Here is a 56003-nt window from a genome sequence, read left to right on the forward strand (position 1 = left end):
GACCGCAAGATCTTCCTCGACCACGTGCTCGGGCTCGAATTCGGGACGGTCCGCGAGATCCTCTCGATCCTCGAGCGCACCTATTGCCACACGCTCGGCGTCGAGTTCATGCACATCTCGGACCCCGCCGAGAAGGCCTGGATCCAGGAGCGCATCGAGGGGCCGGACAAGGAGATCGCCTTCACCCGCGAGGGCAAGCGCGCGATCCTCAACAAGCTCGTCGAGGCGGAGGGCTTCGAGAAGTTCCTCGACCTGAAATACACCGGCACGAAGCGCTTCGGCCTCGACGGCGGCGAGGCCTTGATCCCGGCTCTCGAGCAGATCATCAAGCGCGGCGGCAATCTCGGCGTGAAGGAGATCGTGCTCGGCATGGCCCATCGCGGCCGCCTCAACGTGCTCACCCAGGTGATGGGCAAGCCGCACCGGGCGCTGTTCCACGAGTTCAAGGGCGGCTCCTTCGCCCCCGACGAGGTCGAGGGCTCGGGCGACGTGAAGTACCACCTCGGCGCGTCCTCCGACCGGGAGTTCGACGGCAACAAGGTGCATCTGTCGCTGACCGCCAACCCGTCGCATCTCGAGATCGTCGATCCGGTGGTGCTCGGCAAGGTGCGCGCCAAGCAGGACCAGCACGGCTGCGAGCCCGACCAGCGCACGGCCGTGATGCCGCTCCTGATCCACGGCGACGCCGCCTTCGCCGGCCAGGGCGTGGTCGCGGAATGCCTCGGCCTGTCGGGCCTCAAGGGGCACCGCACCGGCGGCTCGATCCACTTCATCATCAACAACCAGATCGGCTTCACCACGAACCCGCGCTATTCGCGCTCCTCGCCCTATCCGTCGGACGTGGCGAAGATGGTCGAGGCGCCGATCTTCCACGTCAACGGCGACGATCCGGAGGCGGTGGTGTTCGCGGCCAAGGTCGCGACCGAGTACCGGCAGCGCTTCCAGAAGCCGGTCGTCATCGACATGTTCTGCTATCGCCGCTTCGGCCACAACGAGGGCGACGAGCCGTCCTTCACCCAGCCGCGGATGTACAAGATCATCCGCAGCCATCCCACGACGCTCGAGCTCTATTCCAAGAAGCTCGTGGCGGAGGGCGCCGTCACCGAGGCCGAGATCGAGGAGATGCGCCAGGCCTGGCGCGCGCGCCTCGATACCGAGTTCGATTCCGCTCAAGGCTTCAAGCCCAACAAGGCCGATTGGCTCGACGGACGCTGGGCCGGCCTCAAGGCGGTCAAGGAGGACACCGACGATCCCCGCCGCGGCGCCACCGGCATCGCGATGGAGACCCTGCGCGAGATCGGCGAGAGGATCACGTCGGTTCCCGAGGGCTTCAACCTCCACCGCACCATCCGCCGCTTCCTCGACAACCGCGCCAAGGCGATCGAGACCGGCGAGGGGATCGACTGGGCGACCGGCGAGGCGCTCGCCTTCGGCTCGCTCCTGCTCGAGGGCCATCGCGTGCGCCTCTCCGGCCAGGATTGCGAGCGCGGCACCTTCTCGCAGCGCCATTCGGTCCTCAACGACCAGGAGACGGAGGAGCGCTTCACGCCGCTCAACCACATCCGCGAGACCCAGGGCCATTACGAGGTCATCAACTCGATGCTCTCGGAGGAGGCGGTGCTCGGCTTCGAGTACGGCTACTCGCTCGCCGAGCCGAACGCGCTGACGCTCTGGGAGGCGCAGTTCGGCGATTTCGCCAACGGCGCGCAGGTCGTCTTCGATCAGTTCGTCTCGTCGGGCGAGCGCAAGTGGCTGCGCATGTCCGGCCTCGTCTGCCTCCTGCCGCACGGCTACGAGGGCCAGGGGCCGGAGCATTCCTCCGCCCGCCTCGAGCGCTTCCTGCAGATGTGCGCCGAGGACAACATGCAGGTGGCGAACTGCTCGACGCCGGCGAACTATTTCCACATCCTGCGCCGGCAGCTCAAGCGCGAGTTCCGCAAGCCGCTCATCCTGATGACGCCGAAGAGCCTCTTGCGCCACAAGCGCTGCGTCTCGCGGCTCGACGAGATGGGCCCGGATTCGGCCTTCCACCGCATCCTGCACGACGACGCCCAGTCGGCGCCCGCGACGAGCGCGATCCAGCTCGTGCGCGACGAAAAGATCCGTCGCGTCGTGCTGTGCTCGGGCAAGGTCTATTTCGACCTGTTCGAGGAGCGCGAGAAGCGCGGCGTCAATGACGTCTACCTGATGCGCGTCGAGCAGCTCTACCCGTTCCCCTTGAAGTCGCTGCAGCAGGAATTGTCGCGCTTCAAGAACGCGGACGTGGTCTGGTGCCAGGAGGAGCCCAAGAACATGGGCTCCTGGACCTTCGTCGAGCCCTATCTCGAATGGGTCCTGCGCCATGCCGGCTCGAAGGTGTCGCGTCCGCGCTACGCGGGCCGGCCCGCCTCGGCCGCGACCGCGACCGGCCTGATGTCGAAGCATCTCGCCCAGCTGCAGGCCTATATGGACGAAGTCTACGGCGGCTGACGCCGCACATCTCGGCCCGCCGCCTCGCGCCAGGGGCGGCGGGCGCTCTCCCACCCGACGGCGCGGGTCCCCGCGCTCTCCAAGCGACGATAGAGACGATGGCCACAGAGATCCGCGTTCCCACCTTGGGCGAATCCGTGAGCGAGGCGACCATCGCCCGCTGGTTCAAGAAGCCGGGCGAGGCCGTGAAGGCCGACGAGCCGCTCGTCGAACTCGAGACCGACAAGGTCACGCTCGAGGTGAACGCGCCGGCCTCCGGCGTGCTCGCCGAGATCGTCGCCGAGGAGGGCGCGACGGTCGAGCCGAACGCGCTGCTCGGCTCGATCGGCGAGGGCGCGGGCAGCGCCGCCGCGCCGGCCAAGGCCGCCGAGAAACCCGCCGAGAAGGCTCCCGAGAAGGCGGCTGCGCCCGCCGCCTCCTCCCAGGGCTACGGCAACGTCGCCAAGTCCGGCCTCGAGAGCGCCGATCACGGCCCGGCCGTCGGCCGCCTCGCGCGCGAGACGGGGATCGACCCCGCCGGCGTGTCGGGCTCCGGCAAGGACGGGCGCGTGACGAAGGGCGACATGCTCGCGGCCATCGCGACCGGCGGCGCCTCCGCGCCCGCCCCGAGCGCCCCCGTCGCCGCCCGCGCCCCCTCCGGCGAGGCGGACGCGTCGCGCGAGGAGCGCGTGCGGATGACGAAGCTGCGCCAGACGATCGCGCGCCGCCTCAAGGACGCGCAGAACACGGCTGCCATGCTGACGACGTTCAACGACGTCGACATGACGGCCGTGATGGAGATGCGCAAGACCTACAAGGACGTCTTCGAGAAGAAGCACGGCGTCAAGCTCGGCTTCATGGGCTTCTTCACCAAGGCCTGCGTGCAGGCGCTGAAGGAGCTGCCGGCGGTCAACGCCGAGATCGACGGCCAGGACATCGTCTACAAGAACTACTACCACGTCGGCATCGCGGTCGGCACCGACAAGGGCCTCGTCGTGCCGGTGGTGCGCGACGCCGACCAGATGTCGATCGCGCAGATCGAGAAGAAGATCGGCGAATTCGGCAAGAAGGCCCGCGACGGCAAGCTCTCGATCGAGGAGATGCAGGGCGGCACCTTCACGATCACCAACGGCGGCATCTACGGGTCGCTGATGTCCACGCCGATCCTGAACGCGCCGCAATCGGGCATCCTCGGCATGCACCGCATCGAGGAGCGCCCGGTCGTGGTCAAGGGCCAGGTCGTGGTGCGCCCGATGATGTATCTCGCGCTCTCCTACGACCACCGCATCGTCGACGGCAAGGAGGCGGTGACGTTCCTCGTGCGCGTGAAGGAGGCGCTGGAGGATCCGGCGCGGCTCGTGCTCGATCTGTGAGCGGGGCCGGGGGATGCCCACCGTCGCGATCGTGGAGTGCGTGAGGATCGTCTTCTACGCGGACGAGCATCCCCCTCCGCATTTCCATGCGTATGTCGCCGAGCACGAAGCGACGATCGAGATCGAGACGCTCGCGCTCGTCGAGGGGTCGTTGCCGCGAGGCAAGCTGAAGGTGGTTCAAGCATGGGCCGAGCCGAGGCGTGAGAAACTCTTCGCGACTTGGTACACTGCGCGAAAGAACCGCAAGCTCGGGAGACTCGAATGACCGACAATCCCCGCATCAGTGCCGCCGAAGCCGTGCTGCCCGGCATCCTCAAGCTGCGTTGGACCGACGGATACGAGGGGATCGTCGACCTGAGGCCCATCATCAAGGACGGGGAGATCTTCGACGCGATCCGCGATCCCGAGCGTTTCTCGCAGGTCCGGATCATCGAATACGGCCACGGGATCTTCTGGCTGGACGACGACGGTTACGAGATCGACTTCCGCTCCGGCCGCCTTCGCGAGCTCTCCGAACGTCAAGCCGCACTTCTCGACCTTGCCGGCTGAGCCGGATCGAACGATCGCCTTCCGACCACCATCGCCGCCGCTCGCCGAGAAGCGGCCGTTGCGGCACAACCGACCAGGGGCTGAAGAGTAGATGTCCACCTACGATCTCGTCATCATCGGAACCGGGCCGGGCGGCTATGTCTGCGCCATTCGCGCGGCGCAGCTCGGGCTCAAGACCGCCGTCGTCGAGAAGCGCAAGGCGCATGGCGGCACCTGCCTGAACGTGGGCTGCATCCCCTCGAAGGCGCTGCTGCACGCCTCGCACCTCTTCGAGGAGGCCGCCCACCATTTCGACGCCTTCGGCATCGAGGTCGGCACGCCCAAGCTCGATCTCGCCAAGATGCGCGCCTTCAAGGACCAGGCGATCGAGGGCAACACCAAGGGCGTCGAGTTCCTCCTGAAGAAGAACAAGATCGACGCCCATCACGGCACCGGGCGCATCCTCGGCGCCGGCAAGGTCGAGGTGACTGCGGAGGACGGCTCGAAGAGCGTCCTCGAGACGAAGAGCATCGTCATCGCGACGGGCTCCGAGGTCGCGGGCCTGCCGGGCATCGAGATCGACGAGAAGCGCATCGTGTCCTCCACGGGCGCGCTCGATCTGGAGGCCGTGCCGGGACATCTGGTGCTGATCGGCGGCGGCGTGATCGGGCTCGAGCTCGGCTCCGTCTGGCGCCGGCTCGGCGCGAAGGTGACCGTCGTCGAATATCTCGACCGCATCCTCGCGGGCATCGACGCTGACACCGCCAAGCAGTTCCAGCGCATCCTCGGCAAGCAGGGCATGACCTTCAAGCTCGCCTCGAAGGTCACGAGCGCCAAGGCGTCCGACAAGGGCGTGACGCTGACCGTCGAGCCCGCCAAGGGCGGCGAGGCGGAGACGCTCGAGGCGGACGTCGTCCTCGTCGCGGTGGGGCGGCGCCCCTATACCGACGGGCTCGGCCTCGAGGAGGCGGGCGTCGCCAAGGACGAGAAGGGCCGCGTCGTGGTCGACGCGCATTACGCGACGAACGTGCCGGGCATCTACGCGATCGGCGACGTCATCGCCGGCCCGATGCTCGCCCACAAGGCCGAGGACGAGGGCGTGGCGCTCGCCGAGCAGCTCGCCGGCAAGGGCGGCCACGTGAATTACGGGGCCATCCCCAACGTCGTCTACACCTATCCGGAAGTGGCGGGCGTGGGCGCCACCGAGGAGGATCTCAAGGCGCAGGGCGTCGCCTACAACGTGGGCAAGTTCCCCTTCACCGCGAACGGCCGCGCCAAGGCGAACCTGATGACGGACGGCTTCGTGAAGATCCTCGCCGATGCGAGCACCGACCGCGTGCTCGGCGCCCATATCGTCGGGCCCGAGGCCGGCAACCTGATCCACGAGATCGCCATCGCGATGGAGTTCGGCGCCTCCTCGGAGGACGTCGCGCGCACCTGCCACGCCCATCCGACGCTCGCGGAAGCCGTCAAGGAAGCCGCGCTCGCGGTCGAGAAGCGCGCGCTGCACATGTGAGCGACCTCGCGCTCGCCGGGTGCCGAGGCGCCCGGCGGGCCGCGCCGCGCGGCGTCCGGCGCGGGGCCCCCTGCCCTCTCGGGGGCCGGTTCTTCCGATTCTTGAACGATCGTCCCCCGGTCAAAACGATTTGCCGGGTAGATACCCCCGTTTGCTCTGCATTTGCAGCAATATGTATTTAAATCTCAGGCGTAGATTCCCATCCGATCGCGGTAAATCCCCCGCGCGACCCGCATCGGACGAACGCCATGCCTGCTCCGACAATCCGCATCCGCCTCTTCACGGCTCTCGTGACCCTGTCCCTCCTGTGCGTCGGCACGATCGCCGCCGGGTGGTGGAGCCTGCGCTCGATGACGCAGTCGCTCGAGACGATCTACCATGATCGCGTGGTGCCGCTGAGCGACCTCAAGGCCGTGAGCGATCTCTACGCGGTCTTCGTCGTCGACGCGTCGCACAAGCTGCGCGACGGCGCGATGGGGTGGGAGGAGGCGCGGCGCGACATCCTCTCGACCCGCGCCGAGATCGCCCGCCACTGGAACGCCTACGACGCGACCGCGATGGACGCGCGCGAGCGGGCGATGGCCGACGACGTGCGGCGGCTGATGCGCGTCGCCGACGGCACCATCGACCGGCTCCTCGCGATCATCGACGAACGCTCGCTCGAGACCTTGCGCGCCTTCGCGGCCGAGGACCTCTACCCGACCATCGATCCCCTCACCGAGGCGATCGGCGGCCTCGTCGCGCTGCAGCTCGACGTCGCTCGCGATGTCGGCGAGACGGCCGAGGCCACCTTCTCCGCGATGCAGGCGATGTTCGTCGGGATCGCGATCGTCGCCGCCATCGCCCTCGCCTTGAGCGCGCGCACGATCGTCTTCGACGTGACGCGGCCGCTCACGGGCCTCACCCGCGAGATGACGGCGATCGCGGACGGAGATCTCGCGACGACGGTCACCCACACGCAGGCCCGCACCGAGATCGGGGGTCTCGCCCGCGCGCTCGCGACCTTCCGCGAGGCGCTCCTCGCCAAGCGCGAGGCCGATGCGGCGGCCGCGATCGAGAGCGCGGCGAAGGCGCGCCGGGCGGAGCTCCTCGGGCGGATCACGCAGGACTTCGAAGCGAAGGCCGCCTCCCTCACGAGCGCGCTCGCGAACGCGGCCACCGAGATGGAGGCGACGGCGCGCAGCATGTCGAGCATCGCCGGCCAGACGAGCGAGCGCTCGTCGAGCGTGGCGAGCGCCGCGGTTCAGGCCGCGAGCAACGTCCAGACCGTCGCCGCCGCGACGGAGGAGCTCGTTACCTCGATCTCGGAGATCGCCTCCCAGATCACGACCTCCTCGCGGATCGCCGCGAGCGCCAAGGACGACGCCGAGCGCATGGACGCGACGGTCCGCTCCCTCGCCGAGCGCGCGGAGGAGATCGGCAGCGTCGTGCGGCTCATCGACGAGATCGCCGCGCAGACGAACCTGCTCGCCCTCAACGCCACGATCGAGGCCGCCCGCGCGGGCGAGGCGGGTCGCGGCTTCGCGGTCGTCGCCGCCGAGGTGAAGAGCCTCGCCGGCCAGACCAGCAAGGCGACGCAGGAGATCGGCGCTCAGATCGGCCTCGTCCAGGAGGCGACCGGCGCCGTGGTGGGCCTCATCCGCGACATCGGCCGCACGATCGGCGAGATGTCCGCGATCTCGACCGCCATCGCCGCCGCGATGGAGGAGCAGGGCGCCGCCACCCGCGAGATCGCCCGCAACGTCCAGGAGGCCGCGCGCGGCACGGAGGAGGTCACCTCCAACATCGAGCGCGTCCAGATCGGCGCCGGCGAGACGGGTGCCGCGGCGAGCCAGGTGCTCGGCGCCGCCCAGGATCTCGCCCGCCGCTCCGACGAGCTCGAGCGGCAGGTCGGCGACTTCCTCGCGGGCGTGAAGGCGGCCTGACGTCGGGCGGGACGGCGTAGAGCGCCGTCTCGCCCTCGGATCGACGCGCGCTCCCGAACGCGATATGGTTAGGCTCGGATCGTTCGAAACCATGTCCGATGCCGCAGCCCAAGACCACCGACGGCCATTCCAACCTGATCGCCACGCCGGTGCGCAGCCTGATCAAGCGCATTCCGGTGAGCGTGTCCCCCGACCTCTCGATCCTCGAGGCGGCGCGGGTGATGCGCGCGCAGCGCATCTCGTCGGTGATGCTGATCGAGGGGGATGCGCTCGTGGGTCTCGTCACCGACCGCGACCTGCGCGACCGCGTCGTCGCCGAGCGCCTCGATGTCGACCGGCCCGTCTCCGATATCGCCACGCGCGGCGTCATGACGATCGGGATCGAACGCTCGGCCTTTCACGCGCTCCTTCTGATGGCGCGCCACCACATCCATCACGTGCCGGTGCTCGACGGCCGGACCGTCGTCGGGATGATCACGAGTTCCGACATCGCCGAGCACGAAAGCGATTCGGCCGTCCTCCTGGGCGGCGCGATCTTCGAGCAGACGCGGCTCGAGGGCCTCGTGCAGGCGAGCGCGCGGATCAAGACGCTCCAGCAGAGGCTCGCCGCCACCCATACCAGCGCGCATGCGACGGGCCACGTCGTGAGCGCCTTGACGGATGCCTTGACGACGCGCCTGCTGCAGCTCGCGGAGGCCGATCTCGGGCCGGCGCCCGTCGAATACGCATGGGTCGCCGCCGGCTCGCAGGGGCGCAACGAGCAGACCGCCAAATCCGACCAGGACAATTGTCTGATCCTCTCCGACGCTTACGACGAGGCCCTGCACGGGGACTATTTCCGCGAGCTCGCATCGCGCGTCTGCGACGGGCTCGCGGCCTGCGGCTACGTCCATTGCCCCGGCGGCATGATGGCCATGACCGACGCCTGGCGCCAGCCGCTGAGCCGCTGGCGGGTCTATTTCGAGCGCTGGATCGAGATGCCCGAGCCCGAGGCGCTGATGCTGACCGGGGTGTTCCTCGATCTGCGCTTCGTCTACGGCCGGCCGGATCTCGTCGACGCGCTGCGCGCCGAGGTGATCGAGCGCGCCAAGAACAACAAGGCCTTCCTCGCGGCTCTCGCCGGCAACGCCCTCGTGCGCCAACCGCCTCTGAACTGGCTCGGCCGCCTCGCGCTGATCAAGGGCGGCGAGCATGACGGGACGATCGATCTGAAGATGCACGCGACCGTGCCGATCACCGATCTCGCGCGCTATTACGCCTATGCAGCGGGCTCGCCTGCGGTGAATACCCGCGAGCGGCTGGAAGCCGCCGCGCAGAGCGGCGTCGTGACGGAAGGGCAGGCGCGCGATCTGATCGACGCGTTCGAATTCCTCTGCGGGCTGCGCCTGCAGCATCAGGCGCGCCTCGTGTCGGAGGGCCACAACGCCGACAATTTCCTCGATCCGGAGGAGGAGATGTCCAATTTCGAGCGAAGCCACCTGCGCGATGCGATGAAGCTCATCGGCACGATGCAGAGCGCGCTGGCGCAGGCCTATCCGGTCAACCTGATCTGAACGTGGAAAACCCGCCTTTCGGCGGGTTTTCCGGTCTCGACGGCGATGCGCACGCGTCAGCTGCGATGCGCGACCGCCATGAACTCCTCGACCCGACCACGGGTCTTGGTGGCGAGGCTGACCACGACGATGGCGGTGACCGACGCGATCACGCCGTAGAGCGCCGGGTTGCCGAGCACGCGGATGCCGAACACTTCCGGCACGCCCGAGAAGCGCGCGAAGGTGAAGGTCAGCGAGACGGCGAGACCGACGACGAGGCCCGCGATCACGCCTTCCTTGGTCAGGCCCTTCCACCACACCGACAGGATCAGAACCGGCGCGAAGGTGCTCGAGGCGATGCCGAAGCACATCGCGACGAGGATCGCGACGTTCTGGTCCTTCAGCCAGATCGAGGCGAACAGCGCGATGATCGTGAGCACGCCGGCGCCGATCTTGGCGAACAGGACCCGCTCGCGGTCGGTGCTGTTGGGCCGCAGCACGCCGGAATAGACGTCGTGCGAGAGGCTGGTGCTCATCGAGATCAACAGACCGACCGAGGTGGAGAGCATGGCCGCCATGGCGCCCGCCGCAATGACGCCGAGCACCACCTCGCCGCCGAGCTCCATGCCGATCAACGGGATCGCCATGTTGGTCGCGCGACCGCGCTGGCCGGCTTCGAGCATCTCGATCAGGTAGGGGTAGAGCACCGTCATGGTGCCGTAGCCGACGAACAGCACTGCGATGTAGAACACCGCGAGACCGATGATCGTGAGCTCGGCGCCCTTCTTGGCGTCGCGCGCGTCCTTGACGGTGTAGAACCGGATCAGGATGTGCGGCAGGCCGGCGACGCCGAGCAGCAGACCGAGCACGAGGCTGAACTGGTTCATGGCGTCAGGCACCGAGACGCCGGGCGTGAGCGCGCTCGGCAGGTTCTGGAACCCTTCGCGGACGGCCTGAGCGAGCGCGAGCGCGCCCCATTCCTGCCCCTCGGCGAGCGGCGGGAGCTGCCCCATCACGGTGACGGCGGAGGTGGGCGGCACCGTCTGCATGGCCTGCGTGATCATGCCGACGGGGTTCGCGTTGAAGTGCACGATCGCCGTCAGGACGAGCAGGATCAGCATGGCGGCGAGCAGGATGACGCCCTGGATCGCCTGATTGTAGGTGGTGCCCATCATGCCGCCGAGGACGACCATCATGCCCATGATCACGGCGGAGATGACGACCGTGACATTGTAGTCGAGGCCGAGAAGCAGCTGGAAAAGGTGACCGGCGCCCACGATCTGCGGCACGAGATAGAGCGTGCCGATGACGATGGTGGTGGCCATGGCCAGGAACTTGAGGCTGCTGCCGCCGAAGCGGCTGACCAGCACGTCGCCGACCGTGAACTTGCCCGCGCTCTTGAGCGGGCCGGCCAGGATGACGAGCACGAAGATCCAGGCGCCGAAGAAGCCGATGGCGACCCACCAGCTGTCGATGCCGGTCAGCGCGATGGCGCCGGCGACGCCGAGGAAGCTCGCGGCGGAGCAGTAATCGCCGAACATCGCCCAACCGTTCAGGCGCGCGGAGATCTTGCCGCCGGCGACATAGAAGTCGGTGGTGGTGCTGGTGAACTTCTTGCTCCACCAGCTGATGTAAACCACCGCCGCCAGAGAGAGGACGAGGATGGTGAAGGCTATGGGGTTCTCCATGGTCACTCCCCCTTGTCCAGGTTGAGGCACATGCGCGTGACGACGATGCCGACCACGAAGACCAGGATGCCCGTGTAGAACGCCACCGGCAGGCCGGCGATTTCGATCCGCGCGATGTGGGCCAATTCCGGCGTGGCGATCATCGCAGCGACGAAATAGGCCGTGCAGAAGATCGCCAGCAGCCCGATCGCCGCCTTCAACTTGCGGCTCGTCGCCGCCGGATCGTATTTGGCGTCGTTTCGAGCGGCGTAATCCGCTCCCGGCGCTTGCCCCTTCGCCGTCTGTACTTTTATTTCACCGGCAGACATTGTTGTTTCCTCCTCCTCACGAGGATAGGCCTCTGGATGATCCCGTCTATTCCCGCTCGCCCTTTTCACCTACGGATTATGTAGTTTGTTTTTCAGATCCTACATTCGCCGTTGGTGATATAGGCTGTTTTTATATTGCCCGAATTCATCACTGGATCAAACGGTTGAAAGACTATACGTTCGGATTAGGGAGCCGAGTTCGGTACGGCGCCGGTGGAGACGCGACCCGGAACGCGGAGGAAGTCCGCAAAAATACGCATATCGCCGTGTGGCCCATGGGAAATGTCGAGAAGCAGGCCCGTTCGAGCCGAAACCGGTCCGCGTGCGGCGCTCCGCCGCAGGGCGGCGAGCGGGTCGGACTCGACGCGCCCGAACCGGCGCGCAAGCGCCTCCTCGACCGCCTCGGGCTGCGGCTGCGCATCTTCCTGTTCTTCGCCCTCGTCGCGGTCGGGGCCATCGCGGCGATGGTTCTCGGCACTTGGACCGCGCTCTTGCAGGCGGAGTTCGAGGGGCTCGTGGAGGTGCCCGGCCTCGTCGAATCGAAGGTGCAGGGCTGGCTGTTCGCGGGGTTCCTGATCCTCGTTCTCGTGGGCGGGATCTGGCATTTGTTCGACACCCATGTCGCGACCGCCATCGACCGGCTCGCCCACGCGATCCGCACCCGCGCCCATGCGGACGTGAGCCGCGACATCGGCGCCGAGCGCGAGGCGGCGCGCTATCTCGGCGACCTCGGTCCAGCCGCGTCCGAGATCACCCGCTCCCTGGGGGCGACCCGCTCGGCGCTGGCCGAGTCGGTGGCGCGCGAGACCGCACGGCTCGCCTCGGAGAAGGCGCTCCTCGAGACGCTCCTCGCCGACGTTCCGGTGGCCGTGCTCCTGTGCACGGCCGACTACCAGATGGTGTTCTACAACGGTCAGGCGGTGAGCGTCCTCGAGGCCGTCGGCGCGCCGGGGCTCGACCGCAACCTCGTCGATTATCTGCGCGAAGGCCCCGTGCGCCATGCCTATGCGCGGCTCGCCCGGCTCGACGATCCGGACGCGACCTCGGATCTGATCTGCACCACCAGAGCGAGCGGGCGGCTGTTGTCGGGCCGGATGCGCGTCCTCGCCCGCGCTCAGGGCGACCGCCGGCCGGGTTTCGTGCTGACCCTGCGCGACGTCACCGCCGAGCACGCCGCACATACCGCGCGCGAGGCGCTGCTGGCTGAGATCTTCGACCGCCTGCGCCGCCCCGAAGCCGATTTCGCGGCGCTGAGCACCGCGATCGCCGAGCTCGGTCGGCGCTACGACGAGGGCGAACACCTGGACTGGCACCCGCTGACGGACGTGCGCGCCCGCGACCTGATGGACGGCATCGCCGCGCAATTCGACGCGCTCGGCCTCGCGCTCGTAACGCAGGCGCCGGACCTGATGCTGCGTGGCGACGGGTTCGAGCTGGCGCTCCTGTTCCGCTCGCTCGGGCAGCGCCTCGCGTCGGGAGGCCACGCGCACAGCTTCACGCTGCGCGTCGCCGAGGAGGAGGGTCCCGGCGCCGTCATCGATCTGACTTGGCAGGGCGAGCCGCTGCCGGCCGCCGATCTCGACGCCTGGCTCGGGGAGGCGCTCGATGCGCAGACGCCCGATCTGACCGCCCGCGCCGTCCTCGACGCCCATGCCACGCAGGTGCGGACCGAGACGCCCGCGCAGGGCCTCGCCGCGTTGCGCCTCACCATCCCGAACGCCCGCCGCGCCACGCGCCGCCCGGCGCCGATCGAGCGCGAGGTGGTCTACGATTTCGAGCTCCTCTCGAAGGCGCGCAGCGCCGGGATGACGGAGACGCGGCTCCAGGACCTGACCTTCGTGGTGTTCGACACCGAAACGACGGGCCTCTCCCCCTCGACCGACGAGATCGTGCAGATCGCAGCGGTGCGCATCGTCAACGGACGGCGGGTGCGGGGCGAGGTGCTCGAGACGCTCGTCGACCCCGAGCGGCCGATCCCGCAGGCCTCGACCGACGTCCACGGCATCACCGACGACATGGTCAAGGGCGCGCCCACCATCGCCGAGGTCGGCAGGCGCTTCCACGATTTCGCCCGGGGCGCGGTCCTCGTCGCGCACAATGCGCCGTTCGACCTCGAATTCCTGCGCCGGCACGAGGCGCGCATGGGGGTGCGCTTCGACCACCCGGTGCTCGACACGCTCCTCCTGTCGGCCCTGATCTACGGCGGCTCGGAGACGCATTCGCTCGACGCGCTCGCCACGCGGCTCGGCATCGACATCCCCGAGGAGGCGCGGCATACGGCGATCGGCGACACGATCGCCACGGCGGACGCGTTCCTCAAGCTCGTCGCCATGCTCGAGGCGCGCGGGCTCGCGACCTTCGGCGCCGTTCTGGCGGAGCTGCGTCGCCATGGCGAGCTGGCGCAGGATCGCGACGGCGGCCGCCTCTGACCCCGCGCCGGGCCCGCCGCGCAACCGCACCCCTCGGCATTCCCGCGCTCCCGCCTGCCCTCTTCTGCCTCGTCGCGCGCGCTTGACAGCCCGCACCCGCCCCCCGACCCTCGCCGACAGCGCACGGCAGAGGGAGAGCGGCCGATGGAGCGTCAGGTGGCGATCGTCGGGGCGGGGCTGATCGGGCGGGCGTGGAGCGTGAGCTTCGCCCGCGGCGGCTGCGCGGTGCGGCTCTACGATCCGGTCGCGGGCGTCGCCGAGGCGGCGCATGCGGCTCTGCCGGCGATGCTCGCGGAGCTCGCCGCGCACGATCTCCTCGGCGGGCAGTCTCCGGCGGAGGTGCATGCGCGCACCCGCGTCTGCGACAGCCTCGCAGCGGCGCTCGACGGCGCCGAGCACGTGCAGGAGAGCGCTCCGGAGCGGCTGCCCGAGAAGCGGGCTCTGTTCTCCGAGCTCGACGCGCGCGCCGCGCCCGACGCGGTGTTGTGCAGCTCGACCTCCTCCCTCCTGCCGAGCGCCTTCTCAGACCATCTCGCGGGGCGCGCGCGCGTCCTCGTCGGCCACCCCATCAACCCGCCCTGCCTCGTGCCCGCCGTCGAGATCGTGCCGGCGCCCTGGACGGACCCGCAGGTCGTCGAGCGCACCGCCGATCTGATGATCGCAATCGGCCAGAAGCCGATCCGGATGACGCGGGAGATCGACGGCTTCATCATGAACCGCCTCCAGGGCGCGCTCCTGCAGGAGGCGTTCCGGCTCGTCGCGGCGGGGATCGCGAGCGCGGAGGACGTCGATATCGGCATTCGCGACGGGCTCGGCCTGCGCTGGGCCTTCATGGGGCCGTTCGAAACGATCGACCTCAACGCGCCGGGCGGCATCGCCGATTACATCGCCCGCTACGAGGGAATGTTTCGCCTGATGGCGCAGGGCCAGACCGCGCAGGTCGATTGGGGCGGGCCGCTCTCCGAGACGCTCGAGGCCGAGCGCGCCGCGATCCTGCCGCGCGAGGGCATCGCCGCCCGCCAGGCCTGGCGCGACCGCCGCCTGATGGCGCTCGCCGCCCATCGCCGCGCGGACCGGGACGAGGACGAGACCGAAGCTCGAACGGGAGGAGCGTGAGCGCCATGGCAAGCAAGACCCGCAAGGTCGTCATCACCTGCGCGGTGACGGGGGGCATCCACACGCCGACGATGTCGCCGCATCTGCCGGTGACGCCCGACGAGATCGCGCAGGCCGCGATCGGCGCGGCGGAGGCAGGGGCGGCGATCATTCATCTGCACGCGCGCGACCCCGAGACCGGCCGGCCGACGCAGGCGCCCGAGGCCTTCGCGCCCTTCCTCCCGCGAATCAAGCAGGCGACGAACGCGGTCCTCAACCTCACCACCGGCGGCGCGCCGCATATGAGCGTCGAGGAGCGTCTCCAACCGGCCATGCGCTACGCGCCGGAAGTCGCCTCGCTCAATATGGGCTCGATGAATTTCGGCCTGTTCCCCATGCTCGAGCGCTACCGCGACTTCCGCCATGCCTGGGAGCCCGAGTTCCTCGAGCGCACCCGCGACATCGTCTTCAAGAACACATACAAGGACATCGAGAACATCCTCGCCGCCTGCTCGGGCAACGGCACGCGCTTCGAGTTCGAATGCTACGACACGAGCCACCTCTACAATCTCGCGCATTTCCTCGACCGCAAGCTCGTGACCCCTCCCCTCTTCGTGCAGACGGTGTTCGGCATCCTCGGCGGCATCGGCGCCCATCCCGACGACGTGATGCACATGAAGCGCACGGCGGACCGGCTCTTCGGCGAGGATTACGTCTGGTCGGTGCTGGGCGCCGGGCGGAACCAGATGCCGGTCGCCTCGATGGCGGCGGCGATGGGGGGCAACGTGCGCGTCGGGCTCGAGGATTCGCTCTGGGACGGCCCCGGGCGCCTCGCGACATCGAACGCCGCCCAGGTCGCGCGGGTGCGCAAGATCCTGGAGGGGCTGTCGCTCGAGGTGGCGAGCCCGGACGAGGCCCGCGCGCTCCTCGCGCTCAAGGGCGGCGATGCGGTCGGGTTCTGAACGGGGGAGTGTCGGCATGAGCGGGGTTCTGGTGATCACCGGCGGCAGCCGCGGCATCGGCGCGGCGACCGCCGAGATGGCGGCGAAGGCGGGCTACGCGGTCGCCTTCAACTATGCCGAGAGCGTGGACGCCGCGGATGCGCTCCTCGCGCGCATCCGCGCAGCCGGCGGCCGGGCGATCGCCGTGCGCGGCGACGTCACCGACGAGGGCGCGATCGAGGCTCTGTTCGACGAGGCGCAGGCCGCTTTCGGGCCGGTCACCGCCTTGTTCAACAATGCCGGCATCACGGGCCCGATCGGCCGCCTCGCCGATCTCGACCTGTCCGATCTGCGCCGGGTGATGGAGATCAACGTGATCGGCAGCGTGCTCGCGGCGCGCGCGGCGGTGCGGCGGATGTCGACGGCGCGCGGCGGGGCTGGCGGGGCGATCGTCAACATGTCCTCTCGCGCCTCCGAGATCGGCGGCGGCGGCGAGTTCGTGCATTACGGCGCCTCGAAGGGGGCGATCGACACGCTCACGGTGGGGCTCGCGCGCGAGGTCGGCGGCGAGGGCATCCGCGTCAACGCCGTCGCGCCGGGGCTGATCGAGACCGAGATCCACGCCCGCGCCGGCGCCGGCGACCGCGTCGCGCGGCTGATGCCGGGCGTGCCGATGGGCCGGCCGGGGAAGCCCGAGGAGGTCGCGAGCGTGGTCCTGTGGCTGATGAGCGACGCGGCGTCCTACGTCACGGGCACGGTGGTGAAGATCGGCGGCGGGCGGTGAGGCTGGGCTAGATCCCAGGGTGTCATCCCCGGCCGGAGCACGCGCAGCGTGCGCAGGGGAAGGGGACCCAGCGCAAGAATGTGTGCGCAGCACACTTTCGCGGCGGCGGCGAGCCGCCTATTCGGCGGCACGACAGTGTGCTTCGCACACATCTTTCTGCTGGGTCCCCTTTCCCTGCGCGCCTTCGGCGCTCCGGCCGGGGATGACACCGATGGAGCCGCCCGCCGGACAAACCCCGACATGGCGATCACGCCAGCCAACGCTTCCGGCGCTTGTAGCTCTTCACCTGGCGGAAGGAGCGGCGGTCGGCGCCGGAGACGCCGAGATAGAACTCCTTCACGTCCTCGTTCTCGCGCAGCATCTTGGCGTCGCCGTCCATCACCACGCGGCCGGTCTCGAGGATGTAGCCGTAGGTGGCGTAGCGCAGCGCCATGTTGGTGTTCTGCTCGGCGAGGAGGAAGGACACGCCTTCCTTCGAGTTCAGGTTCTGCACGATCTCGAAGATCTCCTCCACGATCTGCGGCGCGAGGCCCATCGAGGGCTCGTCGAGAAGGATCATCTTCGGTTTGCTCATCAGCGCGCGCCCGACCGCGCACATCTGCTGCTCGCCGCCGGACGTGTAGCCCGCCATCGAGGTGCGGCGCTCCTTGAGGCGCGGGAAATAGGCGTAGACCTTCTCGAGATCGCGCTTGATCGCGGCCGAGCCGTCGCGGCGGGTGAAGGCGCCGGTGAGGAGGTTCTCCTCGATGGTGAGGTGGCCGAAGCAGTGGCGGCCCTCGAGCACCTGGATGCAGCCGCGCTTGACGAGCTCGTTGGGCGACAATTTCTCGATGCGGGCGCCGTCGAACTCGATCGAACCCTTGGTCACCTCGCCGCGCTCGGCGTGGAGCAGGTTCGAAATGGCCTTGAGCGTGGTCGTCTTGCCGGCGCCGTTGGCGCCGAGGATCGCGACGATGCCGCCGCGGGGAACCGAGAGCGAGACGCCCTTCAGGACGAGGATCACGTGGTCGTAGATCACCTCGATATTGTTCACCGACAGGATCGGCGGCGCCGTCTCCGCGCGCGGGGAGGCGTCGGTCGCGGGGCTCTCGGCGGTCAGGGCGCTCATCGGATGCTCTCGCTCGTCGGATGTCTGGTGTCGGGGCGGCCCCGCCCGATCGTCTCGGGCGGGGCCGCGTCGTCTCAAGCGAGGACGCGCCTCACTCGGGGCAGGCCTCGGTGCGCTCCGGCCAGCCGGTATTGGCGGCGGCGTAGTTGCGCGCGGCCTCCTCGATCAGCGGACGGACGCGATCGACCATCGGGTCCATCCAGTCCGACCCTTGCGTCCACCGCTCCCCGTCCCACTCGGCGAGATACACCTGGTGGTGGCCCGAGTGATCCTCGCAGGAGAGGCTCAGGGGGGCGGCGAAGCCCTCCATGCCCATCTCGGCCAGGCGCTCCTCGGTGATGTTCATCGCCTCGAAGCCGAGCCGCACGTCGGCGCCCGTCACCTGGGCGCGGCCGGTGATCTCCTGCGCGGTGCGGATCGCCTCGGCGACGAGCATCGAGTTGTAGATGCCGCGATTGTAGAGGTTGTCGCCGACGCGCTCGCGCGGGAATTGCGACAGGCCCTTGTCGTGGACATGCGTGATGATGTCCTGGATCACGGGGAAGTCGGCGCCCGTGCCGTGGAAGTTGAGCGCCTTGTAGCCGCGGGCCTGGGCGCCGCCGGCACGCGCGTCCTCGTCGCCGCCGGCCCACCACACGCCGATCATGCGATCGATCGGGAAGCCGGTGCGGATCGCCTCGCGCACCGCGGTGGGGTTCATCGCGCCCCAGCCCTGGAGGTAGATCCAATCGGGGCGGTCGCGGCGGATGTTGAGCCACACCGAGCCCTGGTTCTGCATGTCCTGCGCGGCGACCGGGTAGAGCCGCAGGCGGAAGCCGTGCTCCTCGGCGAGCGCCTCGAGCACCGGGATCGGCTCGCGGCCGTAGGGCGCGTCGAGATGCAGGAGGCCGATGGTCTTGCCCTGCAGGTTCTCGAAGCCGCCTTCCTGCTCGGCGACGTGCTTGATGAAGACCGAGGCGCCGTCCCAATAGGTCAGCGGCGGGTTGAAGACCCAGGGGAAGACCCGGCCGTCCGCCGCCGCCGAGAGGCCGTAGGCCATCGACAGGACGGGGATCTGGTCGACCGCCGCGCGCGGGATCAGCTGCAGCGTGATGCCCGTCGAGTAGGGGTTGACGACGACCGGGTTGCGGCCGCGCACCGCCTCGTAGCATTCCACGCCGCGGGTCGTGTCGTAGCCCGTCTCGCATTCCTCGATGATCAGACGCACGCCGCCGATGCCGCCGTCGCGCTCGTTGAGCATGCGCAGATAGTCGTGCATGCCGTCGGCGATCGGGATGCCCGAGCCCGCGAAGGCGCCGGTGCGGTAGGTCAGGAGCGGCACGAAGATGCCCTCCTGGGCGCTCGCCGGAACGACCGCCGCGCCCGAGGCGAGGACGGCCGCGGCGACGGCGCCGATGGTCCATTTGTGTAGCGACATCTGTTTGTCTCCTCCCACACTAGAGCATTGCGGGCGATTTCGCCCGTTCCCACTCTCCTCCGGTCTCCGTCGCCCGCCCGGTCCTCAATAGGGGAACGGCCAGACGCGGAGCTTCTGCTTCGCGATCTGCCAGAGCCGCGCCAATCCGTGCGGCTCGACGATCAGGAAGAAGATGATCAAGGCGCCGGTGATCATGAAGCGCAGATGCTCGATCGTCGCGGCGCTCACCGACAGGCCGAACGGCGCGGCGAGCGCCGGCAGCACGATTCCGAGCCCGATCGGCAGCATGAAGATCAGGGCGGCGCCGAAGAACGATCCGATGATCGACCCGAGCCCGCCGATGATGATCATGAACAGGATGAAGAACGATTGGTCGATGTTGAAGACGTTGTACTCGGCGCCGCCGTACCACAGGAAGACCATCATCGCGCCGGCCACGCCGACGAAATAGGACGACACGGCGAAGGCCAGGAGCTTGGCCTGCAGCATCTTGATGCCGATCAGCTCGGCGGCGATGTCCATGTCGCGGATCGCCATCCATTGCCGCCCGAGCCGCCCGTGCACGAGGTTCGAGGCGAACCAGGTGAGCACGATAACCAGGGTGAGGACGACGAAATAGCGCGCCTCCGGCGTCGCCGTCGGGCCGACGATCGGCACGTCGAACAGCGTGCGCCGCGGCGCCTCGATGGCGCCCGAGACGTTGTAATTGTACAGCCACGGCACGCGGTTGAAGGTCCATTGCAGGAAGAACTGCGCCGCGAGCGTCGCCACCGCGAGGTAGAAGCCCTTGATGCGCAGGGACGGCAGCCCGAAGAACACGCCGATCGCCGCCGAGAACAGGCCCGAGACGAGGATCCAGACGATGACGTTCACCTCGGGGAAGATCGTCATCAGCTTGTAGCAGGCATAGGCGCCGACCCCCATGAAGGCGCCCGTGCCGAGCGACAGGAGGCCCGCATAGCCGACGAGGATGTTGAGCCCGATCGCCGCGAGCGAGAAGATCAGGAACGGGATCAGCACCGCGTTCAGGAGGAAGTTCGAGCCGAAGAAGCCGAACGAATAGGCGATCGCGATGATGATCAGGATGCCGATGCGGTCCTGCTTGAGCGGGAACACCGCCATATCGGCCTGGTAGCTGGTCTTGTACTGGCCTGCCTCGCGGTAGAGCACGGTCTGATCCTCTCGAAGGGGGGCGCTTCTCGGTCTCGGGGGCGGGGCTCGTCGCTAGACGCGCTCGATGATCTTCTCGCCAAACAGGCCCTGGGGCCGGAACAGGAGGAAGATCAGCGCGATGACGTAGGCGAACCAGGTCTCGATGCCGCCGCCGAGGATCGGACCCCAATAGAACTCGCCGAGCTTCTCGCCGATGCCGATGATCAGCCCGCCGACGATGGCGCCCGGGATCGAGGTGAAGCCGCCGAGGATGAGCACCGGCAGGGCTTTCAGCGCGATGATCTGGAGCGCGAAGGACACGTCCGAGCGCGCGCCCCACATGATGCCGGTCACGAGCGCGACGATGCCCGCCGCGAACCAGACGATCACCCAGATCTGGTTGAGCGAGATGCCGACCGAGAGCGCCGCCTTGTGGCTGTCGGCGACCGCGCGCAGCGCCCGCCCGATGCGCGTCTTCGAGAAGAAGATCGCGAGCGTTCCGATCATCACCGAGGCGATGATCGCGGCGGCGATGTCGATGTGCTGGATGCGCACGAATCCGCCGGCGAGATCGAAATTCGTCGCGCCCTCGGGCAGCATCAATTCGCGCGTGATCATCACCTTGGGCGCGCCGCCGAAGATGAGCTCGCCGAAGCCGATGAGGAAATAGGTCAGCCCGAAGGTCGCCATGAACAGGATGATGTCGGGCTGGTTGACGAGCGGGCGCAGCACGATCCGCTCGACGGCGACCGCGAGCGCGAACATCACCGCGATCGCCATCGCGAGCGCGAGGATCGCCGGCACGCCGCGCGAATGCAGGCCGACGAGCGTGAGCGCGGCGAACACCACCATGATGCCCTGCGCGAAGTTGAACACGCCCGACGCCTTGAAGATCAGGACGAAGCCGAGCGCGATCAGCGCGTAGAGGATGCCGGTGACGAACCCCTCCCAGAGCGTCTGGACGAGGAGGTCCGGCGCGTCCGCCATGAAGACGAAGGGCGAGACGAAAACTTCGTAGAACACGTCCATGTCGCATTCGCCTCGTCAGTGCGGCACGCCGAGATAGGCGTCGATGACCTTCTGGTCGCGTTTGACTTCGTCGGGGGTGCCGTCGGCGATCTTGCGCCCGTATTCGAGCACGACGACGCGGTCGGAGAGGTCCATGACGACGCCCATGTCGTGCTCGATGAGCGCGATCGTGGTGCCGAATTCCTGGTTCACGTCGAGGATGAAGCGGCTCATGTCCTCCTTCTCCTCGAGGTTCATGCCCGCCATCGGCTCGTCGAGGAGCAGGAGCTCGGGCTCCATCGCGAGCGCGCGGCCGAGCTCGACGCGCTTCTGCAGGCCGTAGGGCAGCTTGCCGACCGGCGTCTTGCGGATGTGCTGGATCTGCAGGAAGTCGATGATGTCCTCGACCTTCTTGCGGTGCTCGACCTCTTCGTTCATCGCCGGGCCGTAGCGCAGGAGCTGCCAGAAGAAGTTCGACCTCATCATCAGCGAGCGGCCGGTCATGATGTTGTCGAGCGTCGACATGCCCTTGAAGAGCGCGACGTTCTGGAAGGTGCGCGCGATGCCGCCCGCCGCGGCCTCGTGCGGGCGCATCTTGCGCCGCGTCTCGCCCTTGAAGGTGATGCGCCCCTTGGTCGGGTGGTAGAAGCCGTTGATGCAATTGAGCATCGACGTCTTGCCGGCGCCGTTCGGGCCGATGATCGCGCGGATCTCGCCCTTGCGGATGTCGAAGGAGACGTCGGTCAGCGCCTTCACGCCGCCGAATTGCAGCGAGACCTCCTCGGCGGCGAGCAGGACCTCGCCGCCGCGCGTCGCGCGCTGGGGCTCGGCGCTCGCGGCCGATCGCGGCTCGGCGGCGGCGGCCGGCGCCGGCGCGGCGGCGAAGCTGTGGGCGGTCTCGGCGCTCATGCGGCCTTCTCCATCGCGGGCGCCTTGGCGCCGTAGGTCTGCATGTCGCGGATCTTGACGCGCGCGGCGATGACGCCCTTGCGCCCGTCCTCGAAGGTCACCTCGGTGCGGATGTCGGCTTCCGACGAGCCGTCGTAGAGCGCGTCGACGAGCGGCTGGTAGCGCTCGGCGATGAAGCCGCGGCGCACCTTCTGAGTGCGGGTGAGCTCGCCGTCGTCCGCGTCGAGCTCCTTGTGCAGGATGAGGAAACGCTTGATCTGCGCCCCCGCCATGCGCGGCTCGGCGGCGAGCGAGCGGTTCACCTCGTCGACGTGCTTGGCGATCATCTCGTAGACCTGCGGGTTCTGCGCCAGTTCCTGATAGGAGGCGTAGATGACGTTGTTGCGCTCGGCCCAATTGCCGACCGCGGTCAGGTCGATATTGACGAACACCGTCACGTAGTCGCGCGCATGGCCGAAGGCGACGGCTTCCTTGATGTTCGGGTAGAACTTGAGCTTGTTCTCGACGTATTTCGGCGGGAACAGCGAGCCGTCGTTCAGCTTGCCGACGTCCTTGGCGCGGTCGATGATCTTCAGATGCCCGTTGGCGTCGAAGAAGCCGGCATCGCCCGAGCGGACGAAGCCGTCCGGCGTCTTGGTCTCGGCGGTCTTCTCGGGGTCCTTGTAATAGGCCTGGAAGACGCCCGGCGAGCGGAACAGCACCTCGCCATTGTCGTCGATCTTGATCTCGACCCCCGGCACCGGCCGCCCGACCGTGTCGGCGTGGATCTCGCCGTCGGGCTGCATGGTGACGTAGACGGAGGCCTCCGTCTGGCCGTAGAGCTGCTTGAGATTGACGCCGATCGAGCGGTAGAAGCGGAAGATCTCCGGCCCGATCGCCTCCCCCGCCGTGTAGCCCACCTTGATGTCGGTCAGTCCGAAGCGGTTGCGCAGCGGCCCGTAGACCATCACGTCGCCGAGCCGGTAGAGGATCCGGTCGAGGAGGCCCACGGGCTCCTTGTTGAGGATCTTCTCGCCGACCTTTCCGGCATGGTCGATGAAATACCTGAACATCGCCCGCTTGAGCCGGCCCGCATCCTCCATGCGCACCATGGTCAACGTGAGCATGTTCTCGAAGACGCGCGGCGGCGCGAAGGCGTAGGTGGTGCCGATCTCGCGGCGATCCTCCACCACGGTCTCGGGGCTCTCGGGGCAATTGACGCAGAGCCCCGCGAGGATCGCCTGAGCGTAGGAGAAGATGTGGTCGCCGACCCAGGCGAGCGGCAGATAGGCGATGATCTCGTCCGTCTCGTCGAGCCGGTCGAAATCGCAGCCCATCTTGGCCGCGGCGAGCACGTTCTCGAAGGTGAGCATCACGCCCTTCGGCCGCCCCGTCGTCCCGGACGTGTAGAGGATGATCGCGAGATCCTCGGGCTTGGCGTCGGCGAGCGAGCGGCCGATGAGCGCGGCGAGATCTTTGTCCGCGTCGAGGCGCCGGCGCCCCTCCGCGATGAAGGCCGCGAGCGGGTGGAGGCGCGTATGGTCGTAATCGCGCAGGCCCCGCTCTTCGTCATAGAGAATGTGCGACAGGCTCGGCACCCGATCGGAGATCGACAGGAGCTTGTCCACCTGCTCCTGGTCCTCGACGACCGCGAGCACGACTTCCGCATGGGAGAGGACGTAGGCCATCTCCTCGGCGACCGAATCGGCATAGACCGGGATCGGGACCGCGCCGAGCCATTGCGCCGCCGCCATCGCCCAATAGAGCTTCGGCCGGTTCGAGCCGACGATGGCGATCTTGTCGCCGCGGCGCACGCCAAGCCCGTGCAGGCCGGCCGCGAAGCCGCGCACGGCCTCGTGCACCTCGGCCCAGGTCCAGGACTGCCAAATGCCGAGATCCTTGTGGCGGAATGCGGTGCGGCCCGGGCGGATGCGCGCGTTGCGCGCGATCAGCTTCGGAAACGTGTCCTCGTTCGCGGCGGCAGCCGTCGTCAAGGCGTTCTCCTCCCTGTGGCGCCCGGCCGCACGCGCGAGGCGGACGGCACGGGTTCGGCGTTCCTCTCCGGAAGCGCGGATTTTTCCGCGTTCTTTCCGTTCTTTTTGCGCGCTCCGATCCCTCTCGGGGGTGGTCGGCGCCCGCTTGCGCCTATTTGTACCGAGTGCGGCGCCGCAAACAAGACCCTACTTTCTGAGTAAAGCCCCTCCCCGGCGCGGGTCGGGAGGCGGCGTTCGCGGGTTCGTCGGCGCCGACGGCGGTTGCCAAGCGAGCGGGGCTTCTCCAGACTTCCGCGGAACGGCTGCGAGCTCGTGCGGGCGAGAGGAGACACGGTGCAGGCGAAGGGCCCGGCAGAGGCGGGGGTCGAGCGGTCCGAAGCAGGGCGCGGGGCGGCGAATCACGCGCGCGCCGCCAGCGCCCCGCCAGAGACCGACGCGCGGCCCGGTCGATCGCTCGTCTGGCATCTCGCGCTGTTCGCTTCCGCCCTCGTCGTTCCCGCCTTCCTCTTCATCGCGATCCTGATGGCCCAGGTCGCGAGCGGCGAGCGGGCGCGCTACGAGCGCACCGCGACGACCCGCGCCGTCGAAACGGCGGCGGCGATCGACGCCGAGCTCGCCGGCCTCGCCGCCGCCGCGCGCGCCTTCGCGACCGACCCCGCGCTGGCGGGCGGAGAACTCGACGCCTTCGCCGCGCGCGCCCGCGCCGTGCTGCGCCAGGACGAGGCGGACGTCGTCGTGACCGATTCCGACGGCCGCCGGCTCGTCGACACCCGCGCCGCCGCGCAGGCCGACGGCGCGACGCCCGATCCCGCCTTCGCCTGGGAGCGCCTCTCGCCGGGCGGCTCCCCGGTCTCCGACCTGATCGAGCCGCAGGCCGGCGAGCCGCTCGTCGCGGTGAGCGCGCGCGCGTCGATCGGCGAGGGCGTGCCGCTCCTCGTCTCGATCGCGATCCCCGCCCGGCGCGTGCTGCCCCCGATCGGCGACACCGATTTCACGCATCTCGTCTACGACCGGCGCGGCCTCGCCGTGTCGAGCAGCCGCGATCACGAGCGCGTCGTCGGCGCGCGCGCAGAGCCGGGTCTCGGCGCGCTGACCGCCGCGGGCGCAGGCCATTTCACGAAGACCGACGCCCGAGGCGATCCGATGCTCGCCGGCCACGCCCGCACCGTGCTGTCGGACTGGACGGTGCTCGCGACGATCCCGCAGGCGAGCGCGCGGGCGCAGGGCACGCGGATGCTGCTCGCGCTCTCGGCCCTCGGCCTCGGGCTCTTCGCCATCGCGAGCGGGATGGCGATCGTCTTCGGCCGGCGCGCGGCGGACGCGATCGGGCGGCTCGAGACGATGGCGCGCGCGGTGGGGAGCGGGCGGCGGCCGGAGCCGCTGGTGTCGCGCGTGCGGGAGGCGAACGCGGTCGGCGACACGCTCGTCGCCGCCGCCGACGCGCTCGCGCTGCGCGCGGCCGAGCTCGGCGCGAGCGAGCGGCGCCTGCGCGTGGTGCTCGACAATCTGTTCGCGGTCGTCGCCGTGATGGAGGTCGACGGCACCCTCGTCGAGGTGAACCGCACCCCGTTGCGGGCGATGGGCCTCGCCCGCGGCGCGCTGATCGGGTGCCGCGCCTGGGAGGTGCCGCCCTTCTCCGAGGCGCCCGCGAGCGCCGCGCTCGTGATGCAGGCGGTCGAGCGCGCCCGCGAGGGCGTCTCCTCGCGCTTCGACCTCGACATCGCCCGCCCCGACGGCCGACGCATGGTCCTCGACGTGCAGGTGGCGGGTCTGCGCGACGAGCGCGGCGCGGTGCACCGGATCGTGGCCTCGGGCGTCGACGTCACCGCCCGCGAGCGGGCGACGGGGGATCTGCGCGAGAGCGAGGAGCGGCTGAGGCTCGCCGTCGCCGCCGGCCGCCTCGGCTCCTGGGAGGTCGATCTCGCGTCGGGCCGCTGCATCGTCTCGCCGCGCACCGCCGAGATCTTCGGCGTCGCCCCCGAGACGCTCGGCCTGCACGCGGATTGGCTGCAATTCGTGCTGCCGGAGGACCGCGACGAGATCGCCTCCGCCTTCGAGGCCGCCATCGTCGGCGCGGCGCCCTACCGGGTGGTGTATCGGCTGGTGCGGCCGAGCGGGGAGATCCGCTTCGTCGCCTCGCGCGCGCTCGTGCAGCGCGACGAGAGGGGGCGCGCCCGGCGCTTCATCGGCGTGCATCTCGACGTAACCGACGAGCGCCGCGCGGAGGAGGAGCTGCGGCGCGCGGTCGACCTCCTGCGCATCATCGGCGAGACGACGCCCGATCCGATCTGGGTGCGCGACGGGCAAGGCCGGTTCGTCTTCGCCAATCCGGCGCTCGGCCGGCTCGTCGGCGCGGACGCGGAGGCCCTCGTCGGCGATATCGGCCGCGGGCCCGCCGCCGCCGAGGCGGGGCTCGCGGCCTTCGGCGCCGACATGGCCGTGATCGGCGAGGGCGTGCCGCGGGTCGTCGAGGAGGACGTCGTGCCGCCGGGCGAGCATCGCCGCACCTTCCTCGTCTCGAAGACGCCGATGCGCGACGCGCGCGGGCGCGTCACCGGTCTCGTCTGCGTGGCGAGCGACATCACCGATCGCAAGCGGGCCGAAGAGCGCCAGGCGCTCATGGTCCGCGAACTCCACCATCGGGTGAAGAACTCGCTCGCGACCGTGCAGGCGATCGCGAACGCCACCGCGCGTACCGCGACCGACGTCGCCGCCTTCCGCGAGGCCTTCAACGCGCGGATCATCTCGCTCGCGCGCACGCACACGCTGCTCACCGAGAACGCCTGGGGCGTGATCCGGCTGCGCGATCTCCTGGAGACGGAGCTCTCGCCCTACGCGCACGACGTCGAGGGGGCGCCGCGGGTGCGCATCGACGGTCCGGACCTCGCGCTGCCCTCCGACGTCGCGCTCTCGCTCGGGATGGCGATCCACGAGCTGACGACGAACGCGGCCAAATACGGCGCACTGTCGACGCCCACGGGCAGCCTGACCGTCGCCTGGGCGATCGATTCGCGCGCCGGGCGCCGCCTCCTGCGCTTCGACTGGACGGAGCGCGGCGGGCCTCCCGTGGGCGGGCCGCCGACGCGCCAGGGCTTCGGCACGCGCCTCCTGCGCCACATGCTCGGCGGCCAGCTCGAGGGGGAGATCGACATGCGCTTCGAGCGGGAGGGGGTGTCCTTCGCGCTCGCGATCCCCTTGGTCGAGCCAGCCCCGCCGAGCGAGCGCGCCGCTTGAGGGCGAACCCCCGACGCGAGAGCGCCCGGCCCGCAGGGCGGACCGGGCGCTCGGTCTTCGCGACCGGCCGATCGGATCAACGGCACTCGACGTCGACGACGATCCGGCGACGGTCGACCGAGACCGTCAGGCGATCGGGCCGGAACTCCTGCGTATAGAAGCGGCCCGGCTCCTCGACGCGCAGCGTGCGCGCCCGCGAGGCGTCGAGCGCCTGCTCGAGCCGGCTGTCGGTCGCGCGGCGGCCGATGATGAACTCCGCCCGATCCGCCCGGCAGCGCCCGGCGCGATCACGGCCGCGACCCCAATCGCGCTCGCGCTCCAGGCCCGGCGGCGTGAAGCCGGGGATCGGGATCGGAATGGGGATCGGCACGGCGCGCGGCGGCTCGGGGCGGACCGCCTGGCCGGTGGCGAGGAAATTCGCGCTCGCCCAGCCGACGCGCCCGCGGAAATCGACTTGGCACCACGTGCCGCGGCAATCGAGAATGTCGACGCGCGAGCCCCGCGGCATCGAGAGGATGACGGCGAAATTCGTGCCGGGGCCCGTACGCAGGTTCAGATCGCTCGTCACCGTCGCCGGCTGCGCGGCCGCGGCGGCGATGCCGAGGAACAGAGCGCCGACGACGACGATCGCCCGGCGGGCGAGACCCGTGACGGCGTCTCTCAGGACGGCTCTCGGGAGGGCAGTTGCGAGTCCTGTCATGATGACCTCCTCACTCGCGTTACGGATGGCGACGCGTGGATGGCGTCGCCCGTTTCGGGGGCGCAACGCCGGACCGGGCAGGTAGTTGCCGCCGGTTCCGTCCTTGCGCCTCGTCCGTTCGTGTGGACCATGTCACCTGACCCGCACGTGAACGGCGCTCCGCCGTTTCCTCGGGGCTCGGCTTGGGCTAGATCTCGGGCAGGATCCGGAGCCGGGCGGCGCGTCGACCGCTCGCCCTCCAGTGAGCGAGGAAACAGGCCATGCAGGGCGTCACCGTCGTCGATCACCCGCTCGTCCAGCACAAGCTTAGCCTGATGCGCGACAAGACGCGCTCCACGAAGGGCTTTCGGCAATTGCTGAACGAGATCGGGATGCTGCTCTGCTACGAGGTCACGCGCGACCTGCCGATCGAGCACGTCGAGATCGAGACGCCGCTCGCGCCGATGAAGGCGCCGCAGATCGCCGGCAAGAAGCTCGTCTTCGCGCCGATCCTGCGGGCGGGCGTCGGGTTTCTCGACGGCATGCTCGAACTCGTGCCCTCCGCCCGCGTGGCCCATATCGGCCTCTATCGCGATCCGGAGACGCTGCAGGCGGTCGAATATTACTTCAAGGCGCCTTCCGACCTCGCCGACCGGTTGATCATGGTGCTCGATCCGATGCTGGCGACCGCCAATTCCGCGGTGGCCGCGATCGAGCGCCTCAAGCAGCGCGGCGCGCGCGACCTGCGCTTCGTCTGCCTGCTCGCCGCGCCGGAGGGGATCGCGCGCCTGCACGAGGCGCATCCCGACGTCCGGATCTGGACGGCCGCGGTCGACGAGCGCCTCAACGACCACGGCTACATCGTGCCGGGTCTCGGCGACGCTGGCGACAGGATGTTCGGGACGCGGTGAGGCTCGGCCCCTCAGGTGGGGCAGGCGAGCGTCTCGAAGGTCACCTGCGGCGCGTTCCGCACCGGCCAGGCGGTCCGCTCCGAGAGCGTGATCTCGCCCACGACGCCGCTGCCGACGGAGGGGCGATAGGGCGCGAACACCTCGGCCACGATGAAGGAGCTGCCGGGGTGATCGAAACCGGTGGGAACGGGCATCGGGTCGCCGGCCCGGTGCGCCAAGCGCGTGGAGCCCGCGACCGGACGCGTCCTGCTCCAGCACACCCGGCCGACGATCGCGTTCTCCGAATTGCGGCTGACGAACACGCTGGTCACGACGATCTCGACGTTGCGATGCTCGAACGGCACCATGACGGCGGTCGCCGCATCGAAGATCTCGCCGAGGCGGCGCGCGTCGGTCGTGGTCTCGCGGCCGACGAGGTCGGCGACGGTGCGCGAGAGGATCGTCACCTTGCGATCGAGGTTGAGCGCGACGGTCACCTCGACCATGCCGAACCACAGGAGAAGCATGACCGGGAGCACGAGCGCGAACTCGATCGCGGCGACCCCCGATCGCGCGCGCCGGAAGCGGGCGAGGCAGGCGGGCAGCCGCGCGCGGCGCTCGCGTCGGGAGGGGGCGTGCGCGGACGACATCGGTCTCCTCCTCAGAACGGCTCGTTGCGGAACGCGGCGGAGGCGACGATCAGGCGCCCGTTGCTGCGCGGCCGATCCGTGACGCCGGCGAGCGCCGCGCCGAAGGATTCCATGAAGAACATCGGATAGAGCAGCGCCGCGCGCACGATCACGATCTCGCCGGTCCGCGTCCGCTCGACCCGCGACTCCGCAGGATCGAGATTGCCGTCTTCGTCGAGGATCACACCGAAATTCGCGGTGAAGGCCTCGACCTCCCGCACGGTCACCTGGAGCGTCCTGCGGCAATCGACGAGCGCGACGACACGGCTGCAGACCAGCTCCCGGAAGGCGGCCGCGCGCACCTCGGGCGAGGAGTTCCCATGCAGCTGCTCGAATTGGCCGGTATAGATCTGGCGCGCGGAATCGGCGACGGCCGTCTCCAGCACCTGCGTCGTCCAGAAGACGAGCGCAGTCTCGATGATGGCGAACAGAAGCGCGAAGAACGGCAGCGCGACGAAGGCGAACTCGATCGCGGTGGCGCCCTCGCGGGCGCGCCAGAAGCGGAAGACGAGGCGCCGCACCCGGCGCGGAGGGCGCGTGGCGGGGGACGGCACGGGTGACGAGCACGGCGGCTGCACGGGTCGACCTCGACGTCAGCTGGTGGCCGGAACGGCATTCGGCCTCATCCGATCGATCGAATTCTAACCGATGGACTCTTTCGCCTTGGTTGCCGCGATCGTCGAAAGTCGGGGCTCTTGTGCGCCGATGACACGAATCGTCCCTGTCGCCTCGCGTGCGCGCGCGATTCCCTAGATTTCCGGGAGAGGGCGTCGAGAGGGCGGCAGCGACGCTCGCCCGTCAGCGGCCCTGCGTGGCGAGGTTGTTGCGGTTCGTCGCCTGGTTCCCGACGGCGCCGAAGAACTGCTCGGAATCGCCCAGGCGCAACGCGGGTTGGCAATTGGGCGTGCAGCTGTAGGTCTCGCGCGCGAGCCCGCGCTGGACGACGACGACCGAATCCGTCGGCGCCTGCACGCTGACCATGCTCTCCGCGAGGAGGAGGCCCTGCCCGTCGAGCGCGATGAGGTTCGTCGCGCCGTAGCTCTTGCCGGTGATCACGACGATGCCGTTGCGCTGCACGGTCACGTCCGCGATGAACGGATTGCCGACGATCACCGTCTGGGTGCGCTCCGGCAGCCGGATCACCTTCGCGTGATCGAGGAGCACCGTGAGCATCTCCTGCGAGGGCGCGGCGGGCGGCGGCGGCGCCTCGCCCGCGAGGCGCGCCTCGAGCTCCGGGGTGAGCGCGACGATCCGCGGCGCGGGGGTCGCGGCCTCCTCGACGACCGCTTCGCCGCCCAGATCGGCGGCGATCCGCTCGTCCTGCGCGAGCGAGGGCGTCGTCACGAGGGCGAGAGCGGCGAGCGCCGTCGTCGTGGCAATGGTGATGATGCGCATCCCTGTCGTCCTCTCCGGCACCCGCGAAAGACCGGCTGCAGCGCGCCGACACGATCTCCACCGCATCGCGCACCGCGCCAGCACAGCCGAAAATGGTGAATAAATCTTGAACTTCGCCATTCGCACTCGTCTTCAATCGAGCGGGCATCGTGAACCCGCGCCGACATGCCGTGCTGGTCTCGCGCGCTCGTCATTCTGCGACAGCAGCGACTGCAAGAAACAGGGTGTTGAGCCCTCGTTCACCAACAAGTACCTTCACGTTCTCACTTCGGCACAGAAATTTACGTAGTGTTTCCCCGGTGAAACAGGCAGAATGAAAGATTAACCATCCGCGTTATTGTCCGTTCCGGACGCGAAATCATTCCAAAATTTAACCGGTTCGCAACCGGTGCCGGCCTAGGTTCATCCCATCGCCGCCCGGCACCGGAAGCAGAACAGCCGGTCGGTGCGCGTCGAAGGGAAAGACAGGAGCATTCCGATGCAGAACCTCTTCAATCGTTTCGTCAAGGACGAGTCCGGTGCCACCGCGATCGAGTACGGCCTGATCGCCGCCATCATGGCGGTTCTCCTGCTCGCCGCCTTCTCGTTCCTCGACGGTCCGCTGCAGGCCGCCTTCCAGAACATCGGCAACCAGCTGACGAACGCCGGCACCGCCGCGACGATCAACAACTGATCCCCGCTCGGCGCCCGGGTCGTCTCCCGGGCGCCGGCCGGCCCGTCGCGGTCGCGAACAGAGGGAGCTCGGAGGATGCTGAGACGCTTTCGCCGATGCCGCCGCGGCGCGACCGCGATCGAGTACGGACTCGTCGCCGCCATCATGGCGCTCATCATCCTCGGCGCGTTCCCGCCCCTGAAGGAAGCCTTCGAGCCCGCCTTCGAGGCGATCGGCGACTATCTGACCGAGCGCTCGGAGCGCATCGCCGAGAACGGGATCCAATAACGCCGTCTCGCCGCCGTGTCCGGCGCGCGCCGGACGGCCTTCATCGAAAGGACGATCGCATGCTCGTGCTCGTGTCGACCGCGGCGCTCGGCGCCTGCGCGATCCTCCTGATCTACGCCGCACTCCACGATCTTCTCACCTACACGATCCCCAACCGCGTGAGCCTCGCGCTCGTCGCGGCTTTCGCCGTCTACGCGCTGTCATCGGGGCTCGCGCTCGACGCGATCGGCTGGCACCTCGCCGCCGGAGCGACTGCGCTCGCCGTCGGCTTCGGCCTCTTCGCCGCACGGCTGATCGGCGGCGGCGACGCGAAGCTCGCGGCCGCAATCGCGCTGTGGATCGGCTGGAGCCACCTTTTGACCTTCGCGGTGGCGGCCGGCCTCGCCGGCGGAGCGCTCACCCTCGCGATCGTGGCCCTGCGCGCCCTGCCGGTGCCGATCACGATCGGCGGGTGGACGTGGCTCGACAAGCTCCAGGACAAGAGGAGCGGCGTCCCCTACGGCATCGCGCTCTCGGCCGGTGCCCTGTTCGTTCTGCCGCAGACGCCGGTCTGGACGGCGATTTTCGGCGGCTGAAGGACGCAGCCGCGATCACCGTCGCGATCCATTAGCTTCGATTAACCATAAGTTGACGATTCGCTGGTGAAGTCTAGCCACCCGGAAACGTGGCGTTCGGACTTCGGAACCATGAAGCGAGCACAACTCCTAGTACTTGGCATCGCGGTCGCGGCCGGTTTGGGCGCCATGCTGATGACGCGGGGCGCGCCCCCGCCGCCGCCGACGCCCGAGCCCGTCGCCTACGTGGCCCCCGCGCCGCGGGTGCAGACGACGCCCGTTCTCGTCGCCGCCGTCGACATCCCGATGGGGCAGACGCTCCGATCGGAGGATCTGCGCTGGCTCGATTGGCCGGCGGACAGCGTCCCGGCGGGCCTCGTCACGAGCGATCAGGGCATCGAGACCGCCGCCGGCGCCATGACGCGGGTCGCGCTCCTCGCCGGCGAGCCGATCCGGCCCGAGCGCCTGATCCGCGGCGGCAACGGCTTCATGTCGGCGATCCTGCCGCAGGGCATGCGGGCGCTCGCCATCTCGATCGACACGCGCGGCGCGACCTCCGCCGGCGGCTTCGTCCTGCCGAACGACCGGGTCGACGTGATCCGCACCGTCCGCGACGAAGGCGGCGGGGATTCGCACAGCGCGCAGACGATCCTGCGCAACATCCGCGTCCTCGCCATCGGCAAGAACGTCCAGACCGACGAGCGCGGCAATTCCTACGTCGACGGAGAGACCGCGACGCTCGAGGTGACGCCCTCCCAGGCCGAGATGCTCACGCTCGCGCAGCGCACGGGCCAGCTCGCGCTCGTCCTGCGCAGCCTCGCCGACGCCTCCCCCGCCGAGGACGTGGTCGAGGAGACCGAGAGCAACGGGCTCACCATCGTCCGCTTCGGCGTCCCCCGCCAGACGACCACGCCTTGAGGATTGAGACGATGTCCGTCCGCCCGACGCTCTCCGTCGCCCGCGCCGCGCTCCTCGCCTGCGCCGCGCTCGCCCTCATGCCCCACTCCGCTCCCCTGGCGGCCGATTGGGGGCCGGCCACGACGGTCGCGCCGTCCGCCGGAGAGGCGATGATGGCGCGTACCATCAATCTCGCGGTCGGGAAGTCGGTGATCATCGATCTGCCGCGCGACGCGAAGGAGGTCTTCGTCGCCAACCCCGCGGTGGCGAACGCCGTCGTCCGCTCGGCCCGCAAGATCTTCCTCATCGGCCAGGCGGCGGGTTCGACCTCGGTCTTCGTCTTCGATGCGCAGGGCCGGCAGATCGCCTCGCTCGACATCGCGGTCGGCCGCGACCTCGCGGCGCTGCGGGAGACGCTCCGGCGCGCCGTCCCGAACGCGACGATCGACGTGCAGGCGGCGGGCGATTCGATCCTGCTCGTCGGCTCGGTGCCCTCCGCCGCCGATGCCCAGCGCGCGGTCGACATCGCCAACGCCTTCGTCGGCGCGGCCGAGGGGACGCGCGGCGCGGTGGTCAACTCGCTCTCGATCGGCGCCAAGGAACAGGTGATGCTGCGCGTCACCGTCGTCGAGGTGGCGCGCTCGGTCCTCAAGAATTTCGGCATCACCACGTCGGCGGGCTGGACCGCGGTGTCCGGCAACGGCCTGTCCCTCGCGATGCGGGGTTCGCCGGTCGATCCGACGAGCCCGCGCTCGACGGTGGCGGCGACGCTGTCGGCGGGCGGGTTCAACGTGCAATCGACGCTCGACGCCTTCGAGAGCGCGGGCATCTCGCGCGTGCTGGCCGAGCCGACCCTCGTCGCGATCTCCGGCGAGACGGCGGATTTCAACGCGGGCGGCGAAATCCCGCTGCGGACCTGCACCGGCACGGCCGCCGATCGCACCTGCGCGGTCGAGCTCCTGCAGATCGGCGTCCAGCTGCAATTCACCCCCGTCGTCCTGTCGAACGGCCGGATCTCGCTGCGGGTGGCGACGCGGGTGCGCGAGCTCGACAGCGCCAACTCGATCAATTTCGAGGGCACCCGGTTTCCAGGCTTCAAGACGCGCGAATCGGCCACCAGTCTCGAGCTCGCCTCGGGCTCGACGATCATGACCGCGGGCCTCCTCAGCCAGACCTCGGGACAGACGATCAGCGGACTTCCGGGTCTGATGAACCTGCCCATCCTGGGCTCGCTGTTCCGCTCGCGCGACTACCAGCGCCAGGAGACCGAGCTGATGATCCTGGTCACGCCGGTCATCGCCCAGGCGATGCAGCCGACCCAGGTGGCGCGCCCCGACGACAATTTCGTCGACAGCTTCGATCCCCAGGCGGTGCTTCTCGGCCGGCTGAACCGCCTCTACGGCACCGCCGCGAACACCGACCCGGTCGGCCTGCGCGGCACCTTCGGCTTCATCGCGGATTGACGAGGCTTCGACCAAAATGACCAGACCAGCCATTGCAAGGATCGACGGGAGCCGGGCGCGAGGCGCGCTTCGCGTCGCCGCCGCGGCCGCTCTCGTGCTCGCGCTGGGTGCCTGCGCCGACCGCGTCACGCAGACGGGCTCGCTCTACCCGCACGATCACCGCGAACGCCATCCGATCGCCCTCGTCGATGCCCCGAAGACGCTCGACGTCCTCGTGCGCGGCACCGGCCTCGACGCCCGCCAGCGCGACGACGTGGTCGCCTTCGCGACGGATTACCAGCGCCACGGCTCGGGCGCGCTGCACGTGCAGGTGCCCGCCGGCGGCGACGAGATCGGCACGCGCCGCACGCTCGAGGGCATCCGTCACGCGGTCGCGAGCGCCGGGCTGCCGACGCGCCACCTGTCGCTCTCCACCTACCCGGCGGCGCGCGGAGAGGTCGCCTCGGCGATCCGCCTCTCCTTCCGCAAGCTGCAGGCGCGGGTGCAGAGCGAATGCGGGACCTGGCCGCAGGATCTCGGCGTGAGCGATGCCGCCTTCGGCCTGCGCAACGAGCCCTATTGGAACCTCGGCTGCGCCATGCAGAACAACATCGCCGCGCAGACGGCCGACCCGATCGACCTCGTGCGCGGGCGCACCGCCGACGGCGGCGACGCCGCGACGCGCGTGCGCGCGCTCGACGCGCGGCGCGAGGGCGCCGATCCGTCGACGAACTGGCCCCCGCTGCGGTCGACGAGGTGAGCCCGTGTCGGAGATCCCCACGATGAGCCAATCGCACGCGCAGGACGAACCGATCGCGCCGGTTCCCCGGGTCACCATCCAGGCCTTCTGCGAGACGCAGTCCGTCGCCGATTCGATCGAGGCCATGGCCGCGGACCGGCGGATGGTGAAGGCGCACGTGCGCGTCCAGACCGGCGGCGGCGCCGCGGCGGCGGCGGGCGCGGGGGGGGGGGCGCCGCCCCACGAGCGGCTGCTCGAGGCCCGCAGCCAGTCTCCCGAGGAATTCCTCGAACAGCTCGACCGCCTCGCCGAGGTCTGCGACAGCGGCACCGAGGTGATCGTGCTCGGCTACGTCAACGACGTCGGCTTCTACCGCGAGCTCGTTCGCCGCGGCGTGCGCGATTATCTCATCGTGCCCGCGGCGCCGATCGACCTCGTGCGCGCGGTCTCGGGCCTCTACGCCGCCCCCGGCGCGAAGCCCGTCGGACGGACGATCGCGGTGATCGGCGCCAAGGGCGGCGTCGGCGCCTCCACGATCGCCCACAACGTCGCCTGGTCCTTCGCGCGCACGCTCGCGAGCCCGACCGTGATCGTCGATCTCGACGTCGCCTACGGGACGGCGGGGCTCGACTTCAACCAGGATCCGCCGCAGGGCATCGCGGACATCGTGTTCGCGCCCGATCGCGTCGATGCGACGATCGTCGAGCGGCTGCTCTCGCGCTGCGCCGACCGGCTGAGCCTCCTCGCGGCGCCCGCCGTCCTCGACCGCACCTGCGATCTCACCGAAACCGCCTTCGACCACCTCGTCGACATCCTGCGCGCCTCGACGCCGACGATCGTGCTCGACGTTCCGCATGTCTGGACGGCGTGGGCGCGGCGGCTCCTCGTCGGCTCCGACGACGTTCTCGTCGTGGCGGCCCCCGAGCTCGCCTCCTTGCGCAACACGAAGAACCTCGTCGACCTCCTCAAGCAGTCGCGACCCAACGACCACCCCCCGAAGGTGCTGCTCAATCAGGTCGGCGTGCCCAAGCGGCCCGAGATCGCGCCGGCGGATTTCGCCAAGGCGCTCGGTCTCGAGCCCGCCGCGGCGATCCCGTTCGAGCCGCAGCTCTTCGGCACCGCGGCGAACAACGGGCAGATGATCGCCGAAATCCAGCCGAACGCGAAGGTCGCGGAGTGCTTCGACGACATCGCTCGCGCGATCGTCGGGCGGACCGCCGAGCGTCGCCGCTCGGGCGGCTCGCTGCTCGAGCCCTTCCTGTCCAAGCTCGTACGCCGCAAGGCGTCCTGATCCGCGAGGAGCCGTCGAAAGCCCATGTTCGGCAAGAGACCCACCACCGGATCGCCCTCACGCCCCATCGCCGTGGAGCCGGGCCTGCTCGTCCCCGCCGCCCCGCCGCTCGATCGCCTGCCGAGCGGCGCGGGCGCGGCAGCGGTGCCGGTCCTGCGCGACGGCGGCCCCGCGTCCCTCTCCGCGCTCGAGCCGCGCCGCGTGGACGAGAAGCCGGTGGCGGTGGTCGAGCGCGGGAAGTCGGACAAGTACTACCAGACGAAGAGCATGATCTTCGGCGCGCTGATCGAGGCGATCGATCTCGCGCAGCTCTCGCGGCTCGACGCCGATTCGGCGCGCGAGGAGATCCGCGACATCGTCAGCGAGATCGTGGCGCTCAAGAACGTCGTCATGTCGATCGCCGAGCAGGAGGAACTGCTCGAGGACATCTGCAACGACGTGCTCGGCTACGGGCCGCTCGAGCCGCTGCTCGCGCGCGACGACATCGCCGACATCATGGTCAACGGCGCGAACAAGACCTATATCGAAGTCGGCGGCAAGATCCAGCTGACGAACATCCGCTTCCGCGACAACACGCAGCTGATGAACATCTGCCAGCGGATCGTCAGCCAGGTCGGTCGCCGCGTCGACGAATCGAGCCCGATCTGCGACGCGCGCCTGCCCGACGGCTCGCGCGTGAACGTGATCGCACCGCCCCTGTCGATCGACGGGCCGGCGCTCACCATCCGCAAGTTCAAGAAAGAGAAGCTCACCCTCGACCAGCTGACGAAGTTCGGCGCGATCTCACCCGCGGGTGCGGACATCCTGAAGATCATCGGTCGGGTGCGCTGCAACACCGTCATCTCCGGCGGCACCGGCTCGGGCAAGACGACGCTGCTCAACTGCCTGACGAACTACATCGAGCACGACGAGCGGATCATCACCTGCGAGGACGCGGCCGAACTCCAGCTCCAGCAGCCGCACGTGGTGCGCCTCGAGACGCGCCCGCCCAATCTCGAGGGTCAGGGCCAGGTCACGATGCGCGACCTCGTGCGCAATTGCCTGCGCATGCGCCCCGAGCGGATCATCGTCGGCGAGGTGCGCGGCCCGGAGGCCTTCGACCTCCTCCAGGCGATGAACACCGGCCACGACGGCTCGATGGGCACGCTCCACGCGAACTCGCCGCGCGAGTGCCTCTCGCGTATCGAATCGATGATCACCATGGGCGGCTTCTCGCTGCCCTCGCGCACCATCCGCGAGATGATCGTCTCCTCCATCGACGTCATCATCCAGGCGGCGCGTCTGCGCGACGGATCGCGCCGGATCACCCACGTCACGGAGGTGATCGGCATGGAAGGCGACGTCATCATCACGCAGGATCTCGTCCTCTACGACATCGTCGGCGAAGACGCGAACGGCAAGCTGATCGGCCGGCACCGCTCGACGGGGATCGGGCGGCCGCAATTCTGGGATCGCGCGCGCTATTACGGCTGCGAGACCGCGCTCGCGGCCGCGCTCGACAGCCTCGAAGTCACGGACGCGGATACGTGACGACGCAACGCGAGCAGGAGGGGCCATGACCACGCAACAGCTCATCGTCGCCGCGCTCGCCATGATCGCCGCGGGCGGTTTCGCCTGGGTGTTCCTCTATCCGATCTTCTCGGGCCAGCGTCGGGCGGAGGCGCGCCAACAGGCGCTCTCCGCGCGCCCCGCCGAGAAGCGCGCGGAGCGTGCGGCCGCCAACCGGCGCGACCAGATCGCTCAGAGTCTCAAGGAGCTCGAGGCGCGCGAGACCCTCAAGAACAAGCGCAGCCTCAAGGAGCGCATCGCGCATGCGGGGCTCGACTGGTCGATCGGCCGCTTCTACCTCGTCAGCGCGGGCTCGGGCGTCGCGGCCGGCCTCGTCGGCCTGATCGCGACGGGCAATCTGTTCGCGGCCGGGCTCGCCGCCTTCGCGGGCTTCTTCGGCCTGCCGCGCTGGACCATCGACCACATCGCCAATCGCCGCATGCTCGCTTTCGTCGAGGAATTGCCGAACGCGATCGACATCATCGTCCGCGGCATCCGCGCGGGCCTGCCGCTCGGCGATTGCGTGCGCGAGATCGCGAGTTCGGCGCGCGAGCCGGTGCGCACCGAGTTCCGCCTCCTCGTCGAGGCGCAGACCGTCGGGATGTCGCTCTCCGAGGCCGTGCAACGCATCCCCGAGCGGATCCCGACCCCGGAGGCGAACTTCTTCGCCATCGTCATCGCCATCCAGGCGAAAGCGGGCGGCAATCTCTCCGAGGCCCTGGGCAACCTCTCCCGCGTTCTGCGCGACCGCAAGAAGATGAAGGCGAAAGTCAAGGCGATGAGCACCGAGGCGAAGACCTCGGCCGCGATCATCGCCTCGCTGCCCTTCCTCGTGGTGGCGATCACCTATTTCACCAGCCCCGACTACATCTCCCTGAACTGGACGACCCTGATCGGCAAGATCGTGCTCGGGGTATGCGCGTTCTGGATGATGATCGGCGTGTTCGTGATGAAGAAGATGATCGATTTCGACATCTGAGGAGCACGTCGTGACGGGCTTGATGTACACGATCACCGATCCGCAGTTCCTCGCGATGGCGCTCGCGGCCATCGCCGCGGCCGCCAGCGTCTATTCGATCGCGATGCCGCTCGTGAGCGGCGACAATCTCAACAAGCGCCTCAAGGCGGTCTCCGTCGAGCGCGAGCGGATCCGCGCCCGCGAGCGCGAGCGCCTCTCCGCCTCCCAGGCGCGCCCGAGCCTGCGCCAGCGCCCCACCGCCCGGCTGCGGGAGATCGTCGACCGCTTCCGCCTCTCCGACTGGCTCGGCACCGATTCGGCCAAGAAGCAGCTCGCGCTCGCCGGCTACCGCGGTCAGAAGGCGGAGTACACGTTCCTTCTCTTCCGTCTGGTGATGCCGATCGCGCTCGGCCTGATCTCGGGGTTCTACCTCTTCGTTCTCAACAGCTTCGAACTCGCCGCCCTGATGCGGCTCGTGATCGTGATGATCGCGATCTATCTCGGCATCAAGCTGCCGGAGATCTATCTGCGCAACACCCGGGACAAGCGGCAGGCCTCGCTCCGGCGCGCTTGGCCCGATGCGCTCGACCTGCTTCTGATCTGCGTCGAATCGGGCATGTCGATCGAGCAGGCGATCCGGCGCGTGAGCGTCGAGGTGGGTACGAACTCGATCGCGCTCGCCGAGGAACTCACCCTCACCTCCGCCGAGATGTCCTATCTGAACGATCGCCGCGCGGCCTACGAGAACCTCGCCGAGCGCACCGGGCTCGAGCAGGTCAAGGCGGTCGTCACCGCCCTCCTCCAGGCGGAGAAGTACGGCACCCCCATCGGCCAGGCCCTGCGCGTGTTGGCTCAGGAGAGCCGCGATCAGCGCATGGCGGAGGCCGAGAAGAAGGCCGCCGCCCTCCCCCCGAAGCTCACCGTGCCGATGATCGTGTTCTTCCTGCCGGTGCTCTTCGCCGTGCTGCTCACGCCGGCGCTGATCCAGGTGTTCGAGACGTTCCAGTGATCGCGACGGGTCGAGGGGCGGCCTAGCCCCGCCCCTGCAGCGCGCCGGCGACGCCGTTGCCGGCCATGCGGCCGAAGACCGAGCCCGACATCAGGCCGGTGCCGCCGGGATAATTGAAGTAGAACAGCCCGCCGACGAGCTCCCCCGCCGCGTAGAGGCCGGGGATCGGCGCCATGTCGGTGTCGAGAACCTGGGCGGTGTTCGGATCGATGCGCAGTCCGCCGAAGGTGAAGGTGATGCCGCAGGTCACCTGGTAGGCCTCGAAGGGTCCCTCGTCGATCGTGTTCGCCCAGTTCGACTTCCGCACGGGGAGGCCCTCCGTGCAGCGCCCGTCCTTCACGTTCGCGTCGAAGGGGATGTCGGTGCGCACGGCCGAATTGTAGGCGCGGACCTCCTCGAGAAACGCGCGCGGATCGACGCCCTCGAGCTTGCCCGCGAGCTCCTCGAGCGTCGGCGCGGTCACCTTCGTCACGCGGCGGATGCGGTACTCGTCGCGCAGGAGGTGGACGACCTTGCGATCGAAGATCTGCCAGGCGAACTGGTCGGGCTGCTCCAGGACGACGCGGCCGTATTTGGCATATGTGTAGTTGCGAAAATCCGCACCCTCGTCGACGAAGCGCCGACCGTGGGCAGTGACCATAATGCCCCAGGGATAGGAATGCTTCTGGAAATTGTCGCCGACGGTCAGATCCCCGAATTCCGGCGCGTTGTAATCCCACCCGACCGCGTGGCAGCCCGACCAATTGCCGTAGGGCGAGGCGCCGACGTCGAGCGCCATCTTGATGCCGTCGCCCGTGTTGAAGCGCGTGCCGCGCACCTTGGCGAGCTCCCAGCCGGGTCCGAGATAGCGCGTGCGCATCTCCGGATTGGCCTCGAAGCCGCCCGACGCGACGACGACCGCGCGCGCCGCGAGATCGTGGATCGCTCCCCCTCGCTTGACGCGCACGCCGGTGACCGCGTGGCCGTCGTGGAGAAGGGACACGGCGCGGGCCTCGTAGCGGATCTCGATGCCGAGGCGCTCGGCGATCGCCGTCTCCTGATCCACGAGGCCGGGCCCGCCGCCCCAGGATTCGACCGTCAGCCCGCCCCAGAACTTGAACTTGCCGTCGATCTTGAAGGCCTGTCGGCCGTAGATCGGCTGGAAGCGCACGCCCTTCTCGCGCAGCCAGAGCATGGTCTCGAAGGAGCGCGTCACCAGCGCCTCGCACAGAGCGGGATCCGTGCGGTAGCGGGTGACGCGGAACATGTCGTCGAAGAACTGGTCGGTCGTGTAGGTGCCGAAATCGGTCATCGCGATCTCGTCGTCGCTGAGATCGGGCATCACCGCGCGCAGATCCTCGACGCCGCGATAGGCGAAGCGGATGGCGCCGGCGGTGAAGCGGCTGTTGCCGCCGTTCTCGTCCCGCGGCGCGCGCTCGAGCATCAGGACGTCGAGCCCGGCCTCGCGTGCGGCGAGCGCCGCGCAGAACGCCGCGTTTCCGGCCCCGACGACGATGAGATCCCACTTCCTGCTCACGCGAGGCCGCTCCTTCTTTTCCCTACCCAAACTCCGCCCTTATTGTACACAATCGCATACGATGATCAACCGGAGACCGGAAGGAAGCCTTCTCTCGCGTGCGACGTCGCGTCGCCGCACGCGCGAGGCGCAGCCCCTCGCCCATTCGTCTACACTTGCAAATCCGCGCATGCGTCCGACGACGTACGCTTTTCGACCACTATGCGGCCGCCGACCCATCGCGTATGAGCCTCGCTTATGAAACCGATCGACGATGAAGACTTCCTCGGCACCCGGGGCCAGAGCGTCTACCGCGCCATCCTCGCGGCGATCCGCTCGCGCCAGTACAAGCCGGGCGACCGCCTCCGCGAGGAGGAGGTGGCCGCGCGTCTGGGCGTGAGCCGCACGCCGGTGCGCGAGGCGCTCGGCCGTCTGCAGGAGAAGGGTCTCGTCGAGGCGGCGACGGGACGCGGCCTCGCGGTCGCGATCCTGAACGCGCAGCAGGTCATCGAGCTCTACGCGATGCGCGAGGAGCTCGAAGGCGCGGCCGCGCGCTTTGCCGCCCAGCAGGCGAGCTCGGTCGAGATCGACAATCTGGAGCGCCTCAACGAGGCGTTCGAAGCGGCCGCGAACGATCCGCCGCGCGCCTCGGAGGTCAACCGCGTCTTCCACGAGCGTCTCTACGACGCCGCGCGCAACCGCTACCTCTCCCAGGCGCTCGACGATCTGCAGGACGTGATCGCGCTCCTCTCCTCGACGACCTTCGTCGTCGGCGGGCGCGTCAATTCCGCGGTCGAGGAGCACCGGGCGCTGATCGGCGCGCTGCGCGATCGCGACAGCGACGCCGCCGAGCGGATCGCCATGGGCCACATCCGCTCGGCCTTCCGCACGCGCCTCGCCATGCTGGGCTGAGGCCGCGCGCGAGCCGCGTCAGGCCGGGCGGACGCGATAGGTCGCGTAGCCGCGCTCGCGCTGCTCCTCGACGGTCCGGTCCGGAAACAGCGTGTAGCTCGGCGCGCGGACCCGCGAGACGCGGGTGGCGGTGACGTGGATCGCGCGCCGCACCGGGAAATCGGGCCCGGCGAGGTCGGCGAGGATCGGACCGAACGTGGCGAATTCCGGATCCTCGCGCTCGACGAGCCGCGCGCGGCCCGCGATCTTGAAGCCGCGCTGGGCGAAGACGTCGACGAAGCTCACGCAGACGAGGGGGTTGCGGGCGATGTTACGGACGCTGACGGGGGAGGCGATGTCCGCGATCAGCAGGGCGTCGCTCCCATGCGCGGTGAAGATCTCCTTCGGGCTGACGTTCGGCTGACCGTCCTCGCCCACGGTGGCGAGCCAGCACAGGACGGAATTGGCGATATCCTCGAAGACCGCATCGTTGAACACGGATGGTCCCTCCCCTTCGTCGCGAACCGGCCTTGCTGCCGTCGATGGGCGGGCAATCAACCACGAATGAATCTCGATGGGAAGATACGTGACGCGACGAGCCCTCCCCCACGCGCGGCTCCGGCGCGAAAACCCGCGCGAAAAGCGGCAAACGCCGACCATGTGATCGATCGCCGCAATGGCTTGTTTACGGGGCCGACGCATCATGATCGCAGAACGCGGGAGGGAAGAATGCTCGTTTACGTTCCGGTCGCGCTGTTCGCGCTCCTCCTGACGGCGCTGGGCGCGACGCTGTCGGCCTCGCCGATGCTTCTCCTCCTGGCGCCCTTCACGGTCAGCCTCTGCGTCGCGACGGCGGCGGTGCTGATCGCCTGGCTCGCGCCGCGCCGCGAGGCGCCGGAGAGCGAATTGTGCCTGGACACGCTCAACACGCAGCTGAGCGCGCAGCTCTCGGAGGTCGCCCGCGCCCTCGCCCGCGTGGCTCCCGAACCCGTCGCCGTGCCGGCTCCCGTCGCCGACCAGAAGCCGGGCGAGCCGCGCCGCCGCAGCGCGTGAGACGCGGCTCGTGCGCGGCCTTCAGGTCGTGCGCGGTTTCGGATCGGGAGAGGCGAGCCTGCGCGCGTCGCGCTCCACGAACGTCCGTCGCGACGATCGCCATGCGACGAGTACGGCGGAGAGGAGGACGAGCGCGCTCGCGACGAGGGGAGCCGCCGCCAGCAGCACCGGCAGCGCCAGGATCGAGGCTGCCAGCACGGTGAGCAACGCTCCGGTCAGCGCGACCGCGATGTAGACGAAAAGCATCGACTCTCGCCTTCCCGACGTGACGACACCGGCACGATGGGCGGACCGACTCGCCCCGACGATCCTGCTTTGCTCGCGTTCGCGGTGGAAGACGTATCTTTCTGCTCCAATGCGACGGGACACGGCAGCCCGCCTGCGGCCGCGCCTCGTCCGCGGCCCTCTTGTTGCCCCGCACAACCCGTGCGAAGAGAGAGGGGCGCGGTTTTCCGGAGTGGGTCATGACCCGCATCACTCCCCTGATCCTCTGCGGCGGTGCCGGCACGCGGTTGTGGCCGGCTTCGCGGGAGGCTTTCCCCAAGCAGTTCATCGAATTGCTCGGCGCGCGCTCGACCTTCCAGGACACGCTGGCGCGGGTCTCCGACCCGGATCTCTTCGCGACCCCCGTCGTGATCACGAATGCCGACTACCGCCACCTCGTCGCCGACCAGATGGCCGGCATGGGGATCGCGGGCACGATCCTGCTCGAGCCGGCGCGGCGCGATTCGGGGCCGGCGATCGCGGCGGGCGCGGCCCATGTCGCCGCCGACGATCCCGACGGGCTCGTCCTCGTGCTCGCCGCCGACCACGTCGTGCGCGACGAAGCCGCCTTCCGCGAGGCCTGCCGGATCGCGGCGGCGGCCGCGCGCGAGGGCGCGATCGTCACCTTCGGCATCCGCCCGGACCGGCCCGAGACCGGCTACGGCTACATCAAGCCGGGGGCGCAGACGGCGATTGCCGGCGTCCATTCGCTGGAGGCCTTCGTCGAGAAGCCGGACGCCGCGCGCGCCGCCGACTACGTCGCCGCCGGCTATCTCTGGAATTCGGGCAATTTCCTCTTCCGCGCGCAGACGCTGCTGGACGAATATTCCCGCCACGACGGAGCGACCGTCGAGACCGTCCGCGCGGCGGTGGCGAGGGCGACGCGCGATCTCGGCTTCACCGTGCTCGACGCGCCCGCCTTCGCGGCGGCGAACGCGCTCTCGATCGACTATGCGGTGATGGAGAAGACCGAGCGCGCCCGCGTCGTGCCGGTCTCGATGGGCTGGTCGGACGTCGGCTCCTGGCACGCGGTCTGGGAGCTCTCCGAGAAGGACGCGGCCGGCAACGCCGCGCACGCGACCGAGCGCGGCGCGGTCGTCTTCCGCGACGCGCACGACAATTACGTCTCCGCGCAGGACCTCGTCTGCCTCGTCGGCGTCTCGAACCTCGCCGTGATCCAGACGCGCGACGCCACCCTCGTCTTCGACCGCAACAGCGCGGAGAGCGTCAAGGCGCTCGTCGCCGAACTCAAGGCGCGCGGGCGCGCCGAGATCGTCGAGCACCGCCGCGTCTACCGCCCCTGGGGCAATTACGAGGGGATCGATCGCGGGGATCGCTTCCAGGTCAAGCGCATCGTGGTCGAGCCGGGCGGGCGGCTGTCGCTGCAGAAGCATTTCCACCGCGCCGAGCACTGGATCGTCGTGCGCGGTGCCGCGTTGGTGACGGTGGGCGAGAGCGAGACGCTCGTCCACGAGAACCAATCGACCTTCATCCCGCTCGGCGCCGTCCACCGGCTCGAAAATCCCGGCAAGATCCCGCTCGAGTTGATCGAGGTCCAGTCCGGCTCCTATCTCGGGGAGGACGACATCGTCCGCCTCGAGGACGCGTACAACCGCAGCTGAGACGCACGACGCGGCCCGTCTCGGGGCTGCCTCGTCGCGGCGCGGACCGAGACACGAGACGCGCGCGACCGGATGGGCCGGTGGCGCGCAGGAAGCACGACGCGGCACGCGCCGCACGCACGGAGAACGACGACACATGCGCGTTGCGATGATCGGTTCCGGCTATGTCGGCCTCGTTTCAGGGGCCTGCTTCGCCGATTTCGGGCACGAGGTCGCCTGCATCGACAAGGACCCGGCCAAGATCCAGGCGCTCGAGGCGGGGCGGATGCCGATCTTCGAGCCAGGGCTCGAAGACCTCGTGCGCCGCAACGTCGAGCAGGGGCGGCTCTCCTTCGCCACCGACCTGTCGGACGCGGTGGCGGCGGCCGAGGTCGTCTTCATCGCGGTAGGCACGCCCTCGCGCCGCGGCGACGGCCATGCCGACCTCTCCTACGTGCATGCCGCCGCGCGCGAGATCGCCCGCGCCATCAGCGGCTACACCGTCGTCGTGACGAAATCGACCGTTCCCGTCGGCACCGGCGACGAGGTCGAGCGGATCATCCGCGAGGAGCGGCCCGATGCCGCGTTCGCGGTGGTGTCGAACCCGGAATTCCTGCGCGAGGGCGCCGCGATCGACGATTTCAAGCGCCCCGACCGCATCGTCGTCGGCGCCGAGGACGCGCGCGCGGCGGACGTGATGCGCGAGCTCTACCGTCCGCTCTACCTCAACCAGGCGCCGGTCCTCGTCACCTCGCGGCGTACGGCGGAGCTGACGAAATACGCGGCGAACGCCTTCCTCGCCACCAAGATCACCTTCATCAACGAGATCGCGGACCTGTGCGAGAAGGTCGGCGCCAACGTTCAGGACGTCGCCCGCGGCATCGGCCTCGACAACCGCATCGGCTCGAAATTCCTCCACGCCGGCCCGGGCTACGGCGGATCCTGCTTCCCCAAGGACACGCTCGCCCTCGTCAAGACCGCGCAGGACGCCGACAGCCCCGTGCGCATCGTCGAGACGGTGGCCGCCGTCAACGATCAGCGCAAGCGCGCCATGGGCCGCAAGGTGATCGCGGCCTGCGGCGGCTCGGTGCGCGGCAAGCGGATCGCGCTCCTCGGCCTGACCTTCAAGCCCAATACCGACGACATGCGCGACGCGCCCTCGATCGCGATCGTCACCGCGCTCCAGGACGCGGGCGCCGAGGTCGTGGCCTGCGACCCCGAGGGCGTCGAGCAGGCCAAGAAGGTGCTCGAGAACGTCACCTACGCGCCCGACGCCTATGCCTGCGCCGAGGGCGCGGACGCGGTCGTGATCGTCACCGAATGGAACGCCTATCGCGCGCTCGACCTGTCGCGCCTCGCCCGTCTCCTGAAGTCGCCGGTGATGGTCGATCTGCGCAACGTCTATCGCCCGGAGGAGGTGCGCGCGGCCGGCTTCACCTATGCGAGCGTCGGGCGGGTCTGAGAGCGGCGCGCCCTCGCGGCGCGCCGTCGTCGCGGGCGCGCTCGCCGGGATCGCCGCCGCGCCCGCCGCGGCCCTCGCGCAGCCGATCGCGAGCGAGACGCTCGGCCTGCGTCCGGACGGCTCGGACCAGACGGACGCGCTCGCGCGTGCGCTCGCCCGAGCGGCGGAGGCCGGCCGCCCGCTCGCGCTCCATCCGGGCGATTACCGCGTCGCGGGCGTCGCGATGGCGCCCGGCGGAACGCTCGTCGGGCCGCGCAGCGCCCGCCTCGTCGGCATCGGATCGGCGCCGCTCCTGACGGCGCAGAGCGTGCCGCAGGCGCGAATCCTCGGCATCTCGCTCCTCGGCGACGGCGGCTCGGTCCTGATCGAGGCCGAGGGGGTGCGAGAGCTCGTGCTCGACGATCTCGCGCTTTCGGGCGGCTCGATCCTGGTGCGGCTCGTCGGCTGCGGCGGCCAGGTCACGCGCTCGCGCTTCGAGGCGGGCGGGGTCGGCCTGATGTCGACGGACGCGACCGGCCTCCTCGTCGTCGGCAACGTCGTCGAGGACATGGAGGACAACGGCATCCTGATCTGGCGCTCGCAGAAGGGGCACGACGGCTCGATCGTGGCGCACAACCGCGTGCGCCGCGTCGGCAGCCGCTCCGGCGGGCAGGGCCAGAACGGCAACGCGATCAACGTCTTCCGCGCCGGCGGCGTGCGCGTGTGCGACAACGTCCTCACCGACCTCGCCTTCAGCGGCGTGCGCGCCAATTCCGCCGATGGGGTCGGCATCGAGGGCAACACGATCGAGCGCTGCGGAGAGACCGCGATCTTCGTCGAGTTCGCCTTCGCCGGCGCCGTCGTCGCGGGCAACCTGATCGACACGGCGCAGAACGGGATCTCGGCGGCGAACCTCGATCACGAGGGCCGCGCGAGCGCGATCACCGGCAACGTCGTGCGCAACCTCCACAAACGGCCCTCGCCCCGCGCGGATGCGGTCCTGCCGGCCCGCCCGCCGATCGACGACGACGAGCGCGGCGCGGGCTCCTACGGCATCTTCGCGGAAGCCGACGCCACGGTCAGCGGCAACACGCTCGAGAATCTGGAGGGGCTCGGCATCGGCATCGGCTGGGGGCCGTTCCTGCGCACGATCTCCGTCGTCGGCAACGTGATCGCCGGCTGCGAATACGGCATCGTGCCGAGCGTCGCGGAGGGGACCGGCGCCGCGCTCGTCGCCTCTAACCTGATCTCGGGAGCGCGCGCCGGCGCGATCGTCGGCGCCGAATGGGGCCGGATGGTCACCGCCGACCTCGCCCGCGCCGAGGTGCCCGCGCCCTTGCGCGCGCGGCTGATGGTGAACGGCAACATGGCGACGTGACGGCTCAAGCCGCCCGGGCGAGCCGCAGGAACCCCATCGCCGCCGCCACCCCGTCGATCACCGGAACGGGGACCTCGGACGCGATCGTCTGCGCCATGCCGGCGAGCGGGCCGCCGCCGAGCACGATGGCGCCGCCGCTGTCGGGCGCGACCTCCCGGCACAGATCGGCGAGGGCCGCGCGCAGGCGGTCCGGATCGCGCTCGTGGTCGGCGGGCGAGGCCTCCGGCACGCGAATCATCGCCACGCGATCGCCGAGCCCGTTCCGCTCCGCCGCCTCCACGAGCGAGGGCGCGACCGCGGGGCTGAAGGAGACGATCGCGAAGCGCTCCCCGAAGGCGAGCGCTGCGAGGAAGCTCGATCGCGCGATCCCCACCACGGGGCAGGCGACGCGCGCGCGCACCGCCTCGATCGCGGTGTCGCCGAAGGAGGCGAGCACGATGCCGTCGAAGCGCGTCTCGAGCCCCGCCACGAGCGCGACCACCGCCTCCTCCGCGATCGCCGCATCCGCCGGCGTCACGATGAGGGAGGGGCCGAACGGGGCGGCGCGCGTCTCGACGACGTCGCGCGGATGCGCCGCCGCCTCGGCCGCGCGGGCGATCCGCGCGGTGACCACGGGGGAGGTGTTGGGGTTGATCACGAGGATACGCATCGCGCTCACAGGAGAACCGAGGGAAGCCACAGCGACAGAGCCGGGAAGACGTTGACGAGGAGGAGCGCCACCAGCATCGCGGCGATGAACCACAGCATGGAGGGCAGGATCTGCCCGATCGAGATCTTCGCGATGGCGCAGGTGATCAGCACCACCGAGGCGACCGGCGGCGTCTGCTGACCGATGCCGAGATTGATCGTCACGATGAGCCCGAAATGCACCCGGTCGATCCCGAGCTGATCGGCGAGCGGCAGGAAGATCGGGACGAGCATCAGGATCGCCGGCGTGCCGTGGACGATGGTGCCGGCGAGCAGAAAGAAGACGTTGATGACGAGGAGCAGCACCCAGTAATTGTCGGACAGGGTGAGGATCGCGCGGGCGATCTCCTGGGGGATCTGCTGGTTCGTCAGATACCAGCCGAGCAGCGTCGAGGTCGCCACGATGAACATCAGCATCGCGCTGCGCTTGCCCGCGAGCCGCAGCGTGTCGACGAAGCTCGACGGGGTGAGCGTACGGTAGAGGAAGGCCGCGAGCACGATCGACCAGAGCGCGGCGACGGCGCCCGCTTCGGTCGCGGTGAAGATGCCGCCGAGGATCCCGAACAGGATGAAGATCGGCAGAGTGAGCGGCAGAGCCGCCGACTTGCCGGTCTCGATCACGCGCGAGAAGGCGAATTTGTGCTCGAGCGGATAGCCCCGCCGCACCGAGATCAAATAGGCGGTGAACATCAGGAGGAAGCAGACGAGGAAGCCGGGGATGATGCCCGCCGCGAAGAGCTGCGCGATCGAGGCGTTGGCGACATAGGCGTAGAGGATGAGGTTGAGGCTCGGCGGCACGATGATCGCCATCGTCGCCGAGGTCGAGGTGACGGCCGCCGCGAAGGCGACCGGATAGCCGCGTCTCTTCATCTGCGGGATCATCACCGAGCCGATCGCGGCCGCGTCCGAGGTCGCGGTGCCGGAGATCTCCGAGAAGAACAGCGAGGTGAGGATGTTGACGTGCGCGAGCCCGCCACGGATGTGGCCGACGAGCGAGCTCGCGAAGGCGATCAGCTTCTCGGCGATGCGCCCCTGGTTCATCACCTCGCCGGCGATCATGAACAGGAGGGCGGCGACGAGGAGGTAATTGTTCGCGCCCGTGAAGGGCACGAGCCCGACGATGCGCGGCACGACGGCCGGATCGAGCACGATCAGGGTCGCGGCGGTGACGCCGAGCACGAAGGCGATGGGCATGCCGGCGAGAAGCAGCACCACCAGCATGCCGAGGATGAGATATCCGGGTTCGATCGGCATCAATGGTCGGTCTCCGGCATGAGGTCTTGCGGCTCGAGGCGGCCGGTGAGGAGGCCCGCGAGGCGCACGGCGCAGATCGCGCAGATCAGCGCGCCCCCGAGCGGCAGCGCGCCGCGGAAGAGGACGACCGGCAGATCGACCGAGATCATCAGCCGCCAGCCGAAGCTCATCGCCGCGATCGTGCCGAAATAGGCGAGCATCGCGGCAAACGCGCCCATCAGGACGAGGTTGAGGGCGAACACCGCCTTCTGCGCGGCGCGCGGGAGCATCCGCACGACGCTGTCGAAGCCCAGATGCTCGTTCGTGCGCGTCAGATAGGCCGCGCCGACGAAGGTCAGCGCGGCGAGGAGATGGGCAGGCAATTCCTCGCTCCAGGAGACGGAGGAATTGAGCACGAACCGGGCGAAGACCGCCCAGTTCAGGAGCACGAGCAGGAGACCCGCCACCGCGATCGTGAACGCGTCGAGGATTGCGAGGAGGATGCGGTCGAGGACGCCGACGACGCGCGCGATCATGGCGGGCCTCACGCGCTCAGTTCGAGCCGGTGACGACGGCGAGCGTCGCGTCCATCATCTCGCGCCCGATCACGTCGACGAAGACCGGGTCCTCGTAGAGCGGCAGAGCGGCGGCGCGGAAGGCGGCGAAATCGACCTCGTTGATCGCGATCTTGCCTTCGAGCTCGGCAAGCGTCTTCGCGTCCGTCTCCTCGCCCCAGGCGAAGGACCAGGGCGCCAGCTCGAGCGCGATCCGCTCGATCGTCTCGCGCATGTCGGGCTCCATGCTCGCGAGAAGGCTCTCCGAGAACAGGAGGAAGGTCGGCAGGTAGACGTGGTTCGAGAGGGAGAGGTAGCTCTGCACCTCGTAGAACCGGGCGGAGGTCGCGATATGGGCGGGGTTCTCCTGGCCGTCGATCACGCGCTGGTCGAGGGCGGAATAGACCTCGCCGAAGGAGAGCGGCGTCGCGTTGGCGCCGAGCGCGTTGAACATCGCCACGCGCTGGCGGCTCGTCGGCGTGCGGATCTTGAGCCCCTGCAGGTCGGCGGGGGTGACGATCGGGCGCACGCGGTTCGTGATCACGCGAAAGCCGTTGTCCCACAGGGCGAGGAGGCGCATGCCCTGGCCCTCGAAGCCCTCGCGCAGGAGCGCGCCCGCCTCGCTCTCGAAGAAGCGGGTGACGTCGTCGCGGGTCTCGAACAGGTAGGGCAGATCGAACACGGCCGCGCGCGGATTGACCTGAACGACGGCGGAGGCCGAGAGCGAGGCGTGGTGCGTGCCGAGCCCCAGGCCCTGGAGCACGTCTTCCTCCGAGCCCAGCGTGTTGCCCATGAAGATCTGCACGTCGATGCGGCCCGGCAGCTCGGCCTCCAGGCGCTGCTCGAATTCCTGCAGGAAGACGTGGGCGAAGGAGCCCTCCGGCAGCGACGAGTTGATTTGGACGACGAGGGGCGCGGCGGCGGCGGGCGCCGCGATGGCGAGCGCGGCGGCGGCGAGGATGGCCTTGAGGGAATGCTTCATGCGAGTTGCCTCCGAGGTGACGCGTCTGGTCGCCTCAGGCAAAGCGATTTCCGTGCCGATCTTACATGAAAAGCATTTTTCATAGAATTCGCGCGTCGGGACAAGCACTTGCCGCCCTGCGCCCGCCGAGCGCCTCACGAGCGCGCGCGCGGCCTCCCTGACGCGGCGAGCGGCAGATGCCGCTTCGATAGGCGAAAGGGCGCGTGGAGCCGCACCCTCTCCTTCCCCTCAGGGGAAGGTGGCTCCGGACCCGAACAGGGTCCGGAGACGGATGGGGTTATTCGCTCCGAAGGAGCGAAGGGGCGTTGGGAGCCGCCTTACGTAAGGAGCTCTACGACGACGCCCCTTCGCCGCTCTCGCGGCGAAAAACCCCATCCGACCCGTCGCCTGCGGCGCTGGCCACCTTCCCCTGAGGGGAAGGAGAGCGGCGGCGCCTTGTCCTCTCCCTTGCGATGCGCAGATCGCGACGTGCGAATCCACGCACCCGCAGATCGGATGGCGGCTCCAACCCGAACCGCCCTCAGATCTCGTCCAAGTCCTCGTGCAGGCTCTCGATCGCGGCGAGGCGGCGGCGGCCGGCCGCGCCGGCCCGCTCGATCACCCGCGTCGCGAGGAGGTGGCAGACGCCCATCACGGCGACGTGGCTGAAGAGCGGGCCCGGCGCGGCGGTGCGGCAGCGCACGTGCAGCTTCATGCGGGGATCGTGGGCGACGCCCTCGTCGGTGACGTAGAGGATCGCCGCGCCCGAGCGCACCAGCGCCTCGACCACCGCGGAAGCCTGCTTGGGGCGGCGCCGCAGGGCGAAGACGACCACGCAATCCTCGCGCCCGAGCCCCGCCAAATGCTCGCCGAGCGTCTCGCCGGGGCCCGGCACGACGCTCATCGTCTCGATCACCTGCAGGGTCTGCCAGTAGAAATATTGGGCGAAGGCACGACTCGTGCGGAAGCCGATGACGAGGACGCGTCGCGCCGACAGGAGCCGCTCCGCCATCGCGTCGATCTCGACGGCGCCGAGCGAGAGGAAGGTCTGGGCGAGGTTCGCCTGCCCCTGCTCGAGATGGATGCCGACGGGATCGCCCGGCTCGTCGCCCGCGCGCACGAGGAAGAGCGCCGCGCCCGACTGGCCGTCGGCGCGCGCGTGCTGGCGCGCTTCCTCAAAGGAGCCGTAGCCGAGCCTGCGCACGAAGCGGGTGACGCTCGCGTTCGAGACGTTGGCGAGGCGCGCGAGCTCGGTCGCCGAATAGCTCGCGAGCTCGCCGGGGAAATCGAGGACGAGATCGGCGAGCCGCCGCTCGCTCGGGTGCAGCCCCGGCAGGGCCGCGCGCACGCGCGAGAGGAAGGATTGTCGGTGAGCCTGCTCCGCGCCGGCCATGCAAGCCCCGAGACGACACGATGCCGAGAACGTTGGTGCCCCTGGCCGGGATCGAACCAGCACTCCTTGCGGAACTCGATTTTGAGTCGAGCGCGTCTACCAATTCCGCCACAGGGGCGACGCAGGAGAGGAGGTAGCATCGCGGGCGCGCCGAATCAACGCGGCTTTGCGCCCCGCAGGACGCTTTATCGAGGGCGGGCTTTCGGCTATGGCGCGCGAGCACCATATCCGCCGCAAGGACGAGGAACCCGAGATGACCGCGATCACCGCGCTCGCCCGCGACGCCGCCGCCCGGCTCGACCGCCGGATGGTCGCGGTCGCGATCCTGCTCGCGGCGACCGCGACGATCGGGGCGGCGCTCGTCTTCGAGCACGCCTTCGGCTATCTGCCCTGCGCTTTGTGCCTGCAGCAGCGCTGGCCCTATTATCTCGGGGTCCCGCTCGCCGCCGGCGCCGTCGTCCTCGCCCCGCGTCGGATCGCGGGGCGCGCGGCGCTCGCGGCGCTCGCGGCTCTGTTCGTCGCCTCCGCCGGGCTCGCCTTCTATCACGTGGGCGTCGAGGCGGGGATCTTCGCGGGTCCCGCCGATTGCGGAGCGGCGGCGGCGCAGCCGATGGCGGGCTCGATGGACGCCTTCCTCGCCCAGCTCGAGACCGTGCGCGTGGTGAGCTGCTCGGAGGTGACCTGGCGCTTCCTCAGCCTGTCGATGGCGGGGTGGAACGGGCTGATCTCGCTCGGCATCGCGGGGGCGGCGGGTTTCGCGGCCGCACGGCTGCCGGGGCGGCTCTCGGCGAGCCTCTCACGGCGCCGCGCCGGATGAACGGCAGCTGAACGCACCGCTCAGGTTTCGTTCGGGCGGCGCGCGCTAGGAATGGCCTCACATTCGGGAGGCCGACGCCATGATCGCACGCACCGCCAAAGTCACCGCCGCCTCGCTCTACGCGATGACGATGATCGGGCTGTTCGCGGGGATGGGCGTCATCGCGACGGACGCGCCGCTCGCGCGCACCGGCAACGACCCGGCGGTCGGCTTCGCGCTGGTGATGCTCCTCAAGCGCTGAGCGGGCGTCTCACCGCTCGTCGCGGTCGCGACGCAGCTTGTCCTCCTCCGCGCGGCGCTCGCGGCGCAGCTTCCAGACCTCCCATGACGCGAAGCCGATCAGGACGACGAGGAGCAGGAACTCGCCTGCGACGATGAGCGCGCTACTCGACATGAGGCCTCGTTCGGGACGGGCGCGACATGAGCGCCAGGGACACGTTGTCGCAGATAGGGCGCCCGCGCGAGGGCTCAAGCGGCGCGGCCGCCGAGTTTCCCCATCTCCTCGAGCCAGGCCGCACGCTTCTCCGCCTTGCCTTCGACCAGGCCGACGAAGCTGTGGCGCACGGGCTTGACCCCGAGGAGGCCGAGCACCCCCGCCTCGAAGCTGCGCACGCCGTGGGCGCCGAACCAGAGCCGGTAGACGAAGCCCGGCATCCCCATCGTGACGACGAGCCGCGCCGAGCGCCCCGCGAGCGGGCGGCCGAAGACGCCGCTCTTCTTCTCCCCCGCGCTCACGAGCCCCTCGCGCGCGACCCCGAATCCCGGCCTGAAGACCTGCTCGCAGAAACCCTTCAGATGCGCGGGCAGCGTGCCGAGCCAGAGCGGGAAGACGATCACCCAATGCTCCCCCCAGGCGAGCGCCGCCTGCGCCGCGGCGATGTCCGGCACCGGCTCGGCGCGCTCCCAATCCTCGCGCTCGCGCAAGGTGGGGAAGTCCATCTCCGCCACCGAGAGCCTGCGCACCTCGTGCCCGGCGGCCTCCGCGCCGCGCGCATAGCATCGGCGAGGGCGTGGCAGAAATGGTCGAAGCGGCGGGAGGGGTGGCCTTGGAGGAGGACGATGCGGGTCATCGTCTCACCCCGCCATCACCCGCTGCGGCGGGAACACCACCTCGACCAGCGTCCCCTCGCTCTTGCGGGACGAGATCGTCATCGCGCCGCGATTGGCCTCGACGAGCGCCTTCGTCAGCGGGAGCCCCAGCCCCGTGCCGCCGGCGCGGCGGGCGGTGGCGAGTTGGCGGAAGGGCTCGAGGGCGGCCTCGATCTCGGTCTCGCTCATGCCGATGCCGGTGTCGCGCACGCGAAGCGCCACCTCGCCGCGATCGGTGAGCGCCGTCGAGACGATCACCTGGCCGCCGGGATCGGTGAAGCGGATCGCGTTCGAGAGGAGGTTGAGCACGATCTGGCGGAGGCTGCGCTCGTCGGCGACGACCCGCGGCAGGCGCGTGAGGAAGCTCGTGCGCAGCACGATGCGCTCGCGCGCGGCCTCCGGCTGCATCAGCGCGACGCAGGCCGCGACGAGCTCGTTGACCGCCACCGCCCCGAATTGCAGCTCCATCCGCCCCGCCTCGATCTTCGCGAGATCGAGGAGGTCGTTGATGAGGCTCAAGACGTGCTGGCCGGAGGAATGGATGTCGGCGAGATAATCCTTGTAGCGCTCGTTGCCGATGGCGCCGAAGCGCTCCTCGCGCATCACCTCGGCGAAACCGATGATGGCGTTGAGCGGGGTGCGGACCTCGTGGCTGATCCGGGCGAGGAAGTCCGATTTCTGCGCGCTCGCGGCTTCCGCCGCGCGCCGCGCCTCGACGAGATCGCGCTCGGCGGCCTTGAAGGCGCT

53 protein-coding genes and 1 tRNA gene (2 of these 54 cut by a window edge) are annotated in these 56003 nt (G+C 69.5%); 30 read left to right on the forward strand and 24 right to left on the reverse strand.

Features of this window, described 5'->3' with window-relative positions:
* The 7 genes from ACK4UM_RS02030 to ACK4UM_RS02060 all read left to right on the forward strand — a co-directional run.
* Positions 1-2469, forward strand: partial view of a 2-oxoglutarate dehydrogenase E1 component gene (locus ACK4UM_RS02030; protein ID WP_409794880.1) — the 3' portion only. The gene continues 498 nt to the left of window position 1, outside the view; 2469 of the gene's 2967 nt are visible here — the last part of the coding sequence; its start codon lies off the left edge, out of view; the stop codon is at positions 2467-2469.
* A gap of 98 nt (positions 2470-2567) precedes the next feature.
* Complete coding sequence (gene odhB / locus ACK4UM_RS02035; protein ID WP_409794881.1) at positions 2568-3821, forward strand: 2-oxoglutarate dehydrogenase complex dihydrolipoyllysine-residue succinyltransferase; 1254 nt, start codon at positions 2568-2570, stop codon at positions 3819-3821.
* A gap of 13 nt (positions 3822-3834) precedes the next feature.
* Positions 3835-4086 (forward strand): DUF4160 domain-containing protein, encoded by a 252-nt coding sequence (locus tag ACK4UM_RS02040; RefSeq protein WP_409794884.1) that lies wholly within the window; start codon positions 3835-3837, stop codon positions 4084-4086.
* Positions 4083-4370, forward strand: a complete 288-nt coding sequence (locus ACK4UM_RS02045) for a DUF2442 domain-containing protein (protein ID WP_409794887.1) — start codon at positions 4083-4085, stop codon at positions 4368-4370. Before ACK4UM_RS02040 ends, ACK4UM_RS02045 begins: the two co-directional genes overlap by 4 nt.
* A gap of 91 nt (positions 4371-4461) precedes the next feature.
* Complete coding sequence (gene lpdA / locus ACK4UM_RS02050) at positions 4462-5865, forward strand: dihydrolipoyl dehydrogenase (protein WP_409794890.1); 1404 nt, start codon at positions 4462-4464, stop codon at positions 5863-5865.
* A gap of 248 nt (positions 5866-6113) precedes the next feature.
* A complete protein-coding gene (locus ACK4UM_RS02055; protein WP_409794893.1) occupies positions 6114-7790 on the forward strand; it encodes a methyl-accepting chemotaxis protein in 1677 nt (558 codons plus the stop codon).
* A gap of 98 nt (positions 7791-7888) precedes the next feature.
* Entirely contained in the window at positions 7889-9343 is a 1455-nt protein-coding gene (locus ACK4UM_RS02060; RefSeq protein WP_409794896.1) for a DUF294 nucleotidyltransferase-like domain-containing protein, read from the forward strand.
* A 56-nt stretch (positions 9344-9399) separates the two neighbouring features.
* Here ACK4UM_RS02060 and ACK4UM_RS02065 read toward each other — a convergent pair whose 3' ends face one another.
* On the reverse strand, positions 9400-11010 hold the full coding sequence (locus ACK4UM_RS02065) for a cation acetate symporter (RefSeq protein ID WP_409794899.1): 1611 nt from the start codon (positions 11008-11010) through the stop codon (positions 9400-9402).
* Between the two features lie 2 nt (positions 11011-11012).
* Positions 11013-11318, reverse strand: a complete 306-nt coding sequence (locus ACK4UM_RS02070) for a hypothetical protein (protein ID WP_409794902.1) — start codon at positions 11316-11318, stop codon at positions 11013-11015.
* Positions 11319-11593: 275 nt separating this feature from the next.
* Between ACK4UM_RS02070 and ACK4UM_RS02075 the strand changes: the two genes are divergently transcribed.
* From ACK4UM_RS02075 to ACK4UM_RS02090, 4 genes are all read left to right on the forward strand, one after another.
* On the forward strand, positions 11594-13747 hold the full coding sequence (locus tag ACK4UM_RS02075; RefSeq protein WP_409795159.1) for an exonuclease domain-containing protein: 2154 nt from the start codon (positions 11594-11596) through the stop codon (positions 13745-13747).
* Positions 13748-13891: 144 nt separating this feature from the next.
* Complete coding sequence (locus tag ACK4UM_RS02080; protein WP_409794905.1) at positions 13892-14863, forward strand: 3-hydroxyacyl-CoA dehydrogenase; 972 nt, start codon at positions 13892-13894, stop codon at positions 14861-14863.
* 5 nt (positions 14864-14868) lie between these two features.
* Positions 14869-15804, forward strand: a complete 936-nt coding sequence (locus ACK4UM_RS02085) for a 3-keto-5-aminohexanoate cleavage protein (protein ID WP_409794908.1) — start codon at positions 14869-14871, stop codon at positions 15802-15804.
* Between the two features lie 16 nt (positions 15805-15820).
* The gene (locus ACK4UM_RS02090; protein WP_409794910.1) at positions 15821-16567 is read left to right on the forward strand and encodes an SDR family oxidoreductase; all 747 of its coding nucleotides are present in this window, start codon (positions 15821-15823) and stop codon (positions 16565-16567) included.
* Between the two features lie 247 nt (positions 16568-16814).
* On the opposite strand, the gene ACK4UM_RS02095 is transcribed toward ACK4UM_RS02090, so the two are convergent.
* The 6 genes from ACK4UM_RS02095 to ACK4UM_RS02120 all read right to left on the reverse strand — a co-directional run bounded on the left by ACK4UM_RS02095 (position 16815) and on the right by ACK4UM_RS02120 (position 24134).
* The gene (locus ACK4UM_RS02095) at positions 16815-17675 is read right to left on the reverse strand and encodes an ABC transporter ATP-binding protein (RefSeq protein WP_409794913.1); all 861 of its coding nucleotides are present in this window, start codon (positions 17673-17675) and stop codon (positions 16815-16817) included.
* Positions 17676-17766: 91 nt separating this feature from the next.
* Positions 17767-19092 carry an ABC transporter substrate-binding protein gene (locus ACK4UM_RS02100; RefSeq protein ID WP_409794916.1) on the reverse strand — a complete coding sequence of 442 codons (1326 nt, stop codon included), beginning with the start codon at positions 19090-19092 and terminating at the stop codon, positions 17767-17769.
* An 84-nt stretch (positions 19093-19176) separates the two neighbouring features.
* A complete protein-coding gene (locus ACK4UM_RS02105; protein ID WP_409794919.1) occupies positions 19177-20262 on the reverse strand; it encodes a branched-chain amino acid ABC transporter permease in 1086 nt (361 codons plus the stop codon).
* A 54-nt stretch (positions 20263-20316) separates the two neighbouring features.
* Positions 20317-21273, reverse strand: a complete 957-nt coding sequence (locus ACK4UM_RS02110) for a branched-chain amino acid ABC transporter permease (RefSeq protein ID WP_409794922.1) — start codon at positions 21271-21273, stop codon at positions 20317-20319.
* A 15-nt stretch (positions 21274-21288) separates the two neighbouring features.
* Positions 21289-22161, reverse strand: a complete 873-nt coding sequence (locus ACK4UM_RS02115; RefSeq protein WP_409794924.1) for an ABC transporter ATP-binding protein — start codon at positions 22159-22161, stop codon at positions 21289-21291.
* Positions 22158-24134 (reverse strand): AMP-dependent synthetase/ligase, encoded by a 1977-nt coding sequence (locus ACK4UM_RS02120; protein WP_409794927.1) that lies wholly within the window; start codon positions 24132-24134, stop codon positions 22158-22160. Before ACK4UM_RS02120 ends, ACK4UM_RS02115 begins: the two co-directional genes overlap by 4 nt.
* Positions 24135-24467: 333 nt before the next feature.
* On the opposite strand from ACK4UM_RS02120, the gene ACK4UM_RS02125 reads away from it, so the two are divergent.
* Positions 24468-27368 (forward strand): PAS domain S-box protein, encoded by a 2901-nt coding sequence (locus ACK4UM_RS02125; protein WP_409794930.1) that lies wholly within the window; start codon positions 24468-24470, stop codon positions 27366-27368.
* Between the two features lie 76 nt (positions 27369-27444).
* Here the strand turns inward: ACK4UM_RS02125 and ACK4UM_RS02130 are convergent, their stop codons facing one another.
* Positions 27445-28068: an I78 family peptidase inhibitor gene (locus tag ACK4UM_RS02130; RefSeq protein WP_409794932.1), complete on the reverse strand. Its 624-nt coding sequence runs from the start codon at positions 28066-28068 to the stop codon at positions 27445-27447.
* Positions 28069-28328: 260 nt separating this feature from the next.
* On the opposite strand from ACK4UM_RS02130, the gene upp reads away from it, so the two are divergent.
* On the forward strand, positions 28329-28958 hold the full coding sequence (gene upp / locus ACK4UM_RS02135; protein WP_409794935.1) for a uracil phosphoribosyltransferase: 630 nt from the start codon (positions 28329-28331) through the stop codon (positions 28956-28958).
* Between the two features lie 11 nt (positions 28959-28969).
* On the opposite strand, the gene ACK4UM_RS02140 is transcribed toward upp, so the two are convergent.
* From ACK4UM_RS02140 to ACK4UM_RS02150, 3 genes are all read right to left on the reverse strand, one after another.
* The gene (locus ACK4UM_RS02140) at positions 28970-29587 is read right to left on the reverse strand and encodes a TadE/TadG family type IV pilus assembly protein (protein WP_409794938.1); all 618 of its coding nucleotides are present in this window, start codon (positions 29585-29587) and stop codon (positions 28970-28972) included.
* Between the two features lie 11 nt (positions 29588-29598).
* The gene (locus ACK4UM_RS02145) at positions 29599-30180 is read right to left on the reverse strand and encodes a TadE/TadG family type IV pilus assembly protein (RefSeq protein WP_409794941.1); all 582 of its coding nucleotides are present in this window, start codon (positions 30178-30180) and stop codon (positions 29599-29601) included.
* A 244-nt stretch (positions 30181-30424) separates the two neighbouring features.
* Positions 30425-30877 (reverse strand): pilus assembly protein N-terminal domain-containing protein, encoded by a 453-nt coding sequence (locus ACK4UM_RS02150; RefSeq protein ID WP_409795162.1) that lies wholly within the window; start codon positions 30875-30877, stop codon positions 30425-30427.
* A 622-nt stretch (positions 30878-31499) separates the two neighbouring features.
* On the opposite strand from ACK4UM_RS02150, the gene ACK4UM_RS02155 reads away from it, so the two are divergent.
* From ACK4UM_RS02155 to ACK4UM_RS02200, 10 genes are all read left to right on the forward strand, one after another.
* Complete coding sequence (locus ACK4UM_RS02155; RefSeq protein WP_409794943.1) at positions 31500-31694, forward strand: Flp family type IVb pilin; 195 nt, start codon at positions 31500-31502, stop codon at positions 31692-31694.
* A 75-nt stretch (positions 31695-31769) separates the two neighbouring features.
* Entirely contained in the window at positions 31770-31961 is a 192-nt protein-coding gene (locus ACK4UM_RS02160; RefSeq protein WP_409794946.1) for a Flp family type IVb pilin, read from the forward strand.
* Between the two features lie 59 nt (positions 31962-32020).
* The gene (locus tag ACK4UM_RS02165; RefSeq protein WP_409794949.1) at positions 32021-32536 is read left to right on the forward strand and encodes a prepilin peptidase; all 516 of its coding nucleotides are present in this window, start codon (positions 32021-32023) and stop codon (positions 32534-32536) included.
* Positions 32537-32647: 111 nt separating this feature from the next.
* Positions 32648-33433, forward strand: a complete 786-nt coding sequence (gene cpaB, locus ACK4UM_RS02170; protein ID WP_409794953.1) for a Flp pilus assembly protein CpaB — start codon at positions 32648-32650, stop codon at positions 33431-33433.
* 11 nt (positions 33434-33444) lie between these two features.
* The gene (locus ACK4UM_RS02175) at positions 33445-34875 is read left to right on the forward strand and encodes a type II and III secretion system protein family protein (protein ID WP_409794956.1); all 1431 of its coding nucleotides are present in this window, start codon (positions 33445-33447) and stop codon (positions 34873-34875) included.
* Between the two features lie 16 nt (positions 34876-34891).
* Positions 34892-35614: a CpaD family pilus assembly protein gene (locus tag ACK4UM_RS02180; protein ID WP_409794959.1), complete on the forward strand. Its 723-nt coding sequence runs from the start codon at positions 34892-34894 to the stop codon at positions 35612-35614.
* Positions 35615-35636: 22 nt separating this feature from the next.
* Positions 35637-36884 (forward strand): CpaE family protein, encoded by a 1248-nt coding sequence (locus ACK4UM_RS02185; RefSeq protein WP_409794961.1) that lies wholly within the window; start codon positions 35637-35639, stop codon positions 36882-36884.
* Positions 36885-36908: 24 nt separating this feature from the next.
* Positions 36909-38414, forward strand: a complete 1506-nt coding sequence (locus ACK4UM_RS02190; protein WP_409794963.1) for a CpaF family protein — start codon at positions 36909-36911, stop codon at positions 38412-38414.
* A 25-nt stretch (positions 38415-38439) separates the two neighbouring features.
* On the forward strand, positions 38440-39411 hold the full coding sequence (locus ACK4UM_RS02195; protein ID WP_409794966.1) for a type II secretion system F family protein: 972 nt from the start codon (positions 38440-38442) through the stop codon (positions 39409-39411).
* Positions 39412-39433: 22 nt separating this feature from the next.
* Positions 39434-40399, forward strand: coding sequence for a type II secretion system F family protein (locus tag ACK4UM_RS02200; RefSeq protein ID WP_409795164.1), 966 nt, complete (start codon positions 39434-39436; stop codon positions 40397-40399).
* A 22-nt stretch (positions 40400-40421) separates the two neighbouring features.
* Here ACK4UM_RS02200 and tcuA read toward each other — a convergent pair whose 3' ends face one another.
* A complete protein-coding gene (gene tcuA / locus ACK4UM_RS02205; protein ID WP_409794969.1) occupies positions 40422-41915 on the reverse strand; it encodes an FAD-dependent tricarballylate dehydrogenase TcuA in 1494 nt (497 codons plus the stop codon).
* Between the two features lie 237 nt (positions 41916-42152).
* On the opposite strand from tcuA, the gene ACK4UM_RS02210 reads away from it, so the two are divergent.
* A complete protein-coding gene (locus ACK4UM_RS02210; RefSeq protein ID WP_409794972.1) occupies positions 42153-42806 on the forward strand; it encodes a GntR family transcriptional regulator in 654 nt (217 codons plus the stop codon).
* An 18-nt stretch (positions 42807-42824) separates the two neighbouring features.
* Here ACK4UM_RS02210 and ACK4UM_RS02215 read toward each other — a convergent pair whose 3' ends face one another.
* Positions 42825-43283 (reverse strand): pyridoxamine 5'-phosphate oxidase family protein, encoded by a 459-nt coding sequence (locus tag ACK4UM_RS02215; RefSeq protein ID WP_409794975.1) that lies wholly within the window; start codon positions 43281-43283, stop codon positions 42825-42827.
* Between the two features lie 231 nt (positions 43284-43514).
* Here ACK4UM_RS02215 and ACK4UM_RS02220 point away from each other — a divergent pair, with 231 nt between their 5' ends.
* Positions 43515-43838 (forward strand): hypothetical protein, encoded by a 324-nt coding sequence (locus ACK4UM_RS02220; RefSeq protein WP_409794977.1) that lies wholly within the window; start codon positions 43515-43517, stop codon positions 43836-43838.
* A gap of 21 nt (positions 43839-43859) precedes the next feature.
* On the opposite strand, the gene ACK4UM_RS02225 is transcribed toward ACK4UM_RS02220, so the two are convergent.
* On the reverse strand, positions 43860-44084 hold the full coding sequence (locus ACK4UM_RS02225) for a hypothetical protein (protein WP_409794980.1): 225 nt from the start codon (positions 44082-44084) through the stop codon (positions 43860-43862).
* Between the two features lie 218 nt (positions 44085-44302).
* Between ACK4UM_RS02225 and ACK4UM_RS02230 the strand changes: the two genes are divergently transcribed.
* The 3 genes from ACK4UM_RS02230 (at position 44303) to ACK4UM_RS02240 (ending at position 48522) form a co-directional block, all read left to right on the forward strand.
* On the forward strand, positions 44303-45724 hold the full coding sequence (locus ACK4UM_RS02230; RefSeq protein ID WP_409794983.1) for a mannose-1-phosphate guanylyltransferase/mannose-6-phosphate isomerase: 1422 nt from the start codon (positions 44303-44305) through the stop codon (positions 45722-45724).
* Between the two features lie 136 nt (positions 45725-45860).
* Positions 45861-47165 carry a UDP-glucose dehydrogenase family protein gene (locus ACK4UM_RS02235; RefSeq protein ID WP_409794986.1) on the forward strand — a complete coding sequence of 435 codons (1305 nt, stop codon included), beginning with the start codon at positions 45861-45863 and terminating at the stop codon, positions 47163-47165.
* Positions 47143-48522, forward strand: a complete 1380-nt coding sequence (locus tag ACK4UM_RS02240) for a TIGR03808 family TAT-translocated repetitive protein (RefSeq protein WP_409794989.1) — start codon at positions 47143-47145, stop codon at positions 48520-48522. Before ACK4UM_RS02235 ends, ACK4UM_RS02240 begins: the two co-directional genes overlap by 23 nt.
* Positions 48523-48526: 4 nt before the next feature.
* On the opposite strand, the gene ACK4UM_RS02245 is transcribed toward ACK4UM_RS02240, so the two are convergent.
* From ACK4UM_RS02245 to ACK4UM_RS02270, 6 genes are all read right to left on the reverse strand, one after another.
* Positions 48527-49171: an aspartate/glutamate racemase family protein gene (locus ACK4UM_RS02245; RefSeq protein ID WP_409794992.1), complete on the reverse strand. Its 645-nt coding sequence runs from the start codon at positions 49169-49171 to the stop codon at positions 48527-48529.
* Positions 49172-49176: 5 nt separating this feature from the next.
* Complete coding sequence (locus tag ACK4UM_RS02250) at positions 49177-50463, reverse strand: TRAP transporter large permease (protein WP_409794995.1); 1287 nt, start codon at positions 50461-50463, stop codon at positions 49177-49179.
* Positions 50463-50978: a TRAP transporter small permease gene (locus tag ACK4UM_RS02255; protein ID WP_409794998.1), complete on the reverse strand. Its 516-nt coding sequence runs from the start codon at positions 50976-50978 to the stop codon at positions 50463-50465. Before ACK4UM_RS02255 ends, ACK4UM_RS02250 begins: the two co-directional genes overlap by 1 nt.
* Positions 50979-50994: 16 nt before the next feature.
* Positions 50995-51978: a TRAP transporter substrate-binding protein gene (locus tag ACK4UM_RS02260; protein ID WP_409795001.1), complete on the reverse strand. Its 984-nt coding sequence runs from the start codon at positions 51976-51978 to the stop codon at positions 50995-50997.
* A 520-nt stretch (positions 51979-52498) separates the two neighbouring features.
* Positions 52499-53350, reverse strand: a complete 852-nt coding sequence (locus ACK4UM_RS02265) for a MurR/RpiR family transcriptional regulator (RefSeq protein ID WP_409795004.1) — start codon at positions 53348-53350, stop codon at positions 52499-52501.
* Between the two features lie 33 nt (positions 53351-53383).
* Positions 53384-53468, reverse strand: a tRNA-Leu gene (locus ACK4UM_RS02270).
* A gap of 135 nt (positions 53469-53603) precedes the next feature.
* On the opposite strand from ACK4UM_RS02270, the gene ACK4UM_RS02275 reads away from it, so the two are divergent.
* Positions 53604-54167, forward strand: coding sequence for a disulfide bond formation protein B (locus ACK4UM_RS02275; RefSeq protein ID WP_409795007.1), 564 nt, complete (start codon positions 53604-53606; stop codon positions 54165-54167).
* A gap of 79 nt (positions 54168-54246) precedes the next feature.
* Complete coding sequence (locus ACK4UM_RS02280; RefSeq protein WP_409795009.1) at positions 54247-54408, forward strand: hypothetical protein; 162 nt, start codon at positions 54247-54249, stop codon at positions 54406-54408.
* A gap of 9 nt (positions 54409-54417) precedes the next feature.
* Here the strand turns inward: ACK4UM_RS02280 and ACK4UM_RS02285 are convergent, their stop codons facing one another.
* The 3 genes from ACK4UM_RS02285 to ACK4UM_RS02295 all read right to left on the reverse strand — a co-directional run.
* The gene (locus tag ACK4UM_RS02285; RefSeq protein WP_409795012.1) at positions 54418-54561 is read right to left on the reverse strand and encodes a hypothetical protein; all 144 of its coding nucleotides are present in this window, start codon (positions 54559-54561) and stop codon (positions 54418-54420) included.
* Between the two features lie 74 nt (positions 54562-54635).
* On the reverse strand, positions 54636-55130 hold the full coding sequence (locus tag ACK4UM_RS02290; RefSeq protein ID WP_409795015.1) for an NAD(P)H-dependent oxidoreductase: 495 nt from the start codon (positions 55128-55130) through the stop codon (positions 54636-54638).
* A 111-nt stretch (positions 55131-55241) separates the two neighbouring features.
* Positions 55242-56003: the final stretch of an ATP-binding protein gene (locus ACK4UM_RS02295; protein ID WP_409795018.1), read on the reverse strand. 2199 nt of this gene lie beyond the right edge of the window; only the last 762 of its 2961 coding nucleotides appear in the window; the start codon falls outside the window, past its right edge; it ends in the stop codon at positions 55242-55244.

The sequence above is a fragment of the Salinarimonas sp. genome, from assembly GCF_046292825.1.
Lineage (GTDB): Bacteria > Pseudomonadota > Alphaproteobacteria > Rhizobiales > Beijerinckiaceae > Salinarimonas.

Coding starts and splice junctions, on each gene's coding strand:
- lpdA (WP_409794890.1), top strand. CDS start 4,462: ATGTCCACCTACGATCTCGTCATCATCGGAACCGGGCCGGGCGGCTAT.
- ACK4UM_RS02250 (WP_409794995.1), bottom strand. CDS start 50,463: ATGCCGATCGAACCCGGATATCTCATCCTCGGCATGCTGGTGGTGCTG.
- ACK4UM_RS02240 (WP_409794989.1), top strand. CDS start 47,143: ATGCGAGCGTCGGGCGGGTCTGAGAGCGGCGCGCCCTCGCGGCGCGCC.
- ACK4UM_RS02160 (WP_409794946.1), top strand. CDS start 31,770: ATGCTGAGACGCTTTCGCCGATGCCGCCGCGGCGCGACCGCGATCGAG.
- ACK4UM_RS02155 (WP_409794943.1), top strand. CDS start 31,500: ATGCAGAACCTCTTCAATCGTTTCGTCAAGGACGAGTCCGGTGCCACC.
- ACK4UM_RS02040 (WP_409794884.1), top strand. CDS start 3,835: ATGCCCACCGTCGCGATCGTGGAGTGCGTGAGGATCGTCTTCTACGCG.
- ACK4UM_RS02070 (WP_409794902.1), bottom strand. CDS start 11,318: ATGTCTGCCGGTGAAATAAAAGTACAGACGGCGAAGGGGCAAGCGCCG.
- upp (WP_409794935.1), top strand. CDS start 28,329: ATGCAGGGCGTCACCGTCGTCGATCACCCGCTCGTCCAGCACAAGCTT.
- ACK4UM_RS02110 (WP_409794922.1), bottom strand. CDS start 21,273: ATGGACGTGTTCTACGAAGTTTTCGTCTCGCCCTTCGTCTTCATGGCG.
- ACK4UM_RS02095 (WP_409794913.1), bottom strand. CDS start 17,675: ATGAGCGCCCTGACCGCCGAGAGCCCCGCGACCGACGCCTCCCCGCGC.
- ACK4UM_RS02255 (WP_409794998.1), bottom strand. CDS start 50,978: ATGATCGCGCGCGTCGTCGGCGTCCTCGACCGCATCCTCCTCGCAATC.
- ACK4UM_RS02195 (WP_409794966.1), top strand. CDS start 38,440: ATGACCACGCAACAGCTCATCGTCGCCGCGCTCGCCATGATCGCCGCG.
- ACK4UM_RS02180 (WP_409794959.1), top strand. CDS start 34,892: ATGACCAGACCAGCCATTGCAAGGATCGACGGGAGCCGGGCGCGAGGC.
- ACK4UM_RS02100 (WP_409794916.1), bottom strand. CDS start 19,092: ATGTCGCTACACAAATGGACCATCGGCGCCGTCGCCGCGGCCGTCCTC.
- ACK4UM_RS02245 (WP_409794992.1), bottom strand. CDS start 49,171: ATGCGTATCCTCGTGATCAACCCCAACACCTCCCCCGTGGTCACCGCG.
- ACK4UM_RS02225 (WP_409794980.1), bottom strand. CDS start 44,084: ATGCTTTTCGTCTACATCGCGGTCGCGCTGACCGGAGCGTTGCTCACC.
- ACK4UM_RS02260 (WP_409795001.1), bottom strand. CDS start 51,978: ATGAAGCATTCCCTCAAGGCCATCCTCGCCGCCGCCGCGCTCGCCATC.
- ACK4UM_RS02175 (WP_409794956.1), top strand. CDS start 33,445: ATGTCCGTCCGCCCGACGCTCTCCGTCGCCCGCGCCGCGCTCCTCGCC.
- ACK4UM_RS02220 (WP_409794977.1), top strand. CDS start 43,515: ATGCTCGTTTACGTTCCGGTCGCGCTGTTCGCGCTCCTCCTGACGGCG.
- ACK4UM_RS02185 (WP_409794961.1), top strand. CDS start 35,637: ATGAGCCAATCGCACGCGCAGGACGAACCGATCGCGCCGGTTCCCCGG.
- ACK4UM_RS02190 (WP_409794963.1), top strand. CDS start 36,909: ATGTTCGGCAAGAGACCCACCACCGGATCGCCCTCACGCCCCATCGCC.
- ACK4UM_RS02060 (WP_409794896.1), top strand. CDS start 7,889: ATGCCGCAGCCCAAGACCACCGACGGCCATTCCAACCTGATCGCCACG.
- ACK4UM_RS02130 (WP_409794932.1), bottom strand. CDS start 28,068: ATGACAGGACTCGCAACTGCCCTCCCGAGAGCCGTCCTGAGAGACGCC.
- ACK4UM_RS02235 (WP_409794986.1), top strand. CDS start 45,861: ATGCGCGTTGCGATGATCGGTTCCGGCTATGTCGGCCTCGTTTCAGGG.
- ACK4UM_RS02090 (WP_409794910.1), top strand. CDS start 15,821: ATGAGCGGGGTTCTGGTGATCACCGGCGGCAGCCGCGGCATCGGCGCG.
- ACK4UM_RS02080 (WP_409794905.1), top strand. CDS start 13,892: ATGGAGCGTCAGGTGGCGATCGTCGGGGCGGGGCTGATCGGGCGGGCG.
- ACK4UM_RS02265 (WP_409795004.1), bottom strand. CDS start 53,350: ATGGCCGGCGCGGAGCAGGCTCACCGACAATCCTTCCTCTCGCGCGTG.
- ACK4UM_RS02275 (WP_409795007.1), top strand. CDS start 53,604: ATGACCGCGATCACCGCGCTCGCCCGCGACGCCGCCGCCCGGCTCGAC.
- ACK4UM_RS02075 (WP_409795159.1), top strand. CDS start 11,594: ATGGGAAATGTCGAGAAGCAGGCCCGTTCGAGCCGAAACCGGTCCGCG.
- ACK4UM_RS02140 (WP_409794938.1), bottom strand. CDS start 29,587: ATGTCGTCCGCGCACGCCCCCTCCCGACGCGAGCGCCGCGCGCGGCTG.
- ACK4UM_RS02280 (WP_409795009.1), top strand. CDS start 54,247: ATGATCGCACGCACCGCCAAAGTCACCGCCGCCTCGCTCTACGCGATG.
- ACK4UM_RS02045 (WP_409794887.1), top strand. CDS start 4,083: ATGACCGACAATCCCCGCATCAGTGCCGCCGAAGCCGTGCTGCCCGGC.
- odhB (WP_409794881.1), top strand. CDS start 2,568: ATGGCCACAGAGATCCGCGTTCCCACCTTGGGCGAATCCGTGAGCGAG.
- ACK4UM_RS02200 (WP_409795164.1), top strand. CDS start 39,434: ATGTACACGATCACCGATCCGCAGTTCCTCGCGATGGCGCTCGCGGCC.
- ACK4UM_RS02085 (WP_409794908.1), top strand. CDS start 14,869: ATGGCAAGCAAGACCCGCAAGGTCGTCATCACCTGCGCGGTGACGGGG.
- ACK4UM_RS02230 (WP_409794983.1), top strand. CDS start 44,303: ATGACCCGCATCACTCCCCTGATCCTCTGCGGCGGTGCCGGCACGCGG.
- ACK4UM_RS02285 (WP_409795012.1), bottom strand. CDS start 54,561: ATGTCGAGTAGCGCGCTCATCGTCGCAGGCGAGTTCCTGCTCCTCGTC.
- ACK4UM_RS02065 (WP_409794899.1), bottom strand. CDS start 11,010: ATGGAGAACCCCATAGCCTTCACCATCCTCGTCCTCTCTCTGGCGGCG.
- cpaB (WP_409794953.1), top strand. CDS start 32,648: ATGAAGCGAGCACAACTCCTAGTACTTGGCATCGCGGTCGCGGCCGGT.
- ACK4UM_RS02165 (WP_409794949.1), top strand. CDS start 32,021: ATGCTCGTGCTCGTGTCGACCGCGGCGCTCGGCGCCTGCGCGATCCTC.
- ACK4UM_RS02115 (WP_409794924.1), bottom strand. CDS start 22,161: ATGAGCGCCGAGACCGCCCACAGCTTCGCCGCCGCGCCGGCGCCGGCC.
- ACK4UM_RS02055 (WP_409794893.1), top strand. CDS start 6,114: ATGCCTGCTCCGACAATCCGCATCCGCCTCTTCACGGCTCTCGTGACC.
- ACK4UM_RS02210 (WP_409794972.1), top strand. CDS start 42,153: ATGAAACCGATCGACGATGAAGACTTCCTCGGCACCCGGGGCCAGAGC.